The sequence below is a fragment of the Lentisalinibacter orientalis genome (genome assembly GCF_040706535.1).
In the GTDB taxonomy this organism is placed as follows: domain Bacteria; phylum Pseudomonadota; class Gammaproteobacteria; order Steroidobacterales; family Woeseiaceae; genus Lentisalinibacter; species Lentisalinibacter orientalis.
On sequence record NZ_JAPDRJ010000005.1, the window covers coordinates 1 to 56,130 of the forward strand.

The window sequence follows — 56,130 nt, forward strand, 5'->3', positions numbered from 1 at the left end:
CGGAGTAGCTGAAGCCGGGGGGCTGGCGATAACCGGAGTCGAGCTGCACGGTCATCGTGCAGGAACCGATCTCCGGGTCCAGGCTCAGCATCTTGTAACGGTAGCCGCTGCCGAAGCCCGGGAGCGGCATGTTCTTGAAATGGACGTCGCGGTCGCAGAACGGTTCGATATGCGGTCTGGTCATGGCGCTCTCCCGGCTCAGTAGACGACTTTGTGCTTGCGGTCCGGCTTGACCGGCAGGTCGTGCTCGGGGATCTTCATGCGCTGATCGCCGTCCACGTTGAAGCCGTACTCCTGTATGCGCTGGAAGAATTCCTCGTACCACTGGTCCCGCGTGGGATCGAGGGCTTCCATCTCCGCGACGATTTTTCGGTAGCGTTCGTCCTGTTCCGCCACTTCTTCTTCGAGCCACTCACGAACTTCCTTCGGCAGTTCGCGCTCGATGCGAGTGTTCCTGAATGTCATGACTACTCCGGATCGCTCAGTGATTCGCAGCGGCCGCCGCGGGCCGGGCACAGCATGCCGGACCGGCGCCGGGCTCCCTGCCCCCAGGTCTCCTTTTACCAGCCTCTGACGGGTCTTGTCACAGGCCGAGGCCGATGATGGCTGCGCCGCACAATCCGATGGCGCCGCCCGAGACGGCATGGGACCAATGGGTGAAGCGCCGCAGGCCGAGCTTCTCGCCGACGGTCTTCAGCCCCCACAGACCCACCAGCACCGCGCCCACCATGGTGATGAGCGTAGCGGCACCGAAGACGCCGGTGACCAGTACGAGCCCGGCATAATTCTGCTGCGCGGCGGGGTACATGAGCACGGGTATCAGCGCTTCGCAGGGGCCGAGCACGAAGACGATGAACAGCGCCAGCGGGGTGAGCGTCCTGCCGGCCTCCGCGTGCACGTGGGCGTGCTCACTCGCATGCCGATGCTCGTGCAGGTGCTGGGTGCCGTCCGCATGCGTGTGCCAGTGAGTGTGCGGCCGGTTGCGCCAGGCGTGGCGCACGCCCCAGATCATGTACAGCAGCCCGAAGACCACCAGCGCCCAGGCGGCCAGGTTGCCGCGCACGCCCTCCACCCATTCCAGCTGGGTCAGGGCGAGCCCCAGCGCGACGCCGACCAGGCCGATCAACACCGAGCCCATGACGTGGCCGAGGCCGCAGACCAGGGTAATCAGGCTGGTGCGTCGCGCGGACCAGCCGCGCGCCCGCGAGAGCATCACGAAGGGCAGGTAATGATCGGGCCCGAGGATGGTGTGGAGGACGCCGATGGTGGCGGCGGTTGCGGCCAGTGCCGCGATCTCCGGTGTAAACCAGTCCATGATGATTCACCCCTCCCGGGCGATAGGAATCATTGTATGCCTAAGCTTCCGTCGTGTCTGCCAGTCTCGCGATCAGGCTCGAGGTGTCCCAGCGCCGCCCGCCCATGGCCTCGACCTCGGCGTAGAACTGATCCACCAGGGCGGCCACCGGCAGCGAGGCGCCATTTCGGCGGGCCTCGTCCAGCGCGATGCCGAGATCCTTGCGCATCCACTCGACCGCGAAGCCGAAATCGAACTCGCCGTCCAGCATCGTCTCGTGACGGTTGTCCATCTGCCAGGACTGGGCGGCGCCCTGGCTGATGGCCTCCACCACGGCGCGGCCGTCCAGGCCGGCGCGGCGGGCGAAATCCAGCCCCTCCGCCAGGCCCTGCAGCAGCCCGGCGATGCAGATCTGGTTGACCATCTTCGTGAGCTGGCCGGACCCGGCGGGACCCATCAGCCGACAGCGCCGCGCGTAGATGTCGATCACCGGCTCCGCCCGCTCGTAGACGGCCGGCTCCCCGCCCGCCATGACCGTCAGCGTGCCGTGCTCGGCCCCGGCCTGACCGCCGGAGACCGGCGCATCGAGGAACGCGGCACCCGCATCGGCCGCCGCCGCGGCCAGTTCCAGGGCAAGCGCGGCGGACGCGGTGGTGTGGTCGATCAGGGTGCCGCCGCCGCCCAATCCGGCCAGTACGCCGTCATCGCCCAGTACCACGGCGCGGACGTCGTCGTCGTTGCCGACGCAGGTGAAGGCTATCTCGGTGCCCCGGGCGGCCTCGGCCGGCGTCGCAGCCGAGCGGCCGGTGTGTGTCTCGCACCAGCGGCGGGCCTTGTCGGCCGTGCGGTTGTAGACGGTGACGTCGTGACCCGCCCGCGACAGATGGCCGGCCATGGGGAAGCCCATGACGCCCAATCCAATGAAAGCGATTCTCATCGCGGCCCGCCCCGGCAGTGAGACACGGCCTCACACTACTTGCGGACACTACCGCCAGCAATCGTGGACTTGCCGGACGGGACACGAGGCCCTAATGTCGGGACCTGCAACCGGATCAGGCAGTGGGGGACATAATGAAGAGATTCCTGATCGCCGTCGTCGTCGTGATGGCCGCCGCGCTGGGCCTGCTGTTCGCGGCGGGCAAGGGCTGGCTCGGCGAACACGAGGGGCCGGGCATCATCACCGACCAGCGCGTGCCGCCGGAGGCCGTCGAGGAACGCATCGCACGCCAGGCCGAGGCCATGGAGTCCGCCGGCGCCCCGACCGACAAGCAGATCCTGTTCGGCGACCTGCACGTGCACACCACGCTCTCCTTCGACGCCTTCCTGAGCAGTCTGCCCCTGATGAACGGCGAGGGAACCAAGCCGCTCGCCGACGCCTGCGACTTCGCCCGCTACTGCTCGGCGCTGGACTTCTGGTCCATCAACGATCACGCAGAGGCCTCCACCCCGCGGCGCTGGCAGGAGACGGTCGAATCCATCCGCCAGTGCAACGCGGTCGCCGGCAGCGGACCGGCGCCCGACACGGTGTCGTTCCTCGGCTGGGAATGGACCCAGGTGGGCAGCACGCCGGACAACCATTACGGCCACAAGAACGTGATCCTCCGCGACCTCGAGGACGACAGGATTCCGCCCCGGCCGATCAACTCCGGCGGCGTCGCCCGCGAGGCACTGGGCGGCATCTCGGTGACGGCCCGCGCCTACCTCATTGCCCTGGAGCCCTCCAAGCGCATGCTTGACTTCGCCCGCTACGTCGAGGAGCTGCGCAGCGCCGACGACTGCCCCATGGACGTGCCCACCACGGAGCTGCCGGCCGACTGCCGGGAGAGCGCCGAGACCCCGGCGGAGCTGTTCGAGCGGCTGCGCGCCCAGGGCCACGAAGCCATGGTCATCCCCCACGGCACCACCTGGGGCTTCTATACACCCGCAGGCTCCGACTGGGACAAGCAGCTCGAAGGCGACATGCACGACCCGGAGCTGCAGTCGCTGATCGAGGTCTTCTCCGGCCACGGCAATTCCGAGGAATACCGGCCCTGGCGGGCGATCCGTTTCGACGACCAGGGCAGGCCGTACTGCCCGGAACCGGTGGAAGGTTATCTGCCCTCATGCTGGCGGGCCGGCCAGATCATCGAGTCCCGCTGCCTGGAGGCCGGCGAGAGCGCGGAGCTCTGCGAGGAGCGCGCGGCCATGGCCCGCCAGGACTACGTGAATACGGGCATCGGCGGTCACCTCGTGGTGGGCGGCGAGACCGGCGCCGACTGGCTGGATGCCGGCCAGTGCACCGACTGCTACCTGCCCTCGTTCAACTACCGTCCCGGCGGCGCCGTGCAGTACATCATGGCGCTGACCAACTTCGACGACCCGGAGGCGCCGCGCCGGTTCCGTTTCGGCTTCATGGCCTCCAGTGACAACCACCGTGCCCGGCCGGGCACCGGCTACAAGGAGTTCTTCCGCGCGGGTATGGCGGACCCCACCGGCGGGCGCGACGAGCAGGTGCGTTCGATATTCGGCCCGCCGGCCGGCGAACCCCTGCCCTATTCCCGGGCCGTCGACTTCGAGGGGCGCTTCGAGGTGCCGGACAACCTGCTCGAGACGGACTCGCCGGTGCAGACGGTGGACCTGCAGCCGTTCCGGCTGGCGGAATCCGAGCGCCAGGCGTCGTTCTTCATGACCGGCGGCCTCATCGCCGCCCACGCCGGCGGCCGGGACCGCAACGCGATCTGGGACGCCATGGAGCGCCGGGAGGTCTACGGCACCAGCGGCGACCGCATCCTGCTCTGGTTCGACCTGCTGCAAGGCGACGGCAGCGAGCTGCCGATGGGTGCCGAGACCGAGATGACCGCGCCGCCGGTCTTCCGCGTGCGCGCCGTCGGCGCCTTCAAACAGAAGCCGGGCTGCCCCGACTTCGCCACCAACGCGCTCACGCCGGAGCGGCTGGAGGCCATGTGCCGCGGCGAGTGCTACAACCCCTCCGACGAGCGCAAGCTGATCACGCGCATAGAGATCGTGCGCATCCTGCCCCAGCAGGAACCCGGCGAGGCCGTGGAGCCGCTCATTCAGGATCCCTGGAAGGTGCACGAGTGCATCCCGGACCCCGCCGGCTGCACCGCCACGTTCACGGACGAAGAGTATCCGGGCATGGCACGGGACGCCCTGTACTACGCACGTGCTATAGAGTCGCCGAGCCCGGCGGTCAACGCCGGCGGCGTACGCTGCGAGTACGACGAGGACGGGCGCTGCATCGCGGTCAACCTGTGCTACGCGGACGACCGCACGCCGCCCGACGACGACTGCCTGGCCATGAACGAGGAACGGGCGTGGTCGTCGCCGATCTTCGTCGACTGGGGCGGCTGAGCGCCCGCCCCGCCCGCGGCGTAACCTGACCGTTTGTTGCCTGGACACCACAGCATTCTGCGCGGACCGGCTGCCGGTTGGCCCTTCCTCCACTCGTCGCGGCGACGCTACAAGCCTGCCCGTGGCCGCACGGGCTTCCGCGGCCGCGCCACGGCACGTGCGGTCGGTTACCGCTGAAATCTCCTAGAAACAATTCCTTGTGACGGGATTGTGACAGCGTTTCCAGCTCGTGCCGTCGAGCGCTCGCCGGCACGGCTGCGGGACCCTCCGGTATCGTGTAAACCCTTTATTGCGGCTGCATTTTCAGTGCGCTAGATTTGGCGCAGCCTGGTCCGGCGGCGCCGTGCGCGCCTGTGTGGGGGCCGGGCCTGTTCCGGAGCAATCAAACCTTCACATTCTTACCCTAGAATCCCGCGGCTCTACATAAACAGGGGCGCAAGAACCCCAAGATCGGAGACAGTAGTGATGCTAAATATCGACTCGCCTAGCAGGGTCCCATGGCTGTGGCGCAACATCGTCCGTGCCTGGGTCGCTGCCCTACTCATCGTCATGGTCCCTGTTGCGGGATTCGCACAAGAAACCACCTCGAACATCCGCGGCAAGGTCGTCGACGAGACCGGCGCGCCGGTCGCGGGTGAGGCCGTCACCATCGAGGACCTGCGCAGCGGCGTCTCGCGCACCCTGACCACCGACGCCAACGGCCTGTTCCTGGCCACCCGGCTCCTGCCCGGCGGCCCGTACGAGATCGCGGTCCGCGGCCAGTCCACCGAGGTGTCCAGCATCAGCCTCGGTGATACCTACTCACTCACGGTCGCGCTTCGGTCGGAAGCCGAGATGGAAGAGATCGTGGTGATGGGCCAGGCGCTGCAGTTCGTGGACGTCGCGTCGGGGCCGGCCGCCACCTTCAACGTGGCCGACCTGGAGAGTGCCGTGTCGTTCAGCCGTGACATCTCCGAGGTCTACGGCATCGATCCGCGCATCATGATCGACAACGACGAAGACGGCTTCGGCGTGAACTGCGCCGGCAAACACCCGCGCTTCAACAACATCACGCTGGACGGCATCAGCCAGACCGACCGCTTCGGCCTGAACGAGAACGGCTACGCGACGGCGACGGGCATGCCCTTCCCCTACGATTCCATCGAGCAGATCGCGGTCGAGCTCGCTCCCTTCGACGTGACCTACGGCGGCTTTTCCGCCTGTAACATCAACGCGGTCACCAAGTCGGGCACGAACGAGTGGCAGGTGGGCGCCTTCTACGAGTTCTCCAACAACGACCTGCGCGGCGACACCGTTGCGAATGATCCCAACGACTACAGCCGCCCGAGCTACGACAAGACCTACATGGGCTTCGATCTCGGCGGCCCGATCATCAAGGACAAGCTGTTCATCTTCGCCGCCTACGAGGAGTCCGAGGAGCCCCGCTTCCTGGCGCGCGGCTTCGCCGGTTCCGGTAACGGTGAAGAGCGTCCCTGGCTGAGCGAGACGGACTACAACCGCATCGTCGACATCGCCCAGAACGTCTACGGCTATGATCCGGGCGGCCAGCCGAGCGACGGCATCCAGGAGGCCGAGAAGTACATGGTGCGGCTCGACTGGAACATCAACGACCGCCACAACGCGGCCGTTATCTACAACTACTTCGACGGCTTCCAGGACCGCGATTCCGACGGCGACGACGACGAGTTCGAGTTCTCGAACCACTTCTACGTCAAGGGTGCGGAGTTCGAGACCTACACCGCCAAGCTGTGGTCCCAGTGGACGGACAACTTCTCCACCGAGATCTTCTACAGCGCCAGCGAGATGAACGACTCGCAGGTGACGGTGGGTCCGAAGGACTTCGCCGACATGCAGATCAGCATCGGCGGCCGTGACGGCACCGTCTATCTGGGTGCAGACGACTCCCGTCAGGCCAACCAGCTGAACACGGAGTCGAGCTATCTGCGTATCGCCGGTAACTATTTCATCGGCGACCACGTGATCACCGCCGGCTACGACCGGGAGGAACTGGAGATCTTCAACCTCTTCGTCCAGCACTCCAACGGCGGCGAGTACGACTTCTTCGACGATTCCGGCGACAACCCGGCGTTCTGCGCCGCGCTGACCGCCCAGGAGCGCTTCGACAACGCCGACTGCGACCTTTCCGGCATGGACCGATTCGAGCTGGGCCGCCCGAGCCGTATCTATTACGGCAGCGGCGGCGGCACCAATGTCGCGGCCGATGCGGGGGCGAACTTCAGCAACGTGCTCAACTCGCTGTACCTGCAGGACGAGATCTTCTTCGACGAATGGGGTCTGACGGTCACGGCCGGCCTGCGCTACGAGTGGTTCACCAGTGACGACCGTCCGCGCTTCAACCAGACCTTCTTCGAGGCCAACGGCATCCGCAACGACGCCAACATCGACGGTCTGGATCTGATCATGCCGCGTCTCGGTTTCAACTGGGAGGTGCGTAACGACCTGACCCTGCGCGGCGGTGTCGGCCTGTACTCCGGCGGCAACCCGAACGTCTGGATCTCCAACGCCTGGAGTAACGACGGCCTGACCAACGCCCAGTTCCAGCTGAATAACTTCGGCGGCGCGCTGAGCGTGATCCCGGGCTCTGACGGCTTCACGCCGCTGTCCGGCGAGGGACGGCCCGGCTTCGACGTACCCCAGTCGCTGGTGGACGACGTGCTGGCGGTCTCCGCGGCCGATGCCAACGACTCCTTCCTGGTCCTGATCGACCCCGAGTACGATCAGCCCAGCGAGTGGAAGTGGGCCTTCGGCGGTACCTGGGACACGCCCTGGTATGACATCCAGATGGACTTCGACTTCCTGCACACGCGGGGTAATGATCCGGCCTACTACGTGGATCTGTCGCAGAGTGTGGTCGGCCAGACGCGTGCCGGCACCCCGATCTACGACTACACCACCGGTCGGGACAACTTCATGCTGACGAACTCGGACGAGAACCCGATCAGCAATACCGTCTCCGTGGTGTTCCGCAAGGACTTCGACTGGGGTCTGGACGTGCTGTTCGGCTATGCCTGGACCGAGGCCGAGGACGTGAGTCCGATGACCTCCGCCGTGGCGGCGTCGAACTTCGACAACACCGCCCTGCTGGATATCAACAATCCCGAGGCGGCGAATTCGAACTACGTCGTGCCGCAGCGCTACACCCTGCGCCTGAACTACGCGAGGGCCTTCTTCGGCGACAACCTCACCGAGGTCACGCTGTACGGCTTCGTGAACAAGGGTCAGCCGCAGAGCTACGCGATGAACTCCGGCGACCTGGAAGGCGACGGCTTCTTCGGCCGCCACCTGCTCTACATCCCGGCGGGACCGGCGGATCCGAACGTGGTGTTCGGTCCGGACTTCGACCAGGAGGCGTTCTTCGCCTGGGTCGCCGACAAGGGCCTCGCCCCCGGCTTCACCGAGCGTAACGGCTACAACACGGGCTGGAGCACCCGCTTCGACCTGCGTGTCAGCCAGGACATCTCGCTGCCGGCCGGCTTCCGGGGTCGTGCGTATCTCAAGGTCTACAACCTCGGCAACCTGCTGAACGACGAGTGGGGCGAGATCGTGGACGCTCAGTTCTTCACTCCGGAGATCGTCGACGCCAGCGTGGACGCTCAGGGACGCTTCGTGTTCGAGGAGTTCAGCGACCGCTCCATCGAGCGGACCTACATCAACCGCAGCCTGTGGGAAGCCCGCATCGGCGTCGACATCAAGTTCGGCGGCGACTGATACCGGAGCGACTCACGCTCGACAACCGCAGCATCGCTGCAAACCGAAGGGCGGCCCACGGGCCGCCCTTCTTTTTTGCACGGTCATCTGGGCAGCCGGCGGCGCTTCCATTACCCTCGGGGACCGGGCAACGCAGGGACCGCATCGATCATGACGAAGACATCGGCTCACGGAGGAGCATCCCAGGCCAAGGGGCCACGCCATCGGGCGTTCGCCGCGGCCGCGGCATTCGGGCTGCTGCTCGCCGCCGGCGCGCAGGGCGCAACGGACGAGTCCGCCTTCGCCACCTGCCTGGAGCGCATCGGCGACCGCGCACGCCAGGCCGGCATCAGCGAGCCGGTCATCCGGGACGTGCTGGGCAAGGCACAGCCGCTGGAGCGCGTCATCGAACTGGACCGGGGTCAGCCCGAATTCACCCGCAGCTTCGCGGACTACTACGGCCGGCGGGTCACCGAAGAACGGGTGCGGCGGGGGCGCGAGATGCTGGAGCGCCACCGGGACACGCTGATGATGGCCCAGCGCCGCTACGGCGTGCCGGCACACTACCTTGTGGCTTTCTGGGGCCTGGAGACGAACTTCGGCAGCTACTACGGCAACATTCCCGTGCCGGACGCCCTGGCGACACTTGCCTGCGACGCTCGCCGCGGGCCGTTCTTCACGGAGGAACTGCTCGCCGCGCTGCGCATCGTCGACGCGGGGGATATCGAGCCCGAGCGCATGGTGGGCTCCTGGGCCGGCGCCATGGGCAACTTCCAGTTCCTGCCGTCGGTCTTCCTGCGCCACGCCATCGACGCCGACGGCGACGGCCGTCGCGATCTCTGGCACAGCACCGAAGACGCCATCCTGTCCGCGGGCAACTTCCTGCAGGCCCTCGGCTGGCAGCCCGAACTGCGCTGGGGCAGAGAGATACGCCTTCCGGAGGGCTTCGACTACTCCCTGGCCGGGCGCGACCAGCGCCGACCGCTGGCCGAATGGGTGGACATGGGGGTCACCGACGCCTGGGGCCGGCCCCTGCCCCGGCTGGACCTCCGCTCCGCCGTGCTGGTGCCCGCCGGCCACGAAGGGCCGGCGTTCGTCGTCTACGAGAACTTCGACGTCATCATGGGCTGGAACCGCTCGGAATCCTACGCGCTGGCAGTCGGCCGACTGGCCGACCGCATCGCCGGCGGCGGCCCGCTGGTGAGCGGCCTGCCCGAGGATGCCGGCCCGCTCCGGCGCGCAGACGTCGAAGGACTGCAGGTTGCGCTGGCCGCGCTGGGCTACGACCCCGGCAAGCCGGACGGCATCGTGGGCCCGGCCACCCGCCGCGCGGTCTCCGCGTACCAGCGCGACCGCGGCCTGGTAGCCGACGGCCACGTAGACGAGGACCTGATCACCACTTTGGGTGCCGGACCGAACTAATCCAACTTTTGCAACTTGTTGCCGCCGCCCCCGCGGCGACGGCGTCCAACCCCCGCCGAATCAGCTCAGGACGCCCCGCTCGCGCAGGGTGGCAATCTCGTCCTCCGCGAAGCCGAACTCCCCGAGTACGGCGTCGGTGTCCCGACCCGCCGGCGGCGGGCCGACCGGATCGCCCGGCGGCGTGCGGCTGAACCGGGGCGCCGGCGCATTCTGGGGCACGCCGTCCACCTCGACGACATTGCGCCTGGCCGCATTGTGCGGATGCGCCCCGACCTCGCCGAGCTCCAGCACCGGCGCGAAGCAGACGTCCGTGCCTTCCATGATCTCGCACCACTCGTCCCGGGTCTTCGTCCGGAATACCTCCGCCAGCCGCTCGCCCAGCCGATCCCACTGGGCTACCGCCTCCGCATCCGTCCGTCCGCTGAACACGCCCGGCCCGAAGGCCTCCGCATCCAGCCCCGCCTTCTCGATCAACAGCTGATAGAACCGGGGCTCAATCGAGCCGATGGCCACGTGCCGGCGGTCCTTCGTCTCGTAGGTATCATAGAAATGCGACGCGCCGGAGAGAAAGTGCGTGCCGGTGCCGCCGTCGAACAGCCCCATGGCCCGGAAGCCGAAGAACATGGCCATGAGCGACAGCGACCCGTCCACCATGGCGGCATCCACCACCTGGCCCTTGCCGCTCTTCTGCGCCTCCAGCAGCGCGCAGACCATCCCGAAAGCGAGCAGCATGCCCCCGCCGCCGAAATCGCCGACCAGGTTCAGCGGCGGCACCGGCTTCTCGCCCCGGCGGCCGATGGCGTGCAGCGCGCCGGACAGGGCGATGTAGTTGATGTCGTGCCCGGCGGCATGCGCCAGCGGTCCGTCCTGGCCCCAGCCGGTCATGCGCCCGTACACCAGCTTCGGGTTCGCAGCCAGGCATTCGTCGGGCCCGATCCCGAGCCGCTCGGCCACCCCCGGCCGGAACCCCTCGAACAGCGCATCCGCATCCCGCACCAGCCGCAGCACCACCGCAGCACCCTCCGGCGACTTCAGATCCAGCGCGATCGACCGGCGGCTGCGGGTGAGCGGGTCCGGCAGCGGCCGGGCGCCGCCCGGCGCGGACTTGCGCTCCACGCGGATCACCGCCGCCCCCATGTCGGCCAGCATCATGCCGCAGAACGGCCCCGGGCCGATGCCGGCGATCTCGATGATCTTCAGGCCCGCCAGCGGGCCGCCACGCCCCGACCCGCTCATCGCGGCTGCATGCGGATGGCGCCGTCGAGCCGGATCACCTCGCCGTTCAGGTAGGCGTTCTCGACGATGTGCCGGGCGAGCATGCCGAACTCCGCGGGCAGCCCGAGCCGTTTCGGGAACTGCACCATCTCGATCAGCGGCTGTTTCACCTTGTCGTCCAGCGCCTGCAGCAGCGGCGTGTTCATGATCCCGGGCGCGATGGTCATCACGCGGATGCCGAGCGGCGCGAGGTCGCGCGCCACCGGCAGCGTCAGGCCGCAGATGCCCGCCTTGCTGGAACTGTAGGCCGCCTGCCCGATCTGCCCGTCGTAGGCCGCCACCGACGCCGTGTTGATGATCACGCCCCGCTCGCCCGCCTCGCCTTCCGGCTCGTTGCGCGCCATCTGCTCGGCGGCGAGCCGCAGCACGTTGAAGGTGCCGACGAGATTCAGGTTCACCACCGAGGCGTAGCGCTCCAGCGCCAGCGGCCCGTCCCTGCCGAGCGTCTTGCCCGGCGGCCCGCCGCCCGCGCAGTTCACGCAGACGTGCAGGGCCCGGAAACGGTCCATGGTCTTCTCGAGCGCGCCCTGCACCGACACTTCGCTGGTGACGTCCGTCGCCACGTAGTCCGCCCGCTCACCCAGCTCGGCCGCCGCCTGCTTCGCGGCGTCTTCATTGATGTCCAGGATCATGACATTGGCGCCATGCTCCACGAGCTCCCGGCACGTGGCATTGCCCAGGCCCGACGCACCGCCCGTCACGATCGCCGTCTTGTTGGCGAGATCCATGCTCTTCCCCTCCTTAGCCAATCCCCAAAGCAAAGACGCCCGCCACGAGGGGCGGGCGTCCTGCCATCGTTATCGCACGGCGAGATCAGGCCGCGCTGGCCTTGGCCTTCGCCTCTTCCACCGACTTCGGCTTCCTCTGCCGCGGATCCAGGCCGATGGAGCGCGCGATGATCTCGCGCATGATCTCCGAAGACCCCGCGTAGATGCGCGAGATGCGCGCATTGGTATACATGCGCGAGATCACGTACTCGTCCATGTAGCCGGCGCCGCCGTGCAGCTGCACGCACTGGTCCATCACGCGGCCTTCCAGCTCGCTGGTGAACAGCTTGGCGCGGGCCGCCACCTCGGCGGTCAGCTTGCCCTCGTTGTGCTCCTCCACGCAGCGGTCGACGTACACCTGCGCTATGTCGAGTTCCATGCGCATGTCCGCCATGGCGAAACGCGAGTTCTGGAAATCGGCGATGCGCCGCCCGAAGGCCTTGCGCTCGGTGATGTAGTCCATGGTGATGTCGAAGGCCGCCTGGGCGGAAGCCAGATACCCGGCGGCGCCCAGCAGCCGCTCCTCGGCGAGGAACTGCATCAGATAGTAGAAGCCCTTCGTGGGCTCGCCCAGCACGTTCTCCTTCGGCACCTTCACGTTGTTGAAGAACAGCTCGGCGGTGTCCTGGGACTTCAGCCCCATCTTCTTCAGGTTGCGGCCGCGCTCGAAGCCCTCCATGTCCCGCTCGATCACGAACAGCCCGAGACCGTGGGTGGAATCCGGCACGGTGCGCGCCGCCACCACCACGAGGTCGGCGTTGATGCCGTTGGAGATGTACGTCTTGGAACCGTTCAGCAGCCAGTGGTCGCCCTTGTCCTCGGCCTTGGTGCGCATGCCGGCCACGTCGCTGCCGGCGCCCGGCTCGGTCATGGCAATGGCCAGGATGCTCTCGCCGCTCACGCACTTCGGCAGCCAGCGCTCCTTCTGCTCCTCGGTGCCCAGTTCGCCGATGTAGGGTCCGACGAGCCGGCTGTGGAGCGTGGCGAAGAAACCCGGATCGCCGTAGCGGGCCATCTCCTCGATGAAGATCTGCTCGTAGCGGAAATCCTTCATGCCGGCGCCGCCGTACTTCTCGTCGGCCCACATCAGCAGCAGGCCCTGCTCGCCGGCCTTCAGGAACGCCTCGCGGTCCACGATGCCCTGTTCCTGCCAGCGGTCCGAGTGGGGCTGGATCTCGTTCTTCAGGAAGGTGCGGACCGAATCCCTGAATATCTCGTGCTCTTCGTCGAACAGCTTTCTTTCCATGACTTGTACCTCGTTGATGCCGTCGGCCCGCTCAGCGGCCCTTGAATTCCGGTTCCCGTTTCTCGAAGAAGGCAGTGACCCCCTCGGTGTTGTCGTCGCTCAGGATGAGTGCGTCCTGCAGGCTCGCCTCCACGTCGAACGTGCTGCCCCAGGTGCCTGCCATGGCATGGCGCATGGCCCGCTTCGTTGCCGCCATGGACAGCGGCGCCCGCTTCGCCAGCGAGGCCGCCCACGCGGCGGTGGCCTCGCGGAGCTCGTCCGCCGGCACCACCTTGTTGACCAGACCCCACTCGAGACACTGCTCCGCCGGTATGCGCTCGGCCTCCACACAGGCCTGGAACGCCCGCTTGTAGCCGACCTGCTTTGCCAGCAGCCAGGTGGCCCCGCCGTCCGGCACCAGGGCGATGTTGGCGAACGGCGCCAGCAGGAAGGCCTTGTCGGACATGATGGCGAGATCGCACATCAGCGCGAAGGACAGGCCGATGCCCGCCGCCGCGCCGTTGATGCTGGCGATCACCGGCTTCTCGCAGCGGCCGATGATCTCGAGCACCGGGCGGTACTCGCGCTGCAGTTGCTCCTCGATGCGCTGGTTACCCGTCTCCCGGGCGCTCATCGCGTCCTTGAGGTCCGCGCCGGCCGAGAAGCCCCGGCCCACGCCGGTGAAGACGATGACCCGGATCTGCGGGTCGTCCACCGCCCTGCCGAACGCCGCCAGCAGGTCCAGGCGGAGCTGCCGGTTGAAGGCGTTCATGACCTCGTCGCGGTCGATGGAGATGGTCGCGACCGCTCCGTCGGCCGCGTAATCCACCGTCTCCCAGTCGCTCACCGCGGCGGCCCCTCAGGCGGCCGAGCGCGTCTCGGACGCGCCGCCGCGGGGATAGAAGGTCTCGCCTTTCTCCGCCTTCTCACGGAGCATGTCCGGCACCTTGAAGCGCTCGCCGTAGGCTTCCGCCATGCGGTCGCATTCGGCCACGAACTCCTTCAGGCCCACCGTCTCGATGAGCGAGATCGTGCCGCCCGTGTACGGCGGGAAACCCCAGCCGAAGATGGAGCCGACGTCGGCGTCCGCCGGGTCGGTGACCACGCCCTCGTCCATGCAGCGCACGGTGTCCAGCGCCTGGATATACAGCAGGCGCTTCTTCACCTCTTCCACGCTGGGCTGTTCGTCGGCCACCGGGAAATGCTCGGCGAGACCCGGCCAGAGGTGCTTCCTGCCGCCCTCGGGGTAGTCATAGAAGCCCTTGCCGAAGCGCTTGCCGCGGCGGTCGAGGTCCTCGACGAACTTGCGCACCGCCTCGTCGGCGGGTGTGCCCACGTAATCGTCGCCCAGGTCTTCCCGGGTCTGCTTGCCGACGTGGTAGGCGAGCTCCAGCGACACCTCGTCGGTGACCGCCAGCGGGCCCACCGGCATGCCGGCCTGCCTGGCGACGTTCTCGATCAGCGCCGGATTCACCCCCTCGGCCAGCATGGACATGCCCTCGCGGGTGAAGGTGCCGAACACGCGGCTGGTGTAGAAGCCGCGGCTGTCGTTGACCACGATCGGCGTCTTTTTGATCTGCTGGATGTAGTCCAGCGACCGGGCGATGGCCTCGTCGCCGGTCTTCTCGCCCACGATCACCTCCACCAGCGGCATCTTGTCCACCGGCGAGAAGAAGTGGATGCCGATGAACTGCTCCGGCCGCTTCGAAGCCTCGGCGAGACCGGTGATCGGCAGCGTCGAGGTGTTGGAGGCGAAGATGGCGTTCTCCGGGATTACCGCTTCGGTCTTCGCCGTGACGTCGGCCTTGATCTTGCGGTCCTCGAATACGGCCTCGATGATCAGGTCGCAACCTTCCAGGTCCGCGTAGTCGTCCGTCGTCTTTATCAGCTCCAGCAGGTCCGCGGCCTTGTCCGAGTCCATCCGGCCCCGCTCGATGCGCTTCTGCAGGAGTTCGCGCGAGTAGTCCTTGCCCTTCTCGGCCTTGTCCTTCGTCGTGTCGAGGAGGACGACTTCCATGCCCGCCTTCGCGGAGACGAACGCGATGCCCGCGCCCATCATGCCGGCGCCGAGCACGCCCAGCTTCTTCACCTGGCTCTTGTCGACGCCCTTGGGCCGGCGCACCAGCTTGTCAGCCGCGCCCTTGTTGATGAACAGGGTGCGGGTCATGTTCCGCGCCACCGGGTCGCGCAGCAGCGAGACGAAGTATTTCGACTCGATGTCGAGACCCTGGTCGATCGGGAGCACCGTGCCCTCGTAGACGCAGGACATGATGGCGATCGGCGCCGGGTAATTGTGGTTGGTGTTCTTCTGCAGCAGCGCGGACCCGACCATCAGTGTCTGGATGGCCTTCGGATTCATCAGGCCGGTGCCGCCGGGCACCTTGAAGCCCTTCTTGTCCCAGGGCTGCTCCGGATCGCCCACGTCCCTGATCCACTGCTTCGCGGCTTCCACTTCCTTGCCGGGCTCCACCACCTCGTTGACAATGCCGAGCGAGCCCGCCTTCTCCGGCTTCACGTGGGTACCCTGCAGCATCAGCGGCAGGGACGCCTCCAGGCCGATCAGGCGCGGCAGGCGCTGGGTGCCGCCGCCGCCGGGCAGCAGGCCCACCTGCACCTCGGGCAGTCCGAGCACGGCCTTCGGGTTGTTCGCCGCCACGCGATAGTGGGTGGCGAGGCAGATCTCGAGGCCGCCGCCGAGCGCCGTGCCGTTGATGGCCGCCGCGAACGGCTTGCCGCAGGTCTCCATGGTGCGCAGCGTCTGCTGCAGCCCGCGGCTGTTGGCATACATCTCCTCGACGCTGGCGCCGCTGTCGAAAGCGTTCACCAGCGACTTGAGGTCCGCGCCGGCCAGGAAGGAATCCTTGCCGGAGGTGATGACGGCACCCTTGATGGCGTCGTCGGAGGCCACCTTCTCGATGCTCTCCTTCAGCTCGGCCATGAACTCGGGGGTCAGCACGTTCATCGGCCGGTCCTTGACGTCGATGGTGATCGTCGCGATGCCGTCGCCGTCTACCTGGAAATCAATCGTGTTCATCGTGCTCATACCCTCTCGATAATCGTGGCTGTGCCCATGCCTGCGCCAACGCACAGGTTCACGAGCGCGGTGTTCAGGTCGCGGCGTTCGAGTTCGTCGAGCACCGTGCCGAGGATCATCGTGCCGGTGGCGCCCAACGGATGACCCATGGCGATGGCGCCGCCGTTCACGTTGATCTTGTCGTGCTCGATGCCGAGGCGCTGCATGAACAGCAGCACCACCGAGGCAAAGGCCTCGTTCAGCTCGAAGAGATCGATGTCTTTCGTGTCCATGCCGCAGCGCTTCAGCACCTTCTCGGCGGACGGCGCCGGGCCGGTCAGCATGATGGTGGGCTCGGTGCCGATGGAGGCGAAGCCGCGGATGCGCGCGCGGGGCTTCAGACCCAGCGCCTCGCCCATCTCCTTCGTGCCCACCAGCACGGCGGCGGCGCCGTCGACGATGCCGCTGGAGTTACCACCCGTGTGCACGTGGTTGATGGCCTCGACTTCCGGATAACGCTGCAGCGCCACCGCGTCGAAACCCGCCTGCTCGCCGGGGATGACGAAGGCCGGCTTCAGCTCGCCCAGCCCCTCGACGGTGGTGTCGGGCCGCACGTGCTCGTCCCGGTCCAGCAGGGTCATGCCCAGCGTGTCCTTGATGGGCACGATGGAGTTCCTGAAATAGCCCTTCTCCCAGGCGTTGGCCGCCCGCTTCTGGCTCTCGGCCGCGTAGGCGTCCACGTCGGCACGGGAAAACCCGTACTTGGTGGCGATCAGGTCGGCACCGATGCCCTGGGGCACGAAATACGTCTTGTAGGCCACCTGGGGATCGGCCGCCATGGCGCCGGAGTCGGAGCCCATCGGTACCCGGGACATGCTCTCCAGGCCGCCGCCGATGGCCAGATCGGCCTGGCCGGCCATGACCTGGGAGGCCGCGGTGTTCACGGCATCCAGGCCCGAGGCGCAGAAGCGGTTCAGCTGCTTGCCGGGCACGTTCTCGGCGTAGTCGGCGTTCAGCGCCGCCACCCGGGCCACGTTGGAGCCCTGCTCGCCCACCGGCGCGACGCAGCCGATGACCACGTCGTCGAGCTTGCTCGTGTCCAGTTCGTTGCGGTCCCGGATGGACTCGAGCACCTGGGTCAGCAGTTCGATCGGCGTCACCGGGTGCAGCGAGCCGCTGGACTTGCCGCGACCGCGGGGGCTGCGGACATGATCGAAGATGTATGCGTCTGCCATTTGCGTGATTCCTGTTGCTGGATTGATGGGGATGCCCCGTTCAGGGGGTAAGAGAGTTGCGTATCTGGTTCTTGAAATCGTCGTTCACCTTCTGCCAGTCGATCGCGCCGGGGCTGATCAGCCACAGATAGGTCATGCCGGAGATGTAGGCCACGTAACGGGCGCCCTCGCTCTGCGGGTCGGCATCGGACCGCACGGTGCCGTGCTCGATGCCGCGACGCACCCAGCCGGCGACGTCCTCGCGCTGGCGCTCGTAGCTCTCGTCGGCGATCTGGCGGAACTCGGAGCGGGGACTGGCGGCCTCGCACAGCAGGATGTGCAGCACCCGGATCTCGTCGGGCCACTTCTCGATGAAGCGGCGGTAGGCCTCGGCGGCCGAGCACATCGCCTCGATACCCACCTGGCCGTCCACGGCGCGGTCGAGGTGACTCATCCAGTGTCTCAGGACGGATTTGCCGACCGCCTGGAACAGGCCCGCCTTGGTGCCGAAGCGGTAGGAGGCGAGCCCGCGGCTGTAGCCGGCGCGTTCGCCGATCAACTGCAGCGTGGTCTTCTCGGTGCCCCGCTCGAGGATGAGCGCTTTCGCCGCCTCGATCATCGCGGCATCGGACTGCGCGGAGCGCTCCGCCTGGGTGCGGGGCGCGGCGTCGTGCTCGATGTCGCCGGGGTTTACGGACAAAAGAAAAACCTTATTGGCAATGCGGCCAGAATTTACTTGTTGTCAACAAGCAAGCGAGTATACTCGCACCATGGCAAGCTAACAAGCAGGGCCACAAGTCGGGAAACGGGGGTCTCCATCCATGAGCGCAGAAGCCTCACAGATACATCATCGGGCGCAGGAGAAGGCGCCGGCCACCAACGATCTCGGTCATATTCCCGGGGAAGACGGGCTGCCCTGGGTCGGCCACGGATTCGAGCTGCTGAAGGACGCGCGCGCACTCTCACGGCGCATGCGCGAGACCTACGGGCCGGTCTATCGCACAAGAATGGCGGGGCAGTCCAGCGTCGCGCTGGCCGGCGCCGACGCGCTGGAGAAGGTCCTGCTGAACCGGGACAAGAACTTCTCGAGCGAACTCGGCTGGGATCATACGCTCGGGCGGCTTTTCACCCGCGGCCTCATGCTCATGGACTTCGACGAGCACCGCTACCACCGCCGCATCATGAACGCCGCGTTCAAGCGCGAGGCGCTCGAGCACTACATGGACAGCATGAACACGGTGGTGACCGAGGGCATCAAGCCGTGGGCGAGCGAGCGCGACTTCCGCTTCTACCCCGCCATCAAACAGCTGACCCTGGACAACGCCGCGGTGGCCTTCCTCGGGCTCGAGCTCGGCCCGGAGGCCGATCGGCTGAACAAGGCCTTCGTCGACACCGTGGCGGCGAGCCTCGCCATCATCCGCGTTCCCGTGCCCGGCCTCAGCTTCTGGAAAGGCCTGAAAGGCCGCGAACTCCTCGCCGATTTCTTCGCACGGCTGATACCGGAGCGCCGCGGTACGGACGGCAAGGACATGTTCACGCGGCTCTGCAACGCCACCACCGACGATGGCCAGTCCTTCACCGACCAGGACATCATCGACCACATGATCTTCCTGATGATGGCGGCCCACGACACGCTGACCAGCACGCTCACCACCAGCGCCTACGCCCTCGCCGCCCATCCCGAGTGGCAGGAGCGGCTGCGCGCGGAGGCCCGCAGCGTCGGCGAGGGGCCGGTGCAATACGACGACCTGGACAAGCTCGAGCAGACCGACTGGCTCTTCAGCGAAGCCATGCGTATGTGGGGCCCGGTACCCTACATCCCGCGCCGCACGCTGAAGGAGTTCGAGTGGGAGGGCTACCGGATACCGGCCAACAGCCAGGTCACCGTGTCGCCGGACGCAGCCCATCGCGACCCGAACATCTGGAGCGAGCCGGAGAAATTCGACCCCGAGCGCTTCAGCCCGGAACGCGCCGAACACAAGCGCCATGCGTTTGCCTATGCGCCCTACGGCGGCGGCGTGCACAAGTGTCTCGGCATGCACTTCGCGGCCATCCTGGCCAAGGTCTTCCTGCATCGCTTCGTGCTGACCTACGATTGCAGCGTGCCGGACGGTTACGAATACCGGGTGCAGCAGGTGCCGATCCCGAAGCCGAAGGACGGGCTGAAGCTGCAGCTGACGCCTGTCGCCTCCTGAGCGCTCGCTGGACAGCACGAATACCGCAAAGCACTCGACAAAGGAGCAGAGATGTTCACACACGTGATGGTCGGCGCGAGCGACCTCGAACGATCGAAGCAGTTCTATGACGCCGTGCTCGGCGCGCTGGGTGTCCGCGAGCCGATCCGCGACAAGGACCGCTATTTCTACCGCGCGCGGGGCGCGACCTTCGGCATCACCAAACCCATCAACGGCGAACCGCCGACCAGCGCCAACGGCGGCACGATAGGCTTTGCGGCAGAAAGCCCCGAGCAGGTGGACGCCTTCCACGCCGCGGGGATAGCGAACGGCGGCACGGCCATCGAGGATCCGCCGGGTCCGCGGCCGAGCGGCATGGGCGATCTGTACCTTGCCTACCTGCGCGACCCCGACGGCAACAAGATCTGCGCGCTGCACCTGTCGCGGTAGGTTTCCGGCGGGCCTCCTCCGCAGAAAAGAAACCCCGGCGCGGGACCGGGGTTTCCTTGTCCGTCGAGCCTCCCGATCAGTCGCAGCCGATCGCCTCCCTGATCGTGTTGGCATGCGACGTGAACCCGGTTGCCTGTGCGTCGGTCAGTTTTTTCCCGGCCTGTGCTCTTACCTGGTTCATGAAGCCGCGCAGCACGCCACAGGTGGCCTGACTATTGGATCGCGCGAAATTTCTCTGTGCCTGCGCCACCTTGCTGGACAGACTCTTGCCCGGGCCAACACCCGTGACGTCGGCCAGCAGTTGCTGCAAGCGCACCGGGACCAACGTTTGAGCCAATCCCTCCGCCAGTAACGCATGGCTGGTGGACGACGGATGGAACGAATCCCAGTAGAAGTACGAAGCCGGATCGCTGCACAGCGATGTCTCGGTAAGACAGGCATCGGTCGTATTGGCGAATACAGCCAGCAGTTCCGGGTCTTTGGAGAAAGCGTAGAAATCGAAGAAATCGACCACCGCCCCCGGCAGGTTCAGCTGCTCCAGGGCCGTCTCCAGGGCGGCGTTCCATTGCAGCGTCCAGAACGTGGCGAACGCCGCGGTCCCCGGCAGAGCCGCGTCGATCTCCTGGAAGCGAGGCGTTACGCCGATATCCGGTACGTTGGCAATCAGGAACTGGCGGATACCCAGATCGTACAGTCTCGTCGTCTGGGTGATGATGCTTGTGATGCCCGCCTCAAACGCCGCCTGGTTGCCGAGGTTGTTGGCGACATCGTTGCCGCCGATCATGATCGAGGCGAGCGTCCCGGCGGCCGGCGGGCTGCCGCCCAGGCTCGCCGCATAGGCCGCAACCTGCTGGTCCAGCCCCGGCACACCCGCCGGGTCCGGGTTAACACCGGTCCTCGCGCCTCCCCAGGCAAAATTGTTGGCGAACGGCACCGCGACGACCGAGGGCGTCGCCGTCAGACCGAACCGGGACGCGAATAGCGTCGGCCAGGAGGGCCCGCCCGGACCGGACCACTGGCCACCTGTGAATTCAGGCGGCGCACCACTGGTCCCCTGAAAGTACGGGGGCGGAGGAAACCCGCCCGTTGCAAACCAGACGTTTCCAGTGTCCGACAGGCTGTCCCCGAAAAACACGATGTTGTCGATGTCGGTCGCCCCGGCAGGCACCGAGGCGATACTCATAGCCAGCGCGGCCACCAGGCCCGCCAGCCGATTGATACGGGTCATTTCGCTCTCTCCACTTTCTTGATTCTGTTCGCACGCTTGTTCTTGACGTTCTGCCGGTGCGACGGCGGTCAGAAGGAATCCTTTAAACCATATCTGCGAACCACCTCACAAGCAATTGGCAACATAACGCGAAAGGTACGTGTCGAGGCCCGACTGCTTCGACAAAGCCTGGGTCGACAGGGGGAGTGATGGTTCAGACTGCAACCGAGGTCGCTCCGCGACAAGGAGCGACGATGCCTCACGAGCGGCCTAGCGACAGCCCGATCTTCTCGATCCCCTCTGCTGTCGTCCACCTTCCGGATACCGAGAACCCGATCTTCTCGTAGAGCGCCACGGCCGGCAGATTCCCGGCGGCCGTCTCCACGGTCGCCGTGCGCCAGTCGGTTCTTTCGAGCAGGGCCTGCAACAACCGCGTGCCCCGGCCCTGCCGGAAGCAGCGGGGATCCACCGCCAGATTCCGGATATCGAGATGCGGCCCGTCGACTGCATATTCCACCGCTGCCACGAGATCGGAACCTTCGCGGGCGCCGAGAAAGGCCCCGGAAGATGATCGAATCTGCTGCGCGCTGCGCCGCAACGGCGGGAAGTCCTCCGCACCGATGAGTCGCGCCTCCACCGTGTACGAACGCCGGAAGAGCGCATGGATCTGCGAGGCGACCTCCTCGGACCGGTGATCCAGCAATTCGAACATGCAGCGCTCTCCGGCGGTCCCGGTCGGGACCGCGGATCAGGATACCATCGCAACCGTCACCGGTCAGCTACGCACCCGGCGGCCGGTCCGGGCGTGCTTCTAGCCCTGCAGTTTCCCGTTGATGTGTTCCATTACCGGCGTGTGCTCGTGCTGCGGACTGAAGAGGATGATCTCCGCGTCCTCGCCCACGCGCACGGAATGGCCGGCCGGCCAGTAGAACAGATCGCCGCCCCGCACCGATTCCTCGCTGCCGTCGGTGTAGGTGACGGTGACCTGCCCCTCGATGAGGTAGCCCCAGTGCGGTGACTGGCACGCATCGTCCTTGAGGCCCTGCAGCAGTTCGGCGAGGTCCGTGCCCGCGGCCATCGAGAAGTACTCCGCGCCGATCTCGCCGCAGTCGGAAGCGTTGCCGAAGTTCTGCTGCTGGCGCGCAGTGGCGCCTGGCGCATCCACTCTGACGGGTATGTCCTGTTTCGCGATTCGCATGTTGCCCCCCTTGTGTTCGGGCCCTGCGGGCCTGAGAGTTGCAAGCGTAACAACTCACGCGAGTAGCCGTCGAGAGTGCGAGGCGCACCGCGGAGCAACAGATTCGCTTCCGACCGCCGGACTTGCCTTATCGGGAGGGGTATGCTGAATTCGGTCTGCAGCGAATTGGCAGGGGTCGGCAGTGACCGACGAGACTCGGAACGATCCCCTCGCAACGGGAGGGGCTTTCAAGGTGCTCTCCGATTTGCAGGCCGGAGAGCAGGACCCCTTCATCGGTCGAGAGCTTGACGACTATCGGATAGTCAGCCTGATCGCGGAAGGCGGCATGGGCAGGGTCTACCGGGCCCGGCGCATCGACGGCAGCTTCGAACGCGATGTAGCCATCAAAATATCCGCGGTCGGCGGAATCGATGAGCAGGCCCGCAGCCGCTTCCTGCAGGAACAGCACGTTCTCGCCGGATTGAGTCATCCGAATATCTCGCAGCTCTTCGATGCGAGGACGACAGCGGAAGGCTGGCCCTGCATCGTCATGGAGTTGATCGACGGTCTGCCCGTCGACCGCTACTGCGAGCAGGAACGCCTGAGCGTGGAGGAACGTGTCAGGCTCTTGAGCGATGCCGTCAACGCCGTCGCCTACGCTCACGCGCGGCTCATCGTGCACAGGGACCTCAAGCCGTCCAATATCCTCGTCGACGCTGAAGGCCGGGTGAAGCTGCTCGACTTCGGCATCGCCAAGCTGGTCGACGAGAGCGAGACGGATGCGACCCGGCAACGTCCATTGACGCCACGCTATGCGAGCCCCGAGCAATTGCTCGGGCAGCCCGTGCAGGTGGCGTCCGATATCTACCAGCTGGGCCTGCTGATATTCGAAGTGATCACCGGCGAGTCGCTGGATGATGGTACGACCCTGGCGGAGGCAATACAGATGGCCTCCGACCGCGACCGGCATCGCCTGACCCATCGGCAGCGCAACGCCTTGCCCGGCGATCTGTCCAGGATCGTCGAACAGGCCACATGGAACGACGCGGACCGCAGATACTCGAATGCGGCAGAGCTGCGCGACGACCTGGAGAACTATCTGCAGGGATTCCCGGTACAGGCGGCAGGCAGGAGCACCACCTATCTCGTCGGAAAGTTCCTCCGCCGCAACCGACTGCCGGTGGGTATCGCTGCTACGGCCGCCTTGGTATTGACTGTCTCCAGCAGCTGGTACGCGGTCCACCTCGCAAAAGCGCGCGATGAAGCGCAGGCGCAGGCACAGGTGGCAGCGGACGAGGCGGAAGCGGCGAACCGCGCGATGGCGCAGACCGAAGCGACCCTGCGGATGTTCAAGGAGGTTTTCAGATCCGCCGGTGTCGACAGCAGACCGCTCGCTCAGCAGACGGTCAGGGAAATGCTGCTCGGCGGGGCGGCACGCGTCGGCGACATCGTCCCCGAAGAGGCCCATGTCCGCGTGCCGGCGCTCAACGAGTTCGCGCGACTTTATTTTCAGTTCGGGATGATCGACAAGGCCGAGGAACTCGTCGCTCTTGCCCGGGAATCGGCGCAGACCGGTGACGCCGACCCGTGGGACGTCGATCAGGCGGATACGGTCATGCTCGCGATCCTCACGGAGCGCGGCCAGTATCCTGAAGCCCTGGAGCTGAACACGCGGCGATGGGAGCGTCTGGCGGCCTATGGCGAAGGGGGAGAGCTGTGGGTCAGAACGCGGAAGTTGCACACGGCCACGAGTCTGGCGCGCGCGCACAGAGCGCTGGGCAATTTCGATCAGGCGGTCGACTGGCTCCGGCAGGCGCTGGCATTCGACGAAGCGATGGAACTCAACCCGGCTCTGCATGTGGATATCCTGCGCCAGCTGGCGGTCGTGCATGACGAGAAGCATGAGTTCGCGGCTGCACGAGAATACTACGAGGAGGCTCTGGCTATCGCGGAGTCCCGTCTGGGCGAACACCATGTCTTCACTGCCGTGATCCTCCAGAATCTCGGCGTCAATCACGAATGGCAGGCTCTCTACGATGAGGCTCTCGCCTATTATCGCCGTAGCCACGAGATCAACCGGAGGGTCCGCGGCGAGGAATCGACGACGTTCGCCGAGGGCCTGGAGGCTATCGGTAACGTCGAATCCGCGTTGGGGAACTACGCAGCGGCAGCCGAGCATCTGGAGCGGGCGGTGGCTTTACGCACTACGCTACAGGGCGAGGACACGCCGAGCCTTGCCTCGCCCCTGGTCTACCTGGGCACTGTCTATCGCAGCCAGGGGCGGCTGGACGAGTCGGCATCGGCGTATGCGAGAGCCATCGCGCTGCTCGGGGAGGGGGGTGGCCGATTCGCCCTGCGCATCAGTGCCAATCTGGGAGCCGCCGCCACGGCACGCATGCGGGGCAATATGGACCGTGCGGCGACATTGCTGCGGACGGCTTACGAAGAGGCCGAGACCCGTTGGCATGAAGCCCACAGCTCGATGTCCCGACTGTATGCCGAATCGGCCATGCAGGCTCTGTCATCTGACGATACCGAAGCCGCCCGCAGATTCTGGGGCCGGATCGAGGCGATGATCGACGGCAAACCGGAACTTGCTGACGCCGCCCTGCTATCGGCCTCGAAATCCTATCTCGGCTTTCTCGAGTCGACGGGCCGCCGCTCGGAGCTGAGGCGGATAACCGCAGCGCACCCGGTACTCTCCGGCCTCGTGGATTAGATCGCGGCCGCGCTCCATTGCTGGCGTTAGTCCTGTTCTTCGTCCAACCGAGGCGCCGGTTCCGCAACGTACAGCCAGCCCTCCGCCAGGAGGCGCTCCACCTCGGGCGTAATCCGGAGGCCGCGCACCACGTGGCGTCCACCACGGAACGGCCGGGGAAGATCGTAGGTCGCGAGAATCCGCAGGCGGACCTCCCGCTCAAGATAATCGTCGGCGATACGCGTGCCGATCGCCTCCGAATGGCCCTCCGCCAGCACGGGTTTCGGACACGATGCGGCCCGCAGCCGTCTGCCCCGGATCCGGAAGCGGTAGGTTTCGTCCAGCCAGTCGTCGAAATAACCCGACGCCGCGGGGTGAAAATGAGCATCGACGACGATCACGTCCACCGGCGCCGTGTCCCCGGGTAGCTGCTCCGGTGGCGACAGATGACTGACTCTCACAAGACAGAGGGCATCGACCTCATACACCCGCTCGCGTTCGGTGGTCGCGCAGCCGCCGGCGATGCTGCCGATGAGCAGCAGCGCAAGAACCGGACCCGCGGTGAGCGCCCGCAACGCCCGCCCTACAGCGAACTACAGAGATGCCCGCCGTCGACCACGATGTCGCTGCCGGTCATGAAACTGCCGGCGTCAGAGGCCAACAGCAACAACGCGCCGGACAGCTCCTCGACCCGACCGATTCGCTTCATCGGTATCAGGCTGTTCAGCCGCTCCTCGTAGCCGGCCTGCATGGCGTGCTCGTTGATCTCGGTCCGGAAGAAGCCGGGCGAGATGGAATTGACCCGGATGCCATAGCGTGCCCACTCGAGCGCCAGACTCCTGGTCATGTGCTTCACGCCGGCCTTGGCCGCGTTGTAGGGCACCAGCATCTTGGTGACGCGGCTGCCGAGTATGGAGGCGATGTTGATGATGCTGCCCGGCTTCTCGGCCCTGATGAGCCGCTGCGCCGCCGCCTGCGCCACCATGAAGACGCCTTTCAGATCGGTATCGATCACCGCGTCCCAGTCTTCTTCCGAGAGTTCCACCGCGAAGCTGTCCCGGCTGATGCCGGCGTTGTTCACCACGATGTCGATGAGGCCGATCTCCTGCTCCGCCTGCTCGAAACACTCGCGGATGGAGTCGGACCGGGTGACGTCCAGATCGATGCAGGCCGCCGTGCCGCCGGCGTTGTCGATCTCCGTCGCAGTGGCCTTCAGCTTCTCGTGGCGCCTTGCGGCCAGCACGACTTCCGCCCCGGCCGCGGCCAGGGTTTTCGCGAATTGCTTGCCGAGGCCACTGCCGGCGCCGGTCACGAGGGCACGATGCCCTTTCAGGTCGAATAGATCGCTCATGTCACTCCCGATCTGGTTGGGTGGATTTCGATTCGCGCTGGCGGCGGAACAGGTTGTAGGTGCCGAGCGCCGTGGCGCAGAGTGTATCCGATGCGGCGTCGAGCACAGTGGTCTCCGTGAAGCACAGCCGGGCGCCCCGGCCGATGAGCCGCGCCTCGACGATGGCGCGGTCGGAGCGGTGCGCGGTCACGAAGCTCGTGTTCTGGTTCACGGTGATGGCCACGTATTCCTCCCGTTTGCCGTACAGGCAGGCCATCGCCCCGCCGATATCCAGCAGGGAGAGGATGACGCCGCCGTGCAGCAGGCCGACGGTGTTGGTATGCCGGCGCTCCACTTCCAGTGAGAGGCGCGCCCAGCCTTCGGACCACTCCAGCTGGCGCAGGCCGAGGATATCCAGGAAGGTGTCCTCGGCGCCGGCGATGTCCAGCACCGCGCCGAGGGCGTCGTCCGAGGAGGCCGCGGCCATTACTTACGGAAGCCAGACAGCCGCTCGGCGGTATCGGGTATCTCGAAGATGGTGCCGGCCTCGAAGGCCAGGCCGGCGGTGAGCGTGCGGTCTTCGGTGTCGCGATAGAGCACCTTGTAGGCGGCCAGAACGTGCGCGCTGTTCTCCAGTATCCGCTCCAGCACGGAGCCCACGAGGTCGTCCAGCTCTGCGGCCGGCGCGCAGTCGTTGGCGAGGCCGATCTCCACCGCCTCTGCACCCGTGACGCTGCGGGCCGTGAGCGACATCTCCTTCGCGCGGGTCATGCCTACCCGCCGGGGCAGCCGCTGGCTCATACCCCAGGAAGGCCGCACGCCCCATTTAGCGTGGGTATCGCCCAGCTTCGCCTCGGCGGCGGTATAGATGAGATCGCAGCCGAGGGCGAGCTCCAACGCACCGGTGAAGCAATGCCCGTTCACCTTGGCGATGACCGGCTTCGGCGCGATCTCCATGTAGCGGATGGCCCGCCGCGCCGGGATGTCCAGGATATCGCCGACGCTGCCGTTGACGATCGGCCGGTCGCCCAGCGACTTCAGATCGACGCCCGCGCTGAATGCGCGCCCCGCACCGGTCACGACCACGGCGCGTACTTCGTCGTCCTCGCCGGCGGCCTCCATCGCATTGCCCAGCGCCTCCAGCATGCCCTGCGTCAGCGCATTCAGCGCATCCGGCCGGTTCAGCGTGATGGTGGTGACACCGTCCCTCGTCTCCGTCAGCAGTTCTTTTTCTTCTGCCATTTCGCGATGCCTCGGTCGTGACTCACATGTTGCGGCGGTACTCTCCGCCCACATCGTACAGTGCCCTGGATATCTGCCCCAGGGAACTCGTCTTCACGGTCTGCACGAGCTCCTCGAAGATGTTGCCGCGGGCCCGCGCCACCTTCCTCAGCCTGTCCAGCGCCTCGCTGCGGTCGCCGACGTGGTTGCGCTGGAACGCGCGTACCGCGTCGATCTGCGCCTGCTTCTCCTCGTCGTTCGAGCGCATGAGCTCCAGCGTGCCCACCTCGTCTTCCTGGCCCTCGGGCGGCAGGAAGGTGTTCACGCCGATGATCGGCAGGCTGCCGTCGTGCTTGCGGCTCTCGTAGTACAGGCTCTCGTCCTGGATCTTGCCGCGCTGATACATGGTGTCCATCGCGCCCAGCACGCCGCCACGCTCGGAGATACGCTCGAACTCCCGGTAGACGGCCTCCTCCACCAGGTCGGTGAGTTCGTCGATGATGAACGAGCCCTGCCAGGGGTTCTCGCAGTAATTCAGGCCCAGCTCCCGGTTGATGATGAGCTGGATGGCCACCGCCCGGCGCACCGACTGTTCCGTGGGCGTGGTGATGGCCTCGTCGAAGGCATTGGTGTGCAGGCTGTTGCAGTTGTCGAACAGGGCGTAGAGCGCCTGCAGCGTGGTGCGGATGTCGTTGAAGCTGATCTCCTGGGCGTGCAGGCTGCGGCCGGAGGTCTGGATGTGGTACTTCAGCATCTGGCTGCGGCGGCTCGCGCCGTAACGCTCGCGCATGGCGCGCGCCCAGATGCGCCGGGCCACCCGCCCGATCACCGCGTATTCCGGATCCATGCCGTTCGAGAAGAAGAACGACAGGTTCGGCGCGAAGTCGTCGATGTCCATGCCGCGGGCCAGGTAGTACTCGACGATGGTGAAGCCGTTCGCCAGCGTGAAGGCCAGCTGGCTGATGGGGTTCGCGCCGGCCTCGGCGATGTGATAGCCGCTGATGGAGACGCTGTAGTAATTGCGGACGTTGTGGTCGATGAAGTACTGCTGCACGTCGCCCATCATCTTCATGGCGAACTCGGTGGAGAAGATGCAGGTGTTCTGGGCCTGATCCTCCTTCAGGATGTCCGCCTGCACCGTGCCGCGCACGGTGGCCAGCGTCTCGGCCTTGATGCGTGCGTAGGTCTCGGCGTCCACCACCTGGTCGCCGGGGATGCCGAGGAGCCCAAGCCCCAGGCCGTCGTTGCCCTCGGGCAGCTCGCCCCGGTACTGCGGGCGCTCCTTGCCCTCGAACCAGGCGTCGATGGTCTTCTGCGCGTCCTCCCACTGCCCGGTCTCGCGCAGATGCTTTTCCACCTGCTGGTCGATGGCCGTGTTCATGAAGAACGCCAGGATCATCGGCGCCGGACCGTTGATGGTCATGGAGACCGAGGTGGACGGGTCGCACAGGTCGAAGCCCGAGTAGAGCTTCTTCATGTCGTCGACCGTGGCGATGGAAACACCGGAGTTGCCCACCTTGCCGTAGATGTCCGGGCGTTCGTGGGGATCCTCGCCGTACAGGGTGACCGAGTCGAAGGCCGTGGACAGCCGCGCCGCGTCGTGGCCACGGGAGAGGTAATGGAAGCGGCGGTTGGTGCGCTCCGGCGTGCCTTCGCCGGCGAACATGCGGATGGGATCTTCGCCGGTGCGCCGGTAGGGATACACGCCGCCGGTGTAGGGATAGGAGCCCGGCAGGTTCTCCTTCATGAGGAAGGCCAGGAGCTCGCCCCAGTCCCGGTACTTCGGCGGCGCGATCTTCGGGATCGGCTGATGGCTGAGGCTCTCGCGATAATTCTCGCCGGTGACCTCCCTGCCGCGCACCGTGTAGCTGTAGCGCTCGGCGCGCACGCCCTCGTAGCGCTCCGGCCACTCCTGCAACAGTTCGACGGCCTCCCCGTCCAGCTCCTGCACCGCCTCCTGATAGCGCTGGCGCAGCACCAGCAGGGAGCGGTCTTCGTCGGCGGTGAGGGCCTCGCGGGGATAGGGCGCGAGCGCTTCGGGCAGCTGCGCGTCCTCCAGGGCGCGCAGCGCCTCGTACATCTGTTGCGCCCGGCTGGCCGCCTCCGCCTGGGCGGCGATGCGCTCGTTGATGTCCCGCCCCTGCTCGCTGATCTCGGCGAGATACCGCACCCGCGAGCCGGGGATCATGGCGGTGGCCTTCGGCTCCTTCTCCGGCACGTCCATGTCCGGCGTCCAGCGCGCGGCTTCGAGCTCCAGCTTCTCCACCAGGTTCCCGCACAGGTTGACGAACATCCACGAGACGCCCGGGTCGTTGAACTGGCTGGCGATGGTGGGATAGACCGGCACCTCGTCGTCGGTCGCCTGGAATTTCAGGTGATTGCGCTTCCACTGCTTGCGGATGTCCCGGAGCGCGTCCTCGGCGCCGCGCTTGTCGAACTTGTTCAGCACGATGAGGTCCGCGAAGTCCAGCATGTCGATCTTCTCGAGCTGGCTGGCCGCGCCGTAGTCGGAGGTCATCACGTACACCGAGTAGTCCACCAGGTCGACGATCTCGCTGTCACTCTGGCCGATGCCGGCGGTCTCCACGATCACGAGGTCGTTGCCCATGGACTTCAGGAAGGCGATGGCGTCGCCCAGCATCTCGCTGGTGGCCAGGTGCTGGCGGCGGGTGGCCATGGAGCGCATGTAGATCCGCTCCGAGCGCAGGCTGTTCATGCGGATGCGGTCGCCCAGCAGCGCGCCGCCCGTCCGCCGGCGGGTGGGGTCCACGGCCAGCACCGCGATGCGCATGGCGGGGAAGGACTGCAGGAAGCGGTTCAGCAACTCGTCCGTGACACTGGACTTACCGGCGCCGCCGGTGCCGGTGATGCCCACCACGGGCACGCGGCCGGAGCGCATCTGCCAGGTCTTGCGCAGCGTGGCGAGTTCGTCGTCGCTGAACGCGCCCTCCTCGATGGCCGAGATCATCGCGGCGACGGCCGTGATGTCGTCGGGGTCCGGCTCGCCGGGCTGCACCGTCGGCCGCCGCGCCGCCATGGTGCGGCGGATGAGGTCCTCGATCATCTCGTCGAGGCCCATCTTCATGCCGTCATTCGGGTGATAGATGCGCTCGACGCCGTAGTCCATCAGCTCGCGGATCTCGTCCAGGGTAATGGTGCCGCCGCCGCCGCCGAAGATGCGGATGTGCTCCGCCCCGGCCTCGCGCAGCATGTCGACCATGTAGCGGAAGTACTCGACGTGGCCGCCCTGGTAGGAACTGATGGCGATGCCGTCGGCGTCTTCCTGCAGGGCCGCGCGCACCACGTCCGCCACGCTGCGGTTGTGCCCGAGATGGATCACCTCCGCGCCCTTGGACTGGATCAGTCTCCGCATGATATTGATAGCCGCGTCGTGGCCGTCGAACAGCGACGCGGCGGTGACGAAGCGGAGCGGCGCGGTCTCGGCATCGCGTGAGACGCGGGGCAGATCGCTGGCTGCGGTACTCATGAACGAGCCCTCGTGGTTCGGCCTCCGGAAGCGGCGCTTCCGGCCGGAGACCGGCTGGAAATTTAATGTGGATTAAAATACCGTCGCGGGCGGTGCAATACAAGCACGGGCCGGGGGCCCGTGCAGACTTAATGTAATGTTTTCTGGAGTAATTTCCTGACCGGGAGGGGAGCATGCCGACCTTGAATCTGGCCGACATCAGCCGTGTACACGCACGGGAGAATCCGCAGGGCGAGGCCCTGATCTTCAACGGCGAGGTCACCACCTACGCCGAACTCGACGAACGGGTGAACCGGGTGGCGAACGGGCTCGCCGCGGAGGGGCTGCCGATACAGACCCGGGTGGGCTATCTCTCCAAGAACGCGCCGAACTACTTCGAGATCGTCCTCGGCTGCGCGAAATCCCGCAACGTGATGGTGGCCGCCAACACCCGGCTGGCCGCGCCGGAGGTGAAATACATCCTCGAGGATGCGGATGCGCAGATCCTGTTCGTGGGCAGGGAGTTCTACCCGATGATCGAGGCGCTGGAGGGCGGGCTCGAACGCATCGGCAAGATCATCGCCCTGGACGGCGGCCACGAGCGCTGGGAGTCCTACGCCGACTGGCGCGACAAACAGTCCGCCGAGGATCCGAACCTGCCCTACAACCCGGAAGACGACTTCGAGCAGCTCTACACCAGCGGCACCACCGGCCACCCGAAGGGCGTGCAGCTGACCCACGGCGCCTGGTTCCCGGCGGTGGATGCGGCCACGAAGGTGGACTGGGCGGCCTACGAGCCGGGCGAGACCGCGCTGATCTGCATGCCGGTATTCCATGTGGCCGGCTCCAACAGCGGCCTGTTCTCGCTCATGCAGGGCACCCGCACCGTGGTCGTGGCCGACTTCGACCCCCAGGAGATCCTGCGCCTGCTGGACGAGTACGACGTCAACCACACCTTCTTCGTGCCGGCCGTGATCCTGGCGCTGATCCACCAGCCGAACGTCGGCGAGTTCGACTACTCGAGCCTGCGCAACATCGCCTACGGCGCCTCGCCCATCGCCGAGGCGGTGCTGCTGAAGGCCCGCGAGGTGTTCGGCTGCAACTTCACGCAGCTGTACGGGCTCACGGAGAACCTGGGCCTGGCCACCCAGCTGCCGCCGGAGGACCATGACCCAGCGCGGGGCAAGCTGCGCTCCTGCGGCCTGCCCTATGAGGGCTCGGAGATCCGCATCCTCGACGCGGACGGCAACGAGCTGCCCGCGGGCGAGGTGGGCGAGATCTGCCTGAAGTCGGACTGGCTGATGAAGGGCTACTGGAACCGGCCGGAAGCCACGAACGAGTCCATGCACGACGGCTGGTTCCACACCGGCGACGCGGGCTACTTCGACGACGAGGGTTATCTGTACATCCACGACCGGCTGAAGGACATGATCATCTCCGGCGGCGAGAACATCTATCCCGCGGAGGTGGAGAACGCGCTGTTCGCCCATCCCGCGGTGGCCGACGTCGCGGTCATCGGCGTGCCCGACGAGAAATGGGGTGAAGCGGTGAAGGCGATTGTCGTGCTCAAACCCGGCGAGGAGCTGACCGCCGGCGGACTGATCGACTTCGCCCGCGAGCGCATCGCCCGCTACAAGGTGCCGCGCAGCGTGGACTTCGTCGACGAGCTGCCCCGCAACCCCAGCGGCAAGGTGCTGCGGCGCGAGCTGCGAGAGCAATACTGGCAGGGCCGCGACCGGCAGGTGTCGTGAGCGGAAGCGGCGCCGCCAATAGCGCCAATGGCGCCACTGACGCCAATACTCGCGCTGCCGGTGACGAGGCGGTCGCCGGCACCGCGGACGGCGGAGCGGCGACCGCGTTCCAGCTGAAACGCGGCCGTCTGCTGCGGGCGGCGGCGGCCTGCTTCAACCGCAAGGGCTACAGCGGCACGTCGCTGCGGGACGTGGCGGACCAGCTCGGCATGACCGACGCCGCCATCTATTACTACGTCTCGGGCAAACAGGAGCTGGTCTACGAGTGCTACCTGCGGGCGGCCGAAATCGGCGCGGCGGCGCTCGCGCGCGCCGTCGCCGAGGGCGGCAGCGGCCTCGCTCAGGCACGCCGTTATCTGGGCTACCACCTGGAGGCGATGTGCGGAGAAGAGGGGCCGATCGCCATCATGAGCGAGATCCCGGCGCTGGCTCCCCGCCACCGCGAAGAGATCCTGCGCCGCTCCCGGGCACACGGCCGGGCGTTCGAATCCATCCTGGCGCAGGGCATCGGCGACGGCAGCATCGCGCCCTGCGACGTGCGCATGACCGGCAACGCGATCATGGGCGCCGTCAACTGGGTACCGAAGTGGTTCCACGGCGACCCCGGCGTGGCGGCCCGGATCCTCGCAGAGTTCCCCGTCATCCTGACCCGGGGGCTGGCGCCGCGATGACGCGGACCGCGCGACTGCCCGGCCTCCTCGCCCCGCTCGCCCTGGCACTGTTCGCCGGCGTCCTGCCGCAGGGCGGCGCGGCGGAAGAGGAGGAGGAGGAACCGCTGCCACTGTGGGAGGTGGGTGCCGGCGTGGCGGCGACGTGGACGCCGGACTATCCGGCGGCGGAGGATTCGAGCGGCCGGGCGCTGCCCTTCCCCGCCGTCGTCTACCGGGGCGACTTCCTGCGCATCGGCGATTCCAGCGTGGTGTCGGGCCGCCTGTTCCGCTCGCCCCGGCTGGAGCTGGACGTGAGCCTGGACGGCTCGCTGGACGCCGAGAGCGACGATATCGACGTCCGCCGCGGCATGCCGGATCTGGGTTTCCTGTTCGAGGCCGGCCCGGAGCTGGAGATCGTCCTGAACGACCCGGCCGACGAGTCGCGCACGCTGAAGCTGGAGCTGCCGCTGCGCGGCGTGTTCTCCTGGGACGACGACGGCCTGCGCTCCCGGGGCCTGGTGTTCAACCCGGAGCTGGAGTACGAGAAACCGGAATTCGCCGGCACGCCCTGGGAGCTGTCACTCAGCGTCGCGCCGGTGTTCGCGACGGAGCAACTGCACGACTACTTCTACACCGTGGATCCGGTCTACGCGACACCATCGCGGCCGGTGTACGAGGCACGGGGCGGCTACCTGCAGACGGAATTCGGCGCCCGGCTGACCCGGCGCGACCCGAGGCGCTTCCTGTTCGTGGGGGTCACCGTGAACGCCCATACCGGGTCCCGCAACGAGGCCAGCCCGCTCTATCGCCGCGACCTGACCTGGGCGGTCTACGCCGGCGTGATCTTCGCCTTCTGGCAGAGCGAGGAGCCGGCGCCGGACTGACAGTGCCCGGCGCGGCGGGCGGCCTCTAGTCCGGCGTCCCGGTCTCCTCGGCGCCGCCGCCCCCGGCGCCGTCTTCGTCGCCGTGCCCGTCTTCGGCAAGATCCTGGTCCAGCTCGTCCGGGAGCGTCTCCAGCTCACCGAACTCGACGTAGCCCTGCAGGTACTGGTAGCGGCGCTGCAGCCGTTCCTCGATGGCGGCGTAATAGCGCGTGGCATCGACGGAACGCCCGTTGCGCAGAACCACCGTCATCGGCGCGCCGACGGACGCGCCGACACGGCCGGTTCGCTTCTTCAGGCGCAGCTCGTCGAGGCGGATGAGGCGGCGCACCAGCTTGCGGTCGCCGTACTTGCCGGCGAGGCGTTCGTACTCCGCCATGCCGGCCTCGAGCTCGGCCGGCGCGAGCTGGTCCTCCAGCTCTTCCATCACGGCCACCAGCTCGTCGTGACCACGCTCCGCGGCCAGCCGGTACCAGGCGTAGGCCCTGGCGGCGTCGCGTTCGGTGCCCTGCCCCGTCAGGTAGAGATAGCCGACCATGTACTGGGCGTACTTGTCGCCGATCTCCACCAGGTCCTTCCGCCAGATCCTGAACGCGCGCTCGTAGTCCCCTTCCTGATAGGCCTCTTCGGCCTTCTGCTGGATCTTGACCGTGCGGCTGCTGGGGGCGCTGCCGGGGAAGCGCTCCTGGGCGGCGGCGGGCAGTGACCACAGGGCCATGAAGGCCCCCAGGGCGAGGCACGGCAAGGCGCGCCGCACCGGCATGCGTAGGGTCGGCATCGGGAATCTCGTAGCCATCATGGCGTGCTCCCCCTCCTTTTTTCCGTGTCGCGGCGACGACGGGGGCTTGTGCGAGCACTTGTCACCCGCTCCCTGCTGCGACAAAGTAGCTTAATTATGAAGCAGGATGCATCGCAACCGGTATTCATGGTGGTGATCGGCGAGATTACCGACCCGCAGAAGATGAAGGCCTACACGGAGGCCCTGGCGGAGTCCCTGCTGTACGAGCAGCATCAGGGCTACTACGCGGCCGTCGGCAAGCCGGTGGAGATGCTGGAGGAGGAATGGCCCTCCCACCAGGGGCTGGTACTGGCCCGCTTCCCGTCCGCGGAGCACGCCAGGGCCTTCTGGAATTCGGACAAGTACCGGAACGAGATCAAGCCGCTGCGCGCCGGCGCCGGCCGATTCACCGTGGGTCTGTTCGAGGAACTGCCGGTCCCCGGCCACATCGACTGGGCCGGAAGCGGCTTCTGAGCCGGGCAGCCCGCCCGCAGAGCATTTATCCCGGGTCGCGGAACCGCGGCGAGCGCTTCTCCATGTTGGCCATCACGGCCTCGATCTGGTTCGGCTGCAGCATGAGCCCGGACTGAAGCTCCGCCTCCAGGGCGAGTCCCGCGGCGCCGTCGCCCACGAACACCTCTTCCAGCAGACGCTTGCTGGCGCGGATCGCGTCCGGCGAGCGGTTGGCGATCTCGGCGGCGAGCCCGCGGGCGGCCTGCAGGGGGTCGGACTTCACGGCGGTCACGAGCCCGACGTCCGCAGCCTCCCTGCCGTCGAGGATGCGCCCGCTGAAGGTGAGCTCCTTCAGCCGGTCCAGCGGCATGACGCCGCGCAGCGTATGAGTCAGCCCCATGTCGGGTATCAGGCCCCATTTGATCTCCATGACCGAGAGGCGGGCGTCCGGCGCGGCGTAGCGGATGTCGGCACCGAGGGCGATCTGCAGGCCGCCGCCGAACACCACGCCCTCCAGCGCCGCGATCACCGGTACCGGCAGCGCCTTCCAGACCCAGGCGGGGCTCTGGAACACGTTGGCCGGCGTGTCGCCCCGGGGCTGCATGGCCTCCGCCGCGAAGCCGGGGCCGTCGCCGTCAGCCGAATTCGGCTGGGTGAACGTCGAAGTATCGATACCGGCGGAGAAATTGCCGCCCTCGCCCCTGAGCACCACCGCCCGCACGTCCGCACGGCCGGCCAGCGACTCGCCGGCCTCGATGATGGCGTGGAACATCTCCCGGTCCAGCGCGTTGTACTTCTCCGGGCGGCTCAGCGACACCTCCGCCACGTGATCCCTGATCTTCACATTCACTCGTCTGTTCGTATCCGTACTCATACCCGGCTCCGTCTCCACCGCCTGTTAAGATGCTCCGTCGTTCCACCCGTCGCTGCAGGACAGCCGGATGATAGCCGAATGATGAGGCAAGAGCCTGACCCCGCTCCAGACGGCAAAGCAACTCCGCGCGCCGCCCCGGCCCGCGCGGCAGTGGCGGAGGCCCTGGTGGCGGCCCTGGTGTCGGTCATGGCCCTGCTGCTGGCCGCCTGCGCCGGCCGGGGGCCGGTCGAGCCGGCGCCGCCCGCGGAAGAGAGCGGCGCAGCCGACGTGGACCGGGCGACGGCCGCGGAGTACCGCGTCGACACGGAGGCCTCGCTCCTGCAGCTCTACGTCTACCGCGCCGGCCCGCTGGCGCGGCTGGGGCACAACCACGTGGTCGCGAGTCGGGACCTGCAGGGCACCATCTGGTACCGGGACCGGCAGGGCCGCTCGGCGTTCCGCATCAGCCTGCCGGTGGCCGAATTGACCGTCGACGAACCCGGGTTGCGCGAGGCCGCCGGCGACGACTTTCCGGGCGAGATCCCGCCCGAGGACGTCGAGGGGACCCGCCGCAATATGCTGGGCGAGGCGGTGCTGGATGCGGCCCGCCATCCCGAACTGACCGCCGAACTGGTGTCGGTGGAGGGCAGCGGCGAGGCACTGACGGCGACGGCGGCGCTGACGATCCGCGGCCGGCGCCGGCTGGTGGACTTCCCGGTGCGGCTGCGAGTCGAGGAGGATCGCCTGGTGGCCACGGGCGAAACCACGGTGACGCATGCCGCGCTCGGCCTCGAGCCGTTCAGCGTGATGGGCGGCGCGCTCTCCGTGGCCGGGGATATCGGCGTGCGCTACCGGGTGGTGGCGCGCCGGCGCTGAGCCGTCACTGCAGCTTCAGCAGCACCCAGGCGGCGGCATCCGCCGCGGTCTCCTTCACGGCCCGCCACCAGCCCCAGTCGTTCTGGCGTTCCCACTCGCGCTGCGCCTCGAAGATGACGTAGGCGTGGATGGCCTCGACGTCCTCGGGGCTCAGCCGGTCCTCGAAGGTCGGCATGCCGGCTCCCGCCAGCAGCCCCTCGCCCACGATCTGCGCGAAGATCTCGTGCCGGTCGGGTGAGAGGTAGCGCAGGTCGGGGATCACGCCGCCGCCGATCGCGCGGAAGCCGTGACACACGGCACAGTGGCGAGCGTACTGGTCGAAGCCCCGCTCCAGCATCTCGTCGCTGACGTCGAGCTCCGGCGGCTCGGGCATCTCCGGCAGCGGCGCCGGGCCGGCCGGCGGGCTGCCGTCGGCACCCACCTTGTAGGCCAGCATGCGCCCCGTGGCGCCGCTCACAACGTCGTCGTTCACGGCGCCGCCGTACAGCGCCATGGCGCCGCCCCAGCCGGCCAGCACGGCGACGTACTGCTCGCCGTCCACCTCGTAGCTGATCGGTGCCGCGACGATGCCGTTATTCGCCGGCGCCTGCCAGAGCCGCTCGCCGTCCGCCGCCCGGTAGGCGCTGAAGAAGCCCATGGCGTCGCCCTGGAAGACGAGACCGCCAGCCGTGGAGAGGATGCCGCCGTTCCACGGGTGCTGGTGCGGCACCTGCCAGGCGGCCTCCTGGCGCACCGGGTCCCAGGCCAGCAGGGAGGCCTTCACCAGCTGCTGGTACATGCTGCGCTCGATGTCGGGACCGAGCTGCATCGGCGTGGTGCCCTTCGCCATGTCGGTGCCGGTCTGCCAGTAGGTCGAGGCGCGCGGCGACTCCGGATCGGCGCCGTAGGTGGCGGGGACGTCCATCGCCGGGACGTAGACCAAGCCGGTCTGCGGGCTGTACGACATCGGCTGCCAGTTGTGGGCGCCCGACGGCGACGGGAAAGTCAGCCGGGGCTCGTCCGAATAACGCGCGTCCGGGAGTTCCACCGGCCGCCCGGTTTCCGGATCCACGTGGGTGGCCCAGTTGATGCGCACGAAACTCTCGGCGCTGATGAAGCGGCCGTCGCGGCGGTCCAGCACGTAGAAGAAGCCGTTCTTGGGTGCCTGCATGATCACCGGCGTGGTCTCGCCGCCGATCTCGATGTCCGCCAGGATCATGTGCTGGGTGGCGGTGTAGTCCCAGGTCTCGCCGGGCGTCGTCTGGTAATGCCAGACGTACTCGCCCGTGTCCGGGCGCAGCGCCACGATGGAGGACAGGAACAGGTTGTCGCCGCCGCCCGGGCTGCGCTGGCGCTGGTTCCAGGGCGAGCCGTTGCCCACGCCCACGTAGAGCAGATCCAGCTGCGGATCGTAGGCCATGGAATCCCAGACGGTGCCGCCGCCGCCGAGCTTCCACCATTCGCCGTTCCAGGTCTCGGCGGCCATGGCCATGGCCTCGTTCTCGAAGCCATCGGCCGGGTTGCCCGGCACCGTGTAGAAGCGCCAGATCATCTCGCCGGTGTCCGGATCGTAGGCGCTCAGATAGCCGCGCACGCCGTATTCGCCGCCGCCGTTGCCGATCAGCACCTTGTTCTTCACCACCCGCGGCGCGCCGGTGATGGTGTAGGGCTGGGACTGGTCGACAGTGACCCGCTCCCACAGCATCTCGCCGGTGACCGCATCGAGCGCGATCAGGCGCCCGTCGAGGGTGCCGAAGAACACCTTGCCCTCCCAGATCGCGACGCCGCGGTTGACGGCGTCGCAGCAGGCGTTGCGGCCGGTGGCGCGGGGCACCCGCGGGTCGTAGCTCCACAGCTTCTCGCCGGTGCGTGCGTCCAGCGCGAAGACCATGCTCCAGGAACCGGTGACGTACATGACGCCGTCCACGACGAGGGGCGTGGCCTCCTGGCCGCGCCGCGTGGGCAGCTCGAAGGACCAGGCGAGGCCCAGTTCGGCCACGTTGTCCGTGTCCACCTGGGCGAGCGGGCTGAACCGCTGCTCGCTGTAGGTGCGGCCGTGGGTGAGCCAGTTGCCCGGCTCGCCGTCGGCCGCGACGATGCGTTCGCCGTCGACGCGCTGCAGCGACTCCCGCGTCTGCTCATCCAGCGCCGCAGCGCCGGCCGTCGGCAGCGCGGCAGCCAGCAACGCAACGAATGCCAGTCCCCGCCCGGAATTCGACCGATCCATCAGCTATCTACCCCCTCAAAGCGAAAGCGTGCATCTGCCATTAGATACGACCGTAACGCCCCGCTCCGGAACGCGGCAGCGGAACGAGATCACGTTCCCATCCTGCCACATCTCCGTGAGTATCCGCTCGCCCGGGAACACCGGCGCCGAGAAACGCGCGTCGAAGCCTGTGATCAGCGTGTGGTCGTACTCGCACACCGTCTTCAGGACGGCGTGGCAGGCGAATCCGTAGGTGCACAGGCCGTGCAGGATCGGCCTGTCGAAACCGGCCCGGGCGGCAAGCGCCGGGTCGGCGTGGAGTGGATTGCGGTCTCCGTTCAGCCGGTACAGCAACGCCTGCTCCGGCCGCGTGGCGAGTTCGCAGACCAGGTCCGGCTCACGGTCCGGCTCCGGGTGCGGCGCCGGGCCCGAGCCGGCCGGCCCGCCGAAGCCGCCGTCACCGCGGGCGAATATCGTATTGCCGAGGGTGAACAGCGCCCTGTCGTCCCGCGCCAGGCGGCCCTCGGTCTCGGTGAGGATGATGGCGCCCCTGCCCTCCCCCTTGTCGTAGGCCGCCGTCACGCGGGAGTCCAGCAGGAGTTCGCCGGCCGGCGGCAGGGGCCGGTGCAGCGCCAGGCGCTGCTCGCCGTGCAGCACCCGGGAGAAATCCCAGCCGCTCGCGTCCAGATAGCCGGCGAAGCCGTCGGCCCGGAGAACGGTGGAAAGCGTGGGCACGGTCTTCGGCACGCGCCGCTCGCAGACGTAGTCGAGCTCGCGCTCGTCGGTCGGGTCCTGGCCGAAGCCGACGCTCAGTGCATAGAGCAGTGTCTCCCGGTCGCTCCAGGCCACCGGCTCGTCCTTCGCCCGGCAGGCCATCAATCTGTCGTAGTCCAGTGCCATGTTCCGTCTTCCGCTAGGTGGTCGTCCGCCCGGCCGGGTCAGTGTTCGTCCTGCCACCAGGGATAGAACGGCGGCATGTCCTTCGAGACCCGCAGCGGGAACTGCGGCTTGCGCTTCTCCAGGAAGCTCGTGACGCCCTCCGCCGCATCCGCGGACTGCCCCATGTGCCAGATCGCCTGGGACTCGAGGAGATGTGCCTCGCGGGGCCCGGCGGCACCCAGCATGCGCCACACCAGCGCCCGCGCCAGCGCCACCGACACCGCGCCGCTATTCTCGGCGATCTCCGCCGCCAGCGCCCGGGCCCGGGGCAGCAGCGCGTCCGGCTCGAGCACCTCCGAGACCAGGCCGGCCTCCCGCGCCTCGTCCGTGCCGAAGACCCGGGCGGTGGCGAACCACTCCATGGCCTTGCTGACGCCGACGATACGGGGCAGGAACCAGCTCGAGCAGGCGTCCGGCGCGATGCCGCGGGCGAGGAAAACGAAGCCGAGCTTGTTGTCCGGCACCGTCAGCCGGATGTCGGCCGGCAGCGTCATGGTCAGGCCCACGCCCACCGCCGGCCCGTTGATGGCCGCGATGATCGGCTTCGGGCAGTCGAACATGGCCAGCGTGACACGGCCGCCGCCGTCGCGATGGGCTTCGGCGCTGCGGTCGGCCCGGTTGAAGGTGTCGCCGCCGGACTCGAGATCCGCGCCGGCGCAGAAGGCCCGGCCCGCGCCGGTCAGTATCACCACGCGCACGCCGTCGTCCCGGCCCGCCTCGGCATAGGCCTCGATCAGCGCGTCGCGCATGTCCGGGTTGAAGGCGTTCAGGCGTTCGGGCCGGTTCAGCGTGATGGTCATCACGCCGTCGGCCACTGCACGCCGGACGGGCTCGCTCATCCGCCCCCGGCTCCCGCGCGCAGCGCGTAGTCCCAGGCGATCTCCGCCAGCGGCTGCACCGAGCGCGCCGACTGCTTCGCATGCTCGCTGGCCGCCGTGCCGTCGCGCACCCGGCCGGCGATGCCCTGCAGGATGGCCGCGATGCGGAAGAAGTTGTAGGCGGCGTAGAAGTCCCGGTTCTCGATGCCGTCGCGCCCCGTGCGCTCGCAGTACATGTCCACGTACTCGTCCTCGGTGGGGATGCCGAGCGATTTCAGGTCCTTGTCCTTCAGCCCGCTGGAGCCCACGCCGAGCGGCGGCATCTGCCAGCTCATCAGGTGGTAGGTGAAATCCCCCAGCGGGTGTCCGATGGTGGAGAGCTCCCAGTCCAGCACGGCGATCACCCGCGGCTCCGTGGGATGGATGATCATGTTGTCCAGGCGGAAGTCGCCGTGGACGATGCTGGAGGAGTCGTCTTCCGGGATGTTCTCTGGCAGCCACTCGATCAGGCGGTCCATCTCGGGGATCTTCTGCGTCTCCGAGGCGTAGTACTGTTTCGACCAGCGCGAGAGCTGGCGGGCGAAATAGTTGCCCGGCTTGCCATAGTCCTCCAGGCCGGCGGCCACGTAGTCGATGGAGTGCAGCGTGGCAATGGTCGCGTTGACGTTGTCGTAGATGGCGGTGCGCTCGTCCGGCTCCAGCGCCGGCAGGTCCAGCTCCCAGAAGATGCGCCCGTCCACGCAGTCCATGATGTAGAACATCGTGCCGACGACGCTCTCGTCGTCGCAGAGCACGTAGGGCCGGGGCACGGGGAAGTCCTGCTCGTACAATGCGCTGATCACCCGGAACTCCCGGTCCACCGCGTGCGCCGAGGGCAGCAGCTTGCCGGGCGGCTTGCGGCGCAGGACGTAGGTGCCAGAAGGCGAGCTCAGGTGATAGGTGGGGTTCGACTGGCCGCCGCGGAACTGGCGCACCGTCAGCGGACCCTCGAAACCCTCCACGTGCGCGGCCATGTATTCCTCGAGGCGCGCCTCGTCGAAGCGGTGGGCTTCGACCACCTCCTTCGTACCGGAGAATTGTTCCTGTCTGCTCGCCAAGGTTACGCTCCCCCCTTCGCCCGCGGTTCCACGAAGAAGTCCGGATAAGGCTCGTTCTCGGGCACCACCCGGTAGGACGTGAGATCGGTGATGCCGACGCTCTCCAGCACCTCGTCGTCCACGCAGAAGTTGCCCGTGAACTCCCGGCTGGGACGGGTGAGGATCACGTGGGCGGCGTCCGCCATCACCTCCGGTTTCAGCGAGTGGGCCACCATGTCGTCGCCGCCGAGCAGGTTCTTGACCGCCGCGGTGGCGATCGTGGTGCGCGGCCAGAGCGCGTTCACGGCCACGCCCTTGTCGCGGAACTCGCCGGCCATGCCGAGCACGCACAGACTCATGCCGAACTTCGCCATCGTGTAGGCCACGTGGGGCGCGAACCACTTCTCCTCCATGTTCAGCGGCGGGGAGAGATTCAGGATGTGGGGGTTGTCGGCCTCCAGCAGGTGGGGCAGGCAGGTTTTCGAGACGAGGAAAGTGCCGCGCGTATTGATCTGGTGCATCAGGTCGTAGCGCTTCATCTCCGTCTGCAGCGTGCCGGTGAGCGAGATGGCGCTCGCGTTGTTCACGCAGATGTCGAGGCCGCCGAAACGCTCCACCGTGGCCGCCACGGCTGAGCGCACCTGTTCCTCGTCGCGGATGTCGCAGACGACGGGCAGCGCCTGCCCACCGGCTTTCTCGATCTCCTCGGCCGCCGTATAGATGGTGCCCGGCAGCTTCGGATGGGGCTCCGCGGTCTTGGCGGCGATGGCGATGTTGGCGCCGTCCGCCGCCGCCCGCTTCGCGATGGCCAGGCCGATGCCGCGGCTGGCCCCGGAGATGAATAGCGTCTTGCCTTCGAGTGTGCTCATGGTGTGACGGCCCCTCCCGGTCGTGCTTTGCAGTGATTCATGATAACTCAGTCGTCCGTCCCTGCCGTGTCCCCGGGCAGGTGTGCGAGGTAGTCGATGACGGCGGCGGTGAAGGCGTCGTTGCGGTCGCCCGCCACCATGTGATCCGCGTCCGCCACGTTGACGTAGTCGGCCCGGGGGATCACCTCCAGCGTGTGCCGGACGCTCGTCTCGTCCATGACTTCGGACAGCCCGCCGCGGACCAGCAGGACCGGCACGGCGATGCGGGCCGCGGCCCGCTCCACGTCCGCGAACTCGGCGATGTGGCCGGACTCCGAGACGTGGTCCAGCATGCGGGGATCCCAGTGCCAGCGCAGCCGCCCGTCGGCGCTCTCGCGCAGGTTCTTGATCAGGCCGCTCGGGTCCCGGGGCCGCTCCCGGTGCGGCAGATAGGCGGCGACGGCGTCGGCGGCCTCCTGCAGGTCGGCGAATCCGTCCGGGTGGGCGCTCATGAATTCGAGGATGCGGGCGACGCCGGCCCGATTCATGGAAAGCCCCACGTCCACGAGGATCACCGCCCGCACCAGACCCGGCTCCATCTCACCGGCCGCCAGCATCGAACCGATGCCGCCGAGGGAGGCGCCGACCAGCACCGTCGGACGGCCCAGCGAACGCAGCACGGCCGCGATGTCGGCGGCGATGGCGTGGAAGCTGTAATCGCCGTCCGCCACCCATTCGCTGTCGCCGTGGCCGCGGTGGTCGAGGGCGATCGCCCGCAGGCCCGCGTCGGCGAGCAGGCGCGCCGTGTCCGACCAGGCGTGGCGGGTCTGGCCGCCGCCATGCAGCAGCAGCACCGGCGGCGCGCCGACGGCGCCCCACCCTTCCGCGGCGAGGCGGTTGCCAACCGAGCCGGCATAGGTCAGCGGCTCCGGGGTCTCGTTGTTGTCTGCGCTGTGTCCGCGTGGGTCGGCAGGGATAAGCGTCTCTCCTGGTCCGGCGGGGTAGCCGGCGCGGCGGCGCCGCGCGAGGCGGCGCAAGAATGCGGCGGGCCCGGGCAAATGTCAAAATAGCCGGATACCGGAATCAACCAGAAGCAGAGAGGACCCGGCCATGGCAGTCGGCAGCTACCGGCAGATGACGGAAGGTCTGCGTTTTCCCGAGGGACCGATTGCGATGCCGGACGGCAGTGTCCTGCTGGTGGAGATCGCCCGCGGCACGCTCTCGCGGGTCACCGAGCGCGGCGAAGTCGAGGTGGTGGCCGAGACCGGCGGCGGCCCGAACGGCGCGGCCATCGGCCCGGACGGTCACTGCTACGTCTGCAACAACGGCGGCCTGCGCTTCGCCGAGACCGGCGGCCTGCTGATCCCGGTCGGCACAGCCGGCGACGACGAGTACGCGGGCGGCTCGATCCAGCGCATCTGCCTCGACACGGGCGAGGTGGAGACCCTCTACACCCACTGCGGCGACGTCCCGCTGCGCGGGCCGAACGACATCGTGTTCGATGCCGCGGGCGGCTTCTGGTTCACGGACCTCGGCCGGAACACGGGCACCGGCGAGGACCTGGCCGCGGTCTACTACGCCCTGCCCGACGGCTCGCGCATCGAGCGCGCGCTGTTCCCGCTGCACCACGCCAACGGCATCGGGCTGTCCCCGGACGAGAGCGTGCTCTACGTCGCCGAGACCTGGACGGGGCGGGTGTACCACTATCCGCTCACCGCACCGGGCACGGTGGGCTGCGGCGCCGATACGGTGGATCCCGGGCGCCTGCTGTACGGCGCCCCGGGGCTGCAGCTGTTCGACTCGCTGGCCGTGGACGGCGCGGGCAACGTATGCGTGGCCACGCTGATCAACGGCGGCATCACGGTCATACCGCCCAGCGGCGGGCAGGCGGAACACCTGGCCCTGGACGACCCCTACACCACCAACATCTGCTTCGGCGGCGACGGGCTCGGCACCGCCTTCGTCACCCTGTCAGGCACCGGGCGCCTGGTCTCGTTCGACTGGCCGCGGCCCGGTCTCGCACTCAACTTCCTGAATCGCTGAGCCGAAAGTAGCTCGCAACCACTATGCTATGATCCGGGACCGCCCGGACGGCGAGCGCCCAGCGCCACTACCCCATGGTCGAATCCTTCCACCCCGTCGCCAGAGTCTCCGACGTCCCGAAGAAGCAGTGCCGGAGCTTCACCGTGGCGGGCAGCGACATCGTGGTGGCTCACACCGCGGACGGTTTCTTCGCCGTGGCGGATCTGTGCACCCATGCCGAGGCCCGGCTGAGCCAGGGCCGGCTGAAAGGCTGCCGCATCGTCTGCCCGCTGCATGGCGCCGCCTTCGACCTGCGGGACGGACGCGTCGTCAAGGGACCGGCCATGCTGCCGGTAAAGCCGTATCCGGTGCGCATCGTCGGGGATATGCTGGAGGTGAGTGTGACCTGACGGCGACGCCGCACCGCGATGCGGGCCCCGACTCACGAGGAATTAGAAACAGAATCAGAAACAGAGAGCAGAACCAGGACCGAGACATGCCTACAGCCGATATCAATAACCACAAGATGTACTACGAGATCCACGGCGAGGGGCCGCCGGCCATCTGCATGGGCGGATGGGGCACCTTCTGCCACGGCGGGGAACGCCACCTGGCCCGCGGCCTGACCGATGACTACTCCGTGCTGATCATCGACTACCGGGGCATCGGCGAATCGGACGACGACCTTTCGGTGGAGCCGTCCATGGACCTGTACGCCGACGACGTCATCGGCCTGCTCGAGCACCTGGGCTGGACCAACGTCCACTTCGTCGGTCTGGTGGGCATGGGCGCCTGCATCTCGCAAATCGTGGCCATCAAGCGTCCGGACCTGGTCCGCTCCATGGTGAACATGGGTGCCTGGGTCCGCTGCGACGACTTCCTCGCCGACCAGCTGCAGCTGTTCAGCGACGTCCACCGGGATTCCGGCTTCTACGCGTTCCAGAAGTTCGTGACGGTGATGTCTTTTCTGCCCGAGTACTACAACGCCCACAAGGACAAGCTGCTCGGGCCCGACGGCGGCTGGAAGGAACTGAACGGCCGGCAGGAGGCCCACGCCCGCTTCGTGCAGGCCTGCATCGCCCACGACGTGGCGGACCGGCTGGACCGCATCCGGGCGCCTTCGCTGATCATCCACGCAGGCCAGGACCTGGTGACGAGCCCACGCACGACGCTGCCTCTCGAGGAGGGCATCCCGAACGCCCGGGGCGTCATGATGGAAGACGTCGCCCACGTGGTCGCGGGCAAGGACCAGAAGATCCGCTTCTGCGACACCCTGCTGCCGTTCCTGGCCGAACACTGAGACGCCGCGGAGGGCGCAGACGATGGACGCGATACTGAAGGGCATACGGGTCGTCGACCTGGGCCGCTACGTCGCCGGGCCCTACTGCGCCACGCTGCTGGGCCACCTGGGCGCCGAGGTCATCCGGGTGGAGAAGGTGGGCGGCGGCGAGGACCGCTACCTCGCCTCCCTGGCCGACTCCGGCGAGGGCGCCCTGTTCCTGCAGACCGGTGTGAACAAGCGGGGCATGACCCTGGACTTCTCGCGACCGGAAGGGCGCGAAATCCTGAAGCGGCTAGTGGCCACCGCGGACGTGGTCGTGGCGAACCTGCCCGGCGCCGCCCTGAAACGCTATGGCCTCGACTACGCCACGCTCAGGAAGATCCGCCCGGACGTGATCGTGGCCAATCAGAGCACTTTCGGCGACCAGGGTCCCTGGGCCGACCGGCCCGGCTTCGACGGGCTCGGCCAGGCGATGTCCGGCGCCGCCTGGTTCGGCGGCACGCCGGGCGAACCCTCCAAGGCGGCGGCGCCCTGGGTGGACTTCTCCACCGCGGCGCTGTCGGCGATGGGCGTGCTGGCGGCGCTGATGCACCGGCGCGAGACCGGCGAGGGTCAGCACGTCGAGGCGACGCTGCTCGGCACGGCGCTGGCCGTGTTCGGCACGATGCTGACCGAGGAAGGCGCGCTGCACCTGGGCCGCCAGCCGGCCGGCAACCGTTCCCAGCACGCGGCGCCGGCGGACATGTTCCCCACCCGGGACGGCCACATCCTGGTGCAGATCGTCGGCGACGGCCTGTTCCGGCGCTGGGCCGAACTCGTGGGCGCCAACGAATGGCTGGACCACGACAACCGCTTCGACACCGACCAGTCCCGCGGCGACAACCGGGACCTGATCTGCGAGCGCATGGCGGACTGGTGCCGGGACAAGACCACGAAACAGGCGCTCGCGGCGCTGGCGAAGGCCGGCCTGCCGGCGGCGCCGGTGCTGAGCCCCGCCGAGGCGCTGGAGCATCCCCAGGTGCGGGCCATGGGCGTGCTGAAGCCGGTCTCGTTCCCCGGCGCGCCGAAGGACGTGCCGGTGGCCGATCTGCCCCTGCGCCTGTCGGCCAACGCGACCGGGATGCGCGAGCGGCCGCCGCTGCTGGGCGAACACACCACCGAGATCCTGACCGAGCTGGGCTACAGCGAGCAGGAGATCGCGTCGCTGCGCCACGACGAGGTCATCTGACTAGACGCAGTCCCTGCGCTCCAGCGCCGCGGCGATGATCTCGCCGTGGTCGAAGGCGAGTTCCGGCAACTCGTCGAGCGGGAACCAGCGGGCCTCCGCGGCATCGCTGGCCGCCGCCGGCGCCGGCGCATCCACCGCCGGAGCGCCGGTCCAGGCCACACTGACCACCCGTCCGCGGGGATCCCGGCCGGGCCTCCCGAAGGCCCCCACCTGCACCAGCGGACCGGCCTCGATACCCGTCTCCTCCGCCAGTTCCCGGCGCGCCGCGGGTTCCAGATCCTCGTCCATGCCGACGAAGCCGCCGGGCAGCGCCCAGCGCCCCTCGTAGGGCGGCTTGCCGCGCCGGATCAGGAGCACCGAGGGCCGCGGCCGCGGCGCGACGAGGACCACGTCCGCGGTCAGCGCGGGGCGGGGATGTTCGTAGCAGGGCATGGCGGCATTGTAGCCGGAGCGGCCTTCGGCCACAGCCGGCAGCCACGGGAACAGCCAGGGGTGGCTACTTGCCGAGCGCCTTGCGCAGCGAGCTGATGTGCTCGTCGGACTCTCGCATGATGCCGAAGAAGTCGGTGGCTTCCACCGCCAGTTTGGCACTGGCCGGCACCTGCTGCAGGTGCACCTCGGTGGTGTCCTCGACCTCCGCCCGGAAGAAGTCGGCCAGCAGGCTGGAGACGATGAGCACGTCGGTGAGATCGGCGTCTCCCTCGTGCTCGTATTCCGTCTCCCGGTAGCGGGATACCGCGGCAGAGACCTCTTCGGAGAAGCTCCAGGACTCGAGGATGGCGCTGCCGATGGCGCTGTGCCACTCCTCCAGGATCTCGTCCAGCTCGGCGGTATTGGCGAACAGGTCCGGGTGGTGCTCCGCCTGGGTGATGATGTAGAGCTTGCCGACGCCGTGCATGAGCCCGGCCAGCAGGGCCTCGTCCGCGTTCAGACGCGTGAACTTGCGGGCCAGCACGTAGCACAGGGCTGCGACATAGGTGGAGCGGTCCCAGGTGCGTTCCATGAACGGACGCGCCTCCTCCAGGGAGGTGGCGTCGCTCATCTGCTGCAGGCCGAACGACATCACGGTGTTGCGCACCATGTTCTGGCCGAGGCGGGTCACGGCCATGTTCAGCTCGGTGACCGCGTGGGTACCGGGGCGCAGCGCCGCGGAATTGGCGATCTTCAGCAGCCGCGCCGCCAGCGCCGGCTCGGCGCCGAGCAGCTTCACGAGATCCGCGGTGCTGCAGTCCTCGTCGGCGAGCGCCTGGCGTATGCGGACCACGACGTCCGGGAAGGAGGGTATCTCCAGATCTCCCTGGGACAGGTGCTCTGCCAGGGACTGGACGAAAGCGAACTTGGCATCCTGGACGGCGGGCTGGGGCTGCATCGACGGGCTTCCTTCCGTTTCCTGACAAGGTTCTACCCGTGCTATCGGCCGCCCCACCGGATACTTTAGCCCTACAGGACCTCGCAGGCCTCCTCGAACGCGAGCCGGGGGCTGCGCGGGAACAGCGCTTCGGGGTCGCCGTAGCCGAGGTTGCAGAGGAAATTGGACCTGACCTGCCCGTCCGGCCAGAACTCCCGGTCCACTCCCTCGTTGTCGAAACCGGACATGGGCCCGCAGTCCAGACCGAGCGCCCGCGCCGCGATGATGAAATAGCCGCCCTGCAGGGTGCCGTTGCGGAAGGCGGTGACGTTGCCCGTCTTCTCCTCGCCGGCGAACCAGTCCCGGGCGCCCGGGTTGTGCGGGAAGAGTTGGGGAATCTTCTCGTAGAACAGCGTGTCGTAGCCGATGACCGCCGTGGCCGGCGCGGCCATGGTCTTGTCCACGTTGCCCTCGATCAGGTGCGGGCGCAGCCGCTCCTTCGCCCCGGCGCTGGTGACGAACAGGATCCGCGCCGGACAGCAGTTCGCACTGGTGGGGCCGTACTTCATGAGATCGTACAGCGCCCGCTGGTCGGCCTCGTCCACCGGCCGGTCCTGCCAGGCGTTGTGGGTCCGCGCCTCGCGGAAGATCCGGTCCAGCGCGGCGTCGCTTATTGCTCCATCACCCATCGCAGTCTTGCCTCTCTCCTGTGTCTTCGACAGCGGATCATCTAAACACAGATGACCGCGCCCTGCAGCGCGCCCGCGCCGACGCGGCCGGCTTGCCCCGGCCGAACCTCTTTGCCATAGTCCGGTGCGGTCGGCACCGTGCGCCGGCCCCGCCAGAGGATCCCGGACGAGCCGAGCGAGCGATAGTGAGCGATCAGGAAACGACACGGCTGCGCCGCATCGCGCGCAATCTGGGCGTAGGCAACGTCCGCCGGCACATCTTCCTGTGCTGCGACCAGACCGAGCCGAAATGCTGCCACCGGGAGCAATCCCTGCAGTCCTGGACCTTCCTGAAATCCCGCCTGCAGGAACTGGGGCTGGTCGGACGTGGCGGCATCTACCGCACCAAGGCGAACTGCCTGCGCATCTGCCGCGACGGCCCGGTCGCCGTCGTCTACCCGGAGGGAGCCTGGTACCACGGCTGCACGCCCGCGGTCCTGGAGGAGATCATCCAGCGCCATCTCGTCGGCGGCGAGCTGGTCGAGGAGAACCTGATCACCGTGGCCCCGCTGGACGGGGAAGAGGCGGACGACGAGTAATAGTAAGGGGCAACGGGCTCGCGCCTCAGCCGGCCCGCTGCCAGCGGCCGTCCTCCTCCCGCACCCGGCCCTCTTCCGCGAGCTTGCCCAGATGCGCGCGCAGTGAGTATCTGGCCAGCGGCAGCAGCCTCGGATTCACCTCGTCGTACACCTCGGCCAGCAGCGCGTCGATCTCGCAGGGCTCGATGCGGGCCAGGCGCTCCAGTACCTTCGCCTCGCGTTCGTTGCGGTGGGCGATGATCCAGTCCACCACGGCATCCGGCGACTCCAGCATCTCGCCGTGCCCCGGCGCGATGCGCGCGAGGCCGTAGGTCTTCAGCAGCTCCAGCGAGCGCAGGTACTGGGCCATGTTGCCGTCCGGCGGCGCGATCACCACGGTGGAACCGTTCATGATGTGGTCGCCGGTGAACACCAGGCGCTCGTCGGCCAGCAGGTAGCAGGCATGGTTGGACGCGTGTCCCGGCGTGTGGATGACCTCCAGCGTGTACTCGCCGCAGGCGATGCGCTCGCCGTGGGATACCGCCCGGTCGGGGCTGAACGCGGGGTCGTTCTCCGGCGTCGGCGGCGGCGGCATGCCGAGCAGCTCGGCGCCGGTGCGCTCCGCCAGCAAGGTCGCGCCCGGGGAGTGATCCCGGTGAGTGTGGGTGGCCAGCACCCGGCACAGCCGGTCGCCCGCCGCCTGCATGATCAGCTCGATATGGGCCTCGTCCGCCGGACCCGGGTCGATCACCGCGATCTGTTCCGTGCCGATGAGATACGTATTGGTGCCCGGACCGGTCATCATCCCGGCATTCGGTGCGATGAGGCGCGATACCAGCGGGGAGACGCGCTCCAGCCGGCCGGCGACGAGTCCGTTCATCCGGCCTCCGCGTAGCCGTCGTCCCAGGGCATGAGCACCCGGTGGCCGTCCCCGGCGCCGACCACCTTCGGCAGGATCTCCTGAATGGCCGCCTTGTCCCGCGCCGCCATCGCGTCCAGCAGGTCGCCGGTCGTCCGGAAGTCCCGGATCAGCGAGAGGTTGGAAACGGTGGGCGGATGCAGCCGGAGCTGCTTGCGCATGGCGGGCTCCAGCGCATCGCGGGGCCGGATCCACAGGCTCTCGACGGTCTCGCGGCCGTCGTGCACGCCGTGCTGCCCCGGCGGCACGCCGGCGACGAAAAAGCGGGTGGCATAGCGGCGCGGCAGCACTTCCGGCGTGGTCCAGAAGCTGGCGTAGTGCATGCGGTCGCAGGCGAGCCGCAGGCCTTCCCGGTGGCAGAGCTCCAGGGCGCTCATGCGCCCGGTGTCCAGTTCCACCCGGTAGCGGGCGAAATCGGCATCGCGCCCGGCGACGCCGGGATCGACATAGCGCCCGGCGGCATCGCAGGCGAGCAGATAGCCGCTCTCCTCGAAGGTCTCGCGGATACCCGCCACCCAGAAGCGCAGCCCGCCGCTCTCCAGGCCCAGCTCCGCACTCGCGGAGGCGTCGTCGAGGCCCGTGCAGACGGCCTCCAGATCGCTCTCCTCGTCCGTGGCGGCAGCAACTCCTCCCGGGAACACCCACGCGCCGCCGAAGTCGGCCTTGCCGTGGCGCTGCATCATGAAGACCTCCACGCCGTCGGCGCCGTCGCGCACGAGCATCACCGTGGCGGAGTCGACGGGCAGCGCCGGCGCTTCGGTTTTCCGCAAGTCTGTGTCCTCCGTGGGCATCGGTTGGTAGGATACCGCGAGCAGGCCACAGCGAGAAAAATCCGATGAAGCTCATTACCGCGATCATCAAGCCGTTCCGACTCGACGACGTGCGCAACGCCCTGGCCGAGGTCGGCATCCAGGGCATGACGGTCACCGAGGTCAAGGGCTTCGGCCGCCAGCGCGGCCACACCGAACTCTACCGGGGGGCGGAGTACGTGGTGGATTTCCTGCCCAAGGCGAAGATCGAGGTGGCCGTGGGCGACGAGATGGCCGAACGCGTGGTGGAGGCCATCTGCGACGCCGCCCGGACCGGCAAGGTGGGCGACGGCAAGATCTTCGTCGCGAATCTCGACCAGGTGGTCCGTATCCGCACCGGCGAGTCCGGCGAACAGGCGATCTGACCGGCCGGCCGCCGCCGCGGCCATTCCTCCCGCTGATTGTATGCAATTCGCAACATTGCGGCCGGCGACCGACCGTACCGCGCCTTGTAGCGCGCAGGCCCGCGCAAAAGCGTTGTCTAGGCTGTATACAATCAGCTATCCTCGAATCGACCCAATAGCAAAAGAACCAGGTCACCGGCGGGGTGTTGCAGAAATGCCGCGTCGCGTCATCAATCAAACGGAGGGGACACTCATGAGGATGCTCTTATCGACGGCACTGGGGGCTTGTGCCGTCTCACTGGTCGGTCTCGGCTATCCTGTCGGCAGCCTTGCCCAGGAGGGCGCCGGGCTCGCCATCGAGGAAATCGTGGTTACCGCCAGGAAGCGCGAGGAATCGCTGCAGGAGATCCCGATCGCGGTATCCGCCTTCGACGCGCAGACCATCGAGAACCGGGGATTGCAGTCCATCGACGACGTCTCCCGCTTCACGCCCGGCCTGAGCTTCTCCAAAGCCTTCGGCCGCGCGACCGAACGTCCCGTGATACGAGGCCTCAGCAACGTGCTCGCAGGTGTGCAGTTCGGCGTCGAGGCCGGCGCCGCCTACTTCGTGGACGGCGTCTACTACCCCGGCGACATCCAGAACCTGGACCTGGGCGACCTGGAGCGGGTCGAGATCATCAAGGGACCCCAGAGCGCGCTCTACGGCCGTAATACGTATTCCGGCGCCATCAACTTCGTGACCCGCAGCCCGGGGGACGAATTCCGCCTCGATGCCAAGGCGCTGACCGCGAGCGACGGCGAGACCGAGTTCCGGGCCACGGTGTCCGGACCGATCCTCCGCGACGTCCTCGGCGGCAGCCTGACCGCCCGCGCCTACGACTACGACGGCGAATGGACCAACACCGTCACCGGCGGCACGGTGGGCGACGAGTCCTCGCGCTCGATCAGTGGCGTGCTCGACTGGACCCCCACCGATACCTTCCGGCTGCGCACGCGGGTGCAGTTCAACGACGACGACGACGGGCCGCCGCCGATCTTCCTGCAGCCGGCCGAGTCAAACAACTGCTTCCCGGGATTCCGCTCCATGGCGTCCTGGGCCTTCAGCGGCAGCACCAATAACAACCAGTACTACTGCGGCCAGATCAATCCCGGTCAGGTGGCGCTGAACACGGACGCGATCTCCGGCCCTAGCCCGACCGTGCCGGGCATACCGCCGGGCTCCACCTTCTTCGGCGACATCTACTCAGGCAACGACGGTACGGCCTTCGACGGCCTGGAGCGCGAGCAGACGCTGGTGAGCCTGCTCGCCGACTGGACCATCGGCCCGGGCTACGAGCTGACCGCTTCCACCGCCTTCCGCACGGACGAGGTGAAGACGGGCTACGACAGCGACCACACGTCGGTGAACTTCTTCTTCGCGCCGCTGCCCAGCGGCATTACCGAGGGTTTCTTCGCCAACACGAACAAGGACGAGGTCGATGACTATTCGGTGGAGCTGCGCTTCGCCTCGCCGGTCGACCGCGCCTTCCGCTGGCTCGTGGGCGGCTTCTTCTACTCCCAGCAACTGGACGGCAGCGACATTACGTTTGCCGATCCCGACGGCGGGCCGGTGATCGACATCGCGGACACCCGTAACGAGGCGTACTTCGGCTACATCGAGTACGACTTCAGCGACCGGCTCACCGCCACGCTGGAGGGACGGTACGCGAACGAGACCAAGCAGCTCTGGGACTCCGCCGGGTTCAGCGATCGCGACGAGTGGTCCAACTTCACGCCGCGCGCGACGGTGGACTACCAGATCACCGAGGACACCCTCATCTACGGTGTGGTCGCCAAAGGCGTGAAGCCGGGCGGATTCAACGGGTCCCCCGGCGAGATCAACGGCAACCCGACCTATGAGCAGGAAGAGGCCTGGAACTACGAGCTGGGCCTGAAATCCAGCCTGAATGACGGGCGGGTGCAGTTCTCCGCAGCGGCGTTCTTCATCGACGCGCAGGACATCCAGCTGACGACGCCGGTGCCGAACGAGAGCGGCTCCGCGCTCACATCCATCGCCACCAACCAGGGCTCGGGGGAGGTCATCGGCCTCGAGCTGGATGTGCGCGCGAACGTCACGGATCAGCTCGATGTGGGCCTGACCTACGCGCTGGCCGACTCCGAGTTCACCGAGGGCTGCGACGACTTCCAGTGGACGCTCACCAGCGGCGGCGGCGAACTGCAGCCCGGCGGCGAGGCCGTCAGCGCCGACTTCACGGGCAACGGCGACTGCTCCATCGAGGGCAAGCAGTTCCCGATCTCGTCCAAGCACCAGGCGAGCGCCTTCTTCAACTGGTATCTCCCGGCCGGCGGTGCGAACGAGTGGTTCGTCACCGGAGACGTCACCTACGAGTCGAAGAAGTACGTGCAGGTGCACAACCTGGCCTACGCACCGGGCGCCACGCTCGCGGGTCTGCGGGTCGGCTACCAGACACCGAACTGGCGTGTCTCGGGCTTCGTGCGCAATCTGTTCGACGAGGACTCGGTGATCATCGCCACGCGCTGGCTGGCGATCCCGTACATCTCGCCGGGCTTCTCGCTGAACACGGCCTCGTTCGTGCCGGGTGCGGCCACCGGTTCACCGCGCGCCTTCTTCACCACGCTCAGGCGCGGACGTCAGATCGGCCTGGAGGTCAGCTACTCCTTCGGCGGCAGCTGATCCGCCCGCCTCGTTCCGGCCCCCGCCGTCCGCGGCGGGGGCTTTTTTTCGCCCGGCTGAAATATTCGGCCCGTCCGGGCTGGTCTTCCTGGGCGGGAAACGTCAGTCTGGAAACGCCATGGTCAGGGAACAAGACGCTCTCGTGCTGTTCTGCAAGCCGCCCGGGCGCTCCAAGCAGCGGCTCGTGCCCGTGCTGGGCGAGCGGCGCGCCGCGGAGCTGGCCGGCCAGCTGCTGGACTGCGCGCTGGAGGACCTGGCGGGATGGCCGGGCGGCGCCGTCCTCTCCCCCGCCGATCCCGGCGACGGCGAGTGGGCCGCCGGCCTCGGCCTGGAGGGCGCCGGCATACTGTGCCAACGGGGCGGCAATCTCGGCGAGCGGCTGAACGACATCGACCTGCGGCTGCGTGACGAAGGTTACAGGAGGCGTCTCTACGTGGGCATCGACTGCCCGCTCCTCGGCGTCCCGGCCCTCACGGCCGCGTCGAGCGCCCTGGACGAGGCCGACGTGGTGCTGGGCGCGGCGGAAGACGGCGGCGTGGTCTTCATGGGTACCGGCCCGGGCTGGCCGCCGCTGGCCGGCCTGCCCTGGAGCACGGAGCGGCTCGCCGACGCGCTGGCCGGCGCGTGCGAGGCCGCGGGCCTGCGGGTGCGCTGGCTGGGGCGGTGGCCGGACGTGGACCGGGCCGCAGACCTGGGCGCGCTGGCCGCGGCGCTCGACGACGACGCCCGGCCGGCGCGGCAGCGGCTGCGGGACTGGCTGCGGCGGCAGGAATACGGACAACGGCAGGACGAACAGTGAATTCACGCAAACGCATACTGATACTCGTGGCCGGCCTGCTGGCGCTCGCCGTGGCGGTCTATGCGCTGCCGGTCGGTCGCTGGCTGGAAGCGGTGATCGGCTGGATCGGGGCGCACCGCGAGACCGCGGGGCTCGCCTTCTTCGCCACCTACGTGGTAGCTACGGTCTTCCTGATCCCCGGTTCCATCCTCACCGTGGCGGCGGGTTTCCTGTTCGGCGTCGTGGTGGGCACCGTCGTGGTCAGCATCTCCAGCGTGGCCGGCGCGACGGCGGCGTTCCTGGTGGGCCGGGCGCTCGGGCGGGACTGGGTGCGGCGCAAGGTGGGCACCGACCGGCGG

General features: G+C 67.7%; 52 protein-coding genes (1 of these 52 only partly in view). 20 read left to right on the forward strand and 32 right to left on the reverse strand.

The window, feature by feature from the left end:
- The 4 genes from ACJMK0_RS15770 to ACJMK0_RS15785 all read right to left on the reverse strand — a co-directional run.
- Positions 1–184 (reverse strand): hypothetical protein (locus tag ACJMK0_RS15770; protein ID WP_405239701.1); only part of this gene is annotated, 184 nt, incomplete at its 3' end.
- A 14-nt stretch (positions 185–198) separates the two neighbouring features.
- On the reverse strand, positions 199–465 hold the full coding sequence (locus ACJMK0_RS15775; RefSeq protein WP_405239703.1) for a hypothetical protein: 267 nt from the start codon (positions 463–465) through the stop codon (positions 199–201).
- A 118-nt stretch (positions 466–583) separates the two neighbouring features.
- Positions 584–1,315, reverse strand: coding sequence for an urease accessory protein UreH domain-containing protein (locus ACJMK0_RS15780; protein ID WP_405239705.1), 732 nt, complete (start codon positions 1,313–1,315; stop codon positions 584–586).
- A 40-nt stretch (positions 1,316–1,355) separates the two neighbouring features.
- On the reverse strand, positions 1,356–2,231 hold the full coding sequence (locus ACJMK0_RS15785) for an NAD(P)-dependent oxidoreductase (protein WP_405239706.1): 876 nt from the start codon (positions 2,229–2,231) through the stop codon (positions 1,356–1,358).
- Positions 2,232–2,365: 134 nt separating this feature from the next.
- On the opposite strand from ACJMK0_RS15785, the gene ACJMK0_RS15790 reads away from it, so the two are divergent.
- The 3 genes from ACJMK0_RS15790 (at position 2,366) to ACJMK0_RS15800 (ending at position 9,775) form a co-directional block, all read left to right on the forward strand.
- The gene (locus ACJMK0_RS15790) at positions 2,366–4,645 is read left to right on the forward strand and encodes a DUF3604 domain-containing protein (RefSeq protein WP_405239708.1); all 2,280 of its coding nucleotides are present in this window, start codon (positions 2,366–2,368) and stop codon (positions 4,643–4,645) included.
- Positions 4,646–5,110: 465 nt separating this feature from the next.
- Positions 5,111–8,374 carry a TonB-dependent receptor gene (locus ACJMK0_RS15795; RefSeq protein WP_405239710.1) on the forward strand — a complete coding sequence of 1,088 codons (3,264 nt, stop codon included), beginning with the start codon at positions 5,111–5,113 and terminating at the stop codon, positions 8,372–8,374.
- A 150-nt stretch (positions 8,375–8,524) separates the two neighbouring features.
- A complete protein-coding gene (locus ACJMK0_RS15800) occupies positions 8,525–9,775 on the forward strand; it encodes a lytic murein transglycosylase (protein WP_405239712.1) in 1,251 nt (416 codons plus the stop codon).
- A 60-nt stretch (positions 9,776–9,835) separates the two neighbouring features.
- Here ACJMK0_RS15800 and ACJMK0_RS15805 read toward each other — a convergent pair whose 3' ends face one another.
- The 7 genes from ACJMK0_RS15805 to ACJMK0_RS15835 form a co-directional block, all read right to left on the reverse strand.
- Positions 9,836–11,011, reverse strand: coding sequence for a CaiB/BaiF CoA transferase family protein (locus ACJMK0_RS15805; RefSeq protein WP_405239714.1), 1,176 nt, complete (start codon positions 11,009–11,011; stop codon positions 9,836–9,838).
- Positions 11,008–11,778 carry an SDR family NAD(P)-dependent oxidoreductase gene (locus tag ACJMK0_RS15810; protein ID WP_405239716.1) on the reverse strand — a complete coding sequence of 257 codons (771 nt, stop codon included), beginning with the start codon at positions 11,776–11,778 and terminating at the stop codon, positions 11,008–11,010. The genes ACJMK0_RS15805 and ACJMK0_RS15810 overlap by 4 nt, the downstream gene beginning before the upstream one ends.
- 85 nt (positions 11,779–11,863) lie before the next feature.
- Positions 11,864–13,063, reverse strand: coding sequence for an acyl-CoA dehydrogenase family protein (locus ACJMK0_RS15815; RefSeq protein ID WP_405239717.1), 1,200 nt, complete (start codon positions 13,061–13,063; stop codon positions 11,864–11,866).
- A gap of 31 nt (positions 13,064–13,094) precedes the next feature.
- Entirely contained in the window at positions 13,095–13,889 is a 795-nt protein-coding gene (locus ACJMK0_RS15820) for an enoyl-CoA hydratase/isomerase family protein (protein WP_405239719.1), read from the reverse strand.
- Positions 13,890–13,901: 12 nt separating this feature from the next.
- A complete protein-coding gene (locus ACJMK0_RS15825; protein ID WP_405239721.1) occupies positions 13,902–16,076 on the reverse strand; it encodes a 3-hydroxyacyl-CoA dehydrogenase NAD-binding domain-containing protein in 2,175 nt (724 codons plus the stop codon).
- A 5-nt stretch (positions 16,077–16,081) separates the two neighbouring features.
- Positions 16,082–17,290: an acetyl-CoA C-acetyltransferase gene (locus ACJMK0_RS15830; protein WP_405239723.1), complete on the reverse strand. Its 1,209-nt coding sequence runs from the start codon at positions 17,288–17,290 to the stop codon at positions 16,082–16,084.
- A gap of 40 nt (positions 17,291–17,330) precedes the next feature.
- A complete protein-coding gene (locus ACJMK0_RS15835; RefSeq protein WP_405239725.1) occupies positions 17,331–17,969 on the reverse strand; it encodes a TetR/AcrR family transcriptional regulator in 639 nt (212 codons plus the stop codon).
- A 121-nt stretch (positions 17,970–18,090) separates the two neighbouring features.
- On the opposite strand from ACJMK0_RS15835, the gene ACJMK0_RS15840 reads away from it, so the two are divergent.
- Together ACJMK0_RS15840 and ACJMK0_RS15845 are read left to right on the forward strand one after the other, a co-directional pair.
- Positions 18,091–19,464 carry a cytochrome P450 gene (locus ACJMK0_RS15840; RefSeq protein WP_405239727.1) on the forward strand — a complete coding sequence of 458 codons (1,374 nt, stop codon included), beginning with the start codon at positions 18,091–18,093 and terminating at the stop codon, positions 19,462–19,464.
- Positions 19,465–19,515: 51 nt separating this feature from the next.
- On the forward strand, positions 19,516–19,893 hold the full coding sequence (locus ACJMK0_RS15845; RefSeq protein ID WP_405239729.1) for a VOC family protein: 378 nt from the start codon (positions 19,516–19,518) through the stop codon (positions 19,891–19,893).
- A gap of 76 nt (positions 19,894–19,969) precedes the next feature.
- On the opposite strand, the gene ACJMK0_RS15850 is transcribed toward ACJMK0_RS15845, so the two are convergent.
- The 3 genes from ACJMK0_RS15850 to ACJMK0_RS15860 form a co-directional block, all read right to left on the reverse strand.
- Positions 19,970–21,121, reverse strand: a complete 1,152-nt coding sequence (locus tag ACJMK0_RS15850) for an SGNH/GDSL hydrolase family protein (RefSeq protein ID WP_405239731.1) — start codon at positions 21,119–21,121, stop codon at positions 19,970–19,972.
- Between the two features lie 238 nt (positions 21,122–21,359).
- Positions 21,360–21,812: a GNAT family N-acetyltransferase gene (locus tag ACJMK0_RS15855; protein WP_405239733.1), complete on the reverse strand. Its 453-nt coding sequence runs from the start codon at positions 21,810–21,812 to the stop codon at positions 21,360–21,362.
- A gap of 99 nt (positions 21,813–21,911) precedes the next feature.
- The gene (locus ACJMK0_RS15860; protein ID WP_405239735.1) at positions 21,912–22,298 is read right to left on the reverse strand and encodes a cupin domain-containing protein; all 387 of its coding nucleotides are present in this window, start codon (positions 22,296–22,298) and stop codon (positions 21,912–21,914) included.
- 181 nt (positions 22,299–22,479) lie between these two features.
- Between ACJMK0_RS15860 and ACJMK0_RS15865 the strand changes: the two genes are divergently transcribed.
- Complete coding sequence (locus tag ACJMK0_RS15865; protein ID WP_405239737.1) at positions 22,480–24,996, forward strand: protein kinase domain-containing protein; 2,517 nt, start codon at positions 22,480–22,482, stop codon at positions 24,994–24,996.
- A gap of 26 nt (positions 24,997–25,022) precedes the next feature.
- On the opposite strand, the gene ACJMK0_RS15870 is transcribed toward ACJMK0_RS15865, so the two are convergent.
- The 5 genes from ACJMK0_RS15870 to ACJMK0_RS15890 are packed head-to-tail and all read right to left on the reverse strand — an operon-like array spanning position 25,023 to position 31,013.
- Positions 25,023–25,550 (reverse strand): hypothetical protein, encoded by a 528-nt coding sequence (locus tag ACJMK0_RS15870; RefSeq protein ID WP_405239739.1) that lies wholly within the window; start codon positions 25,548–25,550, stop codon positions 25,023–25,025.
- Between the two features lie 8 nt (positions 25,551–25,558).
- The gene (locus tag ACJMK0_RS15875; protein WP_405239740.1) at positions 25,559–26,326 is read right to left on the reverse strand and encodes an SDR family NAD(P)-dependent oxidoreductase; all 768 of its coding nucleotides are present in this window, start codon (positions 26,324–26,326) and stop codon (positions 25,559–25,561) included.
- A 1-nt stretch (position 26,327) separates the two neighbouring features.
- Positions 26,328–26,792 (reverse strand): PaaI family thioesterase, encoded by a 465-nt coding sequence (locus ACJMK0_RS15880; protein WP_405239743.1) that lies wholly within the window; start codon positions 26,790–26,792, stop codon positions 26,328–26,330.
- Positions 26,792–27,547: an enoyl-CoA hydratase/isomerase family protein gene (locus tag ACJMK0_RS15885; RefSeq protein WP_405239745.1), complete on the reverse strand. Its 756-nt coding sequence runs from the start codon at positions 27,545–27,547 to the stop codon at positions 26,792–26,794. Before ACJMK0_RS15885 ends, ACJMK0_RS15880 begins: the two co-directional genes overlap by 1 nt.
- Before the next feature lie 22 nt (positions 27,548–27,569).
- The gene (locus ACJMK0_RS15890; RefSeq protein ID WP_405239747.1) at positions 27,570–31,013 is read right to left on the reverse strand and encodes a methylmalonyl-CoA mutase family protein; all 3,444 of its coding nucleotides are present in this window, start codon (positions 31,011–31,013) and stop codon (positions 27,570–27,572) included.
- Between the two features lie 173 nt (positions 31,014–31,186).
- Between ACJMK0_RS15890 and ACJMK0_RS15895 the strand changes: the two genes are divergently transcribed.
- Genes ACJMK0_RS15895 through ACJMK0_RS15905 form a run of 3 tightly spaced genes read left to right on the forward strand, consistent with a single transcriptional unit; the run spans position 31,187 to position 34,277 of the window.
- Positions 31,187–32,743 (forward strand): fatty acid--CoA ligase, encoded by a 1,557-nt coding sequence (locus tag ACJMK0_RS15895; RefSeq protein WP_405239749.1) that lies wholly within the window; start codon positions 31,187–31,189, stop codon positions 32,741–32,743.
- The gene (locus tag ACJMK0_RS15900) at positions 32,740–33,414 is read left to right on the forward strand and encodes a TetR/AcrR family transcriptional regulator (protein ID WP_405239751.1); all 675 of its coding nucleotides are present in this window, start codon (positions 32,740–32,742) and stop codon (positions 33,412–33,414) included. The genes ACJMK0_RS15895 and ACJMK0_RS15900 overlap by 4 nt, the downstream gene beginning before the upstream one ends.
- On the forward strand, positions 33,411–34,277 hold the full coding sequence (locus ACJMK0_RS15905) for a MipA/OmpV family protein (RefSeq protein WP_405239753.1): 867 nt from the start codon (positions 33,411–33,413) through the stop codon (positions 34,275–34,277). Before ACJMK0_RS15900 ends, ACJMK0_RS15905 begins: the two co-directional genes overlap by 4 nt.
- 25 nt (positions 34,278–34,302) lie before the next feature.
- On the opposite strand, the gene ACJMK0_RS15910 is transcribed toward ACJMK0_RS15905, so the two are convergent.
- On the reverse strand, positions 34,303–35,073 hold the full coding sequence (locus ACJMK0_RS15910; RefSeq protein ID WP_405239755.1) for an SEL1-like repeat protein: 771 nt from the start codon (positions 35,071–35,073) through the stop codon (positions 34,303–34,305).
- A 96-nt stretch (positions 35,074–35,169) separates the two neighbouring features.
- On the opposite strand from ACJMK0_RS15910, the gene ACJMK0_RS15915 reads away from it, so the two are divergent.
- Positions 35,170–35,526, forward strand: a complete 357-nt coding sequence (locus tag ACJMK0_RS15915; RefSeq protein ID WP_405239757.1) for a DUF1330 domain-containing protein — start codon at positions 35,170–35,172, stop codon at positions 35,524–35,526.
- A gap of 25 nt (positions 35,527–35,551) precedes the next feature.
- Here ACJMK0_RS15915 and ACJMK0_RS15920 read toward each other — a convergent pair whose 3' ends face one another.
- The gene (locus tag ACJMK0_RS15920; RefSeq protein WP_405239759.1) at positions 35,552–36,379 is read right to left on the reverse strand and encodes a crotonase/enoyl-CoA hydratase family protein; all 828 of its coding nucleotides are present in this window, start codon (positions 36,377–36,379) and stop codon (positions 35,552–35,554) included.
- A gap of 165 nt (positions 36,380–36,544) precedes the next feature.
- On the opposite strand from ACJMK0_RS15920, the gene ACJMK0_RS15925 reads away from it, so the two are divergent.
- Positions 36,545–37,234, forward strand: a complete 690-nt coding sequence (locus ACJMK0_RS15925; RefSeq protein WP_405239761.1) for a YceI family protein — start codon at positions 36,545–36,547, stop codon at positions 37,232–37,234.
- Between the two features lie 4 nt (positions 37,235–37,238).
- Here the strand turns inward: ACJMK0_RS15925 and ACJMK0_RS15930 are convergent, their stop codons facing one another.
- Genes ACJMK0_RS15930 through ACJMK0_RS15955 form a run of 6 tightly spaced genes read right to left on the reverse strand, consistent with a single transcriptional unit; the run spans position 37,239 to position 44,137 of the window.
- Positions 37,239–39,440 carry a PQQ-dependent dehydrogenase, methanol/ethanol family gene (locus ACJMK0_RS15930; RefSeq protein ID WP_405239763.1) on the reverse strand — a complete coding sequence of 734 codons (2,202 nt, stop codon included), beginning with the start codon at positions 39,438–39,440 and terminating at the stop codon, positions 37,239–37,241.
- Positions 39,441–39,455: 15 nt separating this feature from the next.
- Positions 39,456–40,319, reverse strand: coding sequence for a MaoC family dehydratase (locus tag ACJMK0_RS15935; RefSeq protein ID WP_405239765.1), 864 nt, complete (start codon positions 40,317–40,319; stop codon positions 39,456–39,458).
- Between the two features lie 38 nt (positions 40,320–40,357).
- Complete coding sequence (locus ACJMK0_RS15940) at positions 40,358–41,197, reverse strand: crotonase/enoyl-CoA hydratase family protein (RefSeq protein ID WP_405239767.1); 840 nt, start codon at positions 41,195–41,197, stop codon at positions 40,358–40,360.
- Complete coding sequence (locus ACJMK0_RS15945; protein WP_405239768.1) at positions 41,194–42,273, reverse strand: phosphotransferase; 1,080 nt, start codon at positions 42,271–42,273, stop codon at positions 41,194–41,196. The genes ACJMK0_RS15940 and ACJMK0_RS15945 overlap by 4 nt, the downstream gene beginning before the upstream one ends.
- 2 nt (positions 42,274–42,275) lie before the next feature.
- The gene (locus tag ACJMK0_RS15950) at positions 42,276–43,121 is read right to left on the reverse strand and encodes an SDR family oxidoreductase (RefSeq protein ID WP_405239770.1); all 846 of its coding nucleotides are present in this window, start codon (positions 43,119–43,121) and stop codon (positions 42,276–42,278) included.
- 47 nt (positions 43,122–43,168) lie between these two features.
- The gene (locus ACJMK0_RS15955) at positions 43,169–44,137 is read right to left on the reverse strand and encodes an alpha/beta fold hydrolase (RefSeq protein WP_405239772.1); all 969 of its coding nucleotides are present in this window, start codon (positions 44,135–44,137) and stop codon (positions 43,169–43,171) included.
- Between the two features lie 73 nt (positions 44,138–44,210).
- On the opposite strand from ACJMK0_RS15955, the gene ACJMK0_RS15960 reads away from it, so the two are divergent.
- The 4 genes from ACJMK0_RS15960 (at position 44,211) to ACJMK0_RS15975 (ending at position 47,632) form a co-directional block, all read left to right on the forward strand.
- Positions 44,211–45,143: an SMP-30/gluconolactonase/LRE family protein gene (locus tag ACJMK0_RS15960; RefSeq protein WP_405239774.1), complete on the forward strand. Its 933-nt coding sequence runs from the start codon at positions 44,211–44,213 to the stop codon at positions 45,141–45,143.
- A gap of 74 nt (positions 45,144–45,217) precedes the next feature.
- Positions 45,218–45,532 (forward strand): Rieske (2Fe-2S) protein, encoded by a 315-nt coding sequence (locus ACJMK0_RS15965; protein ID WP_405239776.1) that lies wholly within the window; start codon positions 45,218–45,220, stop codon positions 45,530–45,532.
- Between the two features lie 86 nt (positions 45,533–45,618).
- A complete protein-coding gene (locus ACJMK0_RS15970; RefSeq protein WP_405239777.1) occupies positions 45,619–46,422 on the forward strand; it encodes an alpha/beta fold hydrolase in 804 nt (267 codons plus the stop codon).
- A 22-nt stretch (positions 46,423–46,444) separates the two neighbouring features.
- Entirely contained in the window at positions 46,445–47,632 is a 1,188-nt protein-coding gene (locus tag ACJMK0_RS15975; RefSeq protein WP_405239779.1) for a CaiB/BaiF CoA transferase family protein, read from the forward strand.
- Here ACJMK0_RS15975 and ACJMK0_RS15980 read toward each other — a convergent pair whose 3' ends face one another.
- From ACJMK0_RS15980 to ACJMK0_RS15990, 3 genes are all read right to left on the reverse strand, one after another.
- Positions 47,633–48,097 (reverse strand): NUDIX domain-containing protein, encoded by a 465-nt coding sequence (locus ACJMK0_RS15980; RefSeq protein WP_405239781.1) that lies wholly within the window; start codon positions 48,095–48,097, stop codon positions 47,633–47,635.
- Between the two features lie 31 nt (positions 48,098–48,128).
- Entirely contained in the window at positions 48,129–49,001 is an 873-nt protein-coding gene (locus ACJMK0_RS15985; protein ID WP_405239783.1) for an HDOD domain-containing protein, read from the reverse strand.
- A gap of 71 nt (positions 49,002–49,072) precedes the next feature.
- Positions 49,073–49,669, reverse strand: a complete 597-nt coding sequence (locus ACJMK0_RS15990; RefSeq protein WP_405239785.1) for a malonic semialdehyde reductase — start codon at positions 49,667–49,669, stop codon at positions 49,073–49,075.
- Between the two features lie 209 nt (positions 49,670–49,878).
- Here ACJMK0_RS15990 and ACJMK0_RS15995 point away from each other — a divergent pair, with 209 nt between their 5' ends.
- On the forward strand, positions 49,879–50,247 hold the full coding sequence (locus ACJMK0_RS15995; RefSeq protein WP_405240292.1) for a (2Fe-2S) ferredoxin domain-containing protein: 369 nt from the start codon (positions 49,879–49,881) through the stop codon (positions 50,245–50,247).
- Between the two features lie 25 nt (positions 50,248–50,272).
- Here the strand turns inward: ACJMK0_RS15995 and ACJMK0_RS16000 are convergent, their stop codons facing one another.
- Both ACJMK0_RS16000 and ACJMK0_RS16005 read right to left on the reverse strand, forming a co-directional pair.
- Positions 50,273–51,106 (reverse strand): MBL fold metallo-hydrolase, encoded by an 834-nt coding sequence (locus ACJMK0_RS16000; protein ID WP_405239786.1) that lies wholly within the window; start codon positions 51,104–51,106, stop codon positions 50,273–50,275.
- Positions 51,103–51,915: an NUDIX hydrolase gene (locus ACJMK0_RS16005; RefSeq protein WP_405239787.1), complete on the reverse strand. Its 813-nt coding sequence runs from the start codon at positions 51,913–51,915 to the stop codon at positions 51,103–51,105. The genes ACJMK0_RS16000 and ACJMK0_RS16005 overlap by 4 nt, the downstream gene beginning before the upstream one ends.
- Before the next feature lie 65 nt (positions 51,916–51,980).
- On the opposite strand from ACJMK0_RS16005, the gene ACJMK0_RS16010 reads away from it, so the two are divergent.
- The 4 genes from ACJMK0_RS16010 to ACJMK0_RS16025 all read left to right on the forward strand — a co-directional run.
- The gene (locus ACJMK0_RS16010; RefSeq protein WP_405239789.1) at positions 51,981–52,319 is read left to right on the forward strand and encodes a P-II family nitrogen regulator; all 339 of its coding nucleotides are present in this window, start codon (positions 51,981–51,983) and stop codon (positions 52,317–52,319) included.
- A 232-nt stretch (positions 52,320–52,551) separates the two neighbouring features.
- Positions 52,552–54,993, forward strand: a complete 2,442-nt coding sequence (locus ACJMK0_RS16015; RefSeq protein ID WP_405239791.1) for a TonB-dependent receptor — start codon at positions 52,552–52,554, stop codon at positions 54,991–54,993.
- Positions 54,994–55,111: 118 nt separating this feature from the next.
- Positions 55,112–55,792, forward strand: coding sequence for a TIGR04282 family arsenosugar biosynthesis glycosyltransferase (locus ACJMK0_RS16020; RefSeq protein ID WP_405239793.1), 681 nt, complete (start codon positions 55,112–55,114; stop codon positions 55,790–55,792).
- Positions 55,789–56,130, forward strand: the 5' portion of a protein-coding gene (locus ACJMK0_RS16025) for a TVP38/TMEM64 family protein (protein ID WP_405239795.1). 366 nt of this gene lie beyond the right edge of the window; only the first 342 of its 708 coding nucleotides appear in the window; it begins with the start codon at positions 55,789–55,791; its stop codon lies beyond the right edge, outside the window. The genes ACJMK0_RS16020 and ACJMK0_RS16025 overlap by 4 nt, the downstream gene beginning before the upstream one ends.

What these genes read in the sequence shown, in the direction of transcription:
- ACJMK0_RS15775 (WP_405239703.1), bottom strand. Translation starts at nt 465, where the DNA reads ATGACATTCAGGAACACTCGCATCGAGCGCGAACTGCCGAAGGAAGTT.
- ACJMK0_RS15780 (WP_405239705.1), bottom strand. Translation starts at nt 1,315, where the DNA reads ATGGACTGGTTTACACCGGAGATCGCGGCACTGGCCGCAACCGCCGCC.
- ACJMK0_RS15785 (WP_405239706.1), bottom strand. Translation starts at nt 2,231, where the DNA reads ATGAGAATCGCTTTCATTGGATTGGGCGTCATGGGCTTCCCCATGGCC.
- ACJMK0_RS15790 (WP_405239708.1), top strand. Translation starts at nt 2,366, where the DNA reads ATGAAGAGATTCCTGATCGCCGTCGTCGTCGTGATGGCCGCCGCGCTG.
- ACJMK0_RS15795 (WP_405239710.1), top strand. Translation starts at nt 5,111, where the DNA reads ATGCTAAATATCGACTCGCCTAGCAGGGTCCCATGGCTGTGGCGCAAC.
- ACJMK0_RS15800 (WP_405239712.1), top strand. Translation starts at nt 8,525, where the DNA reads ATGACGAAGACATCGGCTCACGGAGGAGCATCCCAGGCCAAGGGGCCA.
- ACJMK0_RS15805 (WP_405239714.1), bottom strand. Translation starts at nt 11,011, where the DNA reads ATGAGCGGGTCGGGGCGTGGCGGCCCGCTGGCGGGCCTGAAGATCATC.
- ACJMK0_RS15810 (WP_405239716.1), bottom strand. Translation starts at nt 11,778, where the DNA reads ATGGATCTCGCCAACAAGACGGCGATCGTGACGGGCGGTGCGTCGGGC.
- ACJMK0_RS15815 (WP_405239717.1), bottom strand. Translation starts at nt 13,063, where the DNA reads ATGGAAAGAAAGCTGTTCGACGAAGAGCACGAGATATTCAGGGATTCG.
- ACJMK0_RS15825 (WP_405239721.1), bottom strand. Translation starts at nt 16,076, where the DNA reads ATGAACACGATTGATTTCCAGGTAGACGGCGACGGCATCGCGACGATC.
- ACJMK0_RS15830 (WP_405239723.1), bottom strand. Translation starts at nt 17,290, where the DNA reads ATGGCAGACGCATACATCTTCGATCATGTCCGCAGCCCCCGCGGTCGC.
- ACJMK0_RS15840 (WP_405239727.1), top strand. Translation starts at nt 18,091, where the DNA reads ATGAGCGCAGAAGCCTCACAGATACATCATCGGGCGCAGGAGAAGGCG.
- ACJMK0_RS15845 (WP_405239729.1), top strand. Translation starts at nt 19,516, where the DNA reads ATGTTCACACACGTGATGGTCGGCGCGAGCGACCTCGAACGATCGAAG.
- ACJMK0_RS15850 (WP_405239731.1), bottom strand. Translation starts at nt 21,121, where the DNA reads ATGACCCGTATCAATCGGCTGGCGGGCCTGGTGGCCGCGCTGGCTATG.
- ACJMK0_RS15855 (WP_405239733.1), bottom strand. Translation starts at nt 21,812, where the DNA reads ATGTTCGAATTGCTGGATCACCGGTCCGAGGAGGTCGCCTCGCAGATC.
- ACJMK0_RS15860 (WP_405239735.1), bottom strand. Translation starts at nt 22,298, where the DNA reads ATGCGAATCGCGAAACAGGACATACCCGTCAGAGTGGATGCGCCAGGC.
- ACJMK0_RS15875 (WP_405239740.1), bottom strand. Translation starts at nt 26,326, where the DNA reads ATGAGCGATCTATTCGACCTGAAAGGGCATCGTGCCCTCGTGACCGGC.
- ACJMK0_RS15880 (WP_405239743.1), bottom strand. Translation starts at nt 26,792, where the DNA reads ATGGCCGCGGCCTCCTCGGACGACGCCCTCGGCGCGGTGCTGGACATC.
- ACJMK0_RS15885 (WP_405239745.1), bottom strand. Translation starts at nt 27,547, where the DNA reads ATGGCAGAAGAAAAAGAACTGCTGACGGAGACGAGGGACGGTGTCACC.
- ACJMK0_RS15890 (WP_405239747.1), bottom strand. Translation starts at nt 31,013, where the DNA reads ATGAGTACCGCAGCCAGCGATCTGCCCCGCGTCTCACGCGATGCCGAG.
- ACJMK0_RS15895 (WP_405239749.1), top strand. Translation starts at nt 31,187, where the DNA reads ATGCCGACCTTGAATCTGGCCGACATCAGCCGTGTACACGCACGGGAG.
- ACJMK0_RS15905 (WP_405239753.1), top strand. Translation starts at nt 33,411, where the DNA reads ATGACGCGGACCGCGCGACTGCCCGGCCTCCTCGCCCCGCTCGCCCTG.
- ACJMK0_RS15910 (WP_405239755.1), bottom strand. Translation starts at nt 35,073, where the DNA reads ATGATGGCTACGAGATTCCCGATGCCGACCCTACGCATGCCGGTGCGG.
- ACJMK0_RS15915 (WP_405239757.1), top strand. Translation starts at nt 35,170, where the DNA reads ATGAAGCAGGATGCATCGCAACCGGTATTCATGGTGGTGATCGGCGAG.
- ACJMK0_RS15920 (WP_405239759.1), bottom strand. Translation starts at nt 36,379, where the DNA reads ATGAGTACGGATACGAACAGACGAGTGAATGTGAAGATCAGGGATCAC.
- ACJMK0_RS15930 (WP_405239763.1), bottom strand. Translation starts at nt 39,440, where the DNA reads ATGGATCGGTCGAATTCCGGGCGGGGACTGGCATTCGTTGCGTTGCTG.
- ACJMK0_RS15935 (WP_405239765.1), bottom strand. Translation starts at nt 40,319, where the DNA reads ATGGCACTGGACTACGACAGATTGATGGCCTGCCGGGCGAAGGACGAG.
- ACJMK0_RS15940 (WP_405239767.1), bottom strand. Translation starts at nt 41,197, where the DNA reads ATGAGCGAGCCCGTCCGGCGTGCAGTGGCCGACGGCGTGATGACCATC.
- ACJMK0_RS15950 (WP_405239770.1), bottom strand. Translation starts at nt 43,121, where the DNA reads ATGAGCACACTCGAAGGCAAGACGCTATTCATCTCCGGGGCCAGCCGC.
- ACJMK0_RS15960 (WP_405239774.1), top strand. Translation starts at nt 44,211, where the DNA reads ATGGCAGTCGGCAGCTACCGGCAGATGACGGAAGGTCTGCGTTTTCCC.
- ACJMK0_RS15965 (WP_405239776.1), top strand. Translation starts at nt 45,218, where the DNA reads ATGGTCGAATCCTTCCACCCCGTCGCCAGAGTCTCCGACGTCCCGAAG.
- ACJMK0_RS15970 (WP_405239777.1), top strand. Translation starts at nt 45,619, where the DNA reads ATGCCTACAGCCGATATCAATAACCACAAGATGTACTACGAGATCCAC.
- ACJMK0_RS15975 (WP_405239779.1), top strand. Translation starts at nt 46,445, where the DNA reads ATGGACGCGATACTGAAGGGCATACGGGTCGTCGACCTGGGCCGCTAC.
- ACJMK0_RS15985 (WP_405239783.1), bottom strand. Translation starts at nt 49,001, where the DNA reads ATGCAGCCCCAGCCCGCCGTCCAGGATGCCAAGTTCGCTTTCGTCCAG.
- ACJMK0_RS15990 (WP_405239785.1), bottom strand. Translation starts at nt 49,669, where the DNA reads ATGGGTGATGGAGCAATAAGCGACGCCGCGCTGGACCGGATCTTCCGC.
- ACJMK0_RS16000 (WP_405239786.1), bottom strand. Translation starts at nt 51,106, where the DNA reads ATGAACGGACTCGTCGCCGGCCGGCTGGAGCGCGTCTCCCCGCTGGTA.
- ACJMK0_RS16010 (WP_405239789.1), top strand. Translation starts at nt 51,981, where the DNA reads ATGAAGCTCATTACCGCGATCATCAAGCCGTTCCGACTCGACGACGTG.
- ACJMK0_RS16015 (WP_405239791.1), top strand. Translation starts at nt 52,552, where the DNA reads ATGAGGATGCTCTTATCGACGGCACTGGGGGCTTGTGCCGTCTCACTG.
- ACJMK0_RS16020 (WP_405239793.1), top strand. Translation starts at nt 55,112, where the DNA reads ATGGTCAGGGAACAAGACGCTCTCGTGCTGTTCTGCAAGCCGCCCGGG.